Source organism: Microvirga sesbaniae (assembly GCF_025460805.1).
Taxonomy (GTDB): Bacteria; Pseudomonadota; Alphaproteobacteria; order Rhizobiales; family Beijerinckiaceae; genus Microvirga; species Microvirga sesbaniae.
On sequence record NZ_JAMXFJ010000003.1, the window covers coordinates 1 to 56,422 of the forward strand.

Here is a 56,422-nt window from a genome sequence, read left to right on the forward strand (position 1 = left end):
CGGGCCGCAGCACCCGCTCGCGCTCCGGCGGCTGGCGCCCTGAGAGTCTGGTCATCCCGCACCTCCCATCAGGTACAGAAGACCCCCACCACTACACTCTACCAGACAGCCGGCTTTGCCGTCCTAGAAAAAAAGAGGGACCTGCAATGAAACCATCTTCCGCGCTTCTGGCCATGACCATGCTGGGCGCCCTGACGCTGCCCGCCGCCGCCCAGTCCGTGCTCACGGTCAATATCGAGCCCGCCACGACCTGGGTGCGCAACTTCAACCCGTTCAACCAGACCTCGGCGCGGCAGAGCACCCTCGACTTCATCTATGAGCCGCTGATCGTCTTCAACCGGCTCGACGACAACAAGCCGAACTACCGTCTCGCCGAGAGCTACAAGCTCGCCGAGGATCTGAAGAGCATCGAGTTCAAGCTGCGCGACGGCCTGAAATGGTCGGACGGGCAGCCGCTGACCGCCTCCGACGTGGTCTTCACCTACAACTACATCAAGCAGTATCCGGCACTCGACTTCGTGTCGATCTGGCAGTTCATCGGCGGCGTCGAGCAGGTCGACAAGCAGACCGTGCGCTTCACCCTCCGCCAGCCGAGCGCCTTGGCGGTCGACCGCCTCATCGCGCTGCCGATCGTGCCCGAGCATGTCTGGAAGGGCATCGCCGAGCCGGTCACCTTCGCCAACGAGAACCCGGTCGGCAGCGGCCCGATGACCGAGGTGACGCGGTTCACCCCGCAGACCTACGACCAGTGCCGCAACCCGCATTACTGGGATGCCGCGCATCTGTCCGTCGACTGCATGCGCTTCCCGCAGCTTGCCGACAACAACCAGATCCTGGCGGCCTCCGCGGGCGGACAGCTCGATTGGGGCGTGGCCTTCCTGCCCGACGTGGAGAAGACGTTCGTCGCCAAGGACCCGCAGCATCACAAATACTGGTACGTGGCCGGCAGCATGGTGGAGTTCCTGTTCAACCAGGAGACGTCCAACGAGAACAACCGCAAGGCCTTCAAGGACCTCGACTTCCGCCGCGCGGTCAGCATGACGCTGGACCGCAAGGCCATGGTCGACGTGGCGGGCTACGGCTACCCGACCCTGAACGAGGACCCGACCGCCTTCGGGGACGTCTACAAGATGTGGCTCGACCCCAAGGTGAAGGCCGAGTTCGGCAAGTACACGACCTTTGACCTGGACGGCGCCAAGGCGCTTCTCGACAAGGCAGGTTACGTCGACAAGAACAAGGACGGCTTCCGCGACAACCCGGACGGGACGCCGATCGCCTTCAACATCATCGTGCCGAATTCCTGGAGCGACTGGATCGACACGGTGCAGATCGCCATCGAGGGGATGCGCGAGGCCGGCATCAATGCCAGCATGGGAACGCCCGAGGAGGCGGTCTGGTCGCAGAACCTGATCAGCGGATCCTTCGATGCCGCCATCAACAGCATCTCGGTCGCGGCCTCGCCCTATTACCTGTATCAGCGCGCCTTCACCCGGTCGGACGCCGGCAAGACCCGCTTCACGGCGCAGCGCTGGTTCAACGACGAGCTCGAAGGCCTTCTGGCGAAGTTCGCCCAGACGCCCGATCAGGCGCAGCAGAAGTCCGTCATGACCAGCGCCCAGCGGATCGTCGCGGAGAACCTTCCGGTCTTCCCGGTCTACAACAGCGCCACGTGGTACCAGTACAACACCAAGCGATTCACGGGCTGGGCCAGCGGCGAGAACCCGTTCGTCAATCCGACGATCTCGCGCCAGAACCCGGCACGTCTGCTCCATCTCCTGGCGCTCAAGCCGGCGCAGTAGTCCAACGATCGGGGAAGTGGCCCGCCGCTTCCCCGCCTTGAGGTATCGATGGCTTTTCTCTTCAGGCGCCTGGGGTTCTACCTCGCGGCCTTTCTGGCCGCCGCGACCGTCAATTTCTTCCTGCCCCGGCTGATGCCCGGCAACCCGGTCGAGATCATGTTCTCGAGCGCGGGCAGCGATCTCTCGGCCGACAATCTCGAAGCCCTGAAGCTCACCTTCGGCTTCGTCGAGGGGCCGCTCTGGCAGCAATACCTGGCCTACCTGCACAGCGTCTTCACCGGCGATCTCGGCCGGTCCATCAAGTATTTCCCTCTGCCGGTGACGGAGCTCCTCGGCCGCGCCCTCGTCTGGACGGTCGGACTCATGGGAACCGCGACGCTCATCAGCTTCACCCTGGGCACGGTCCTGGGCATCATGGCGGCCTGGAGGCGCGGGAGCACCTTCGACGTGGTCTTCTCGGTCGGCGCCATCATGGCGACGTCCATGCCCGCCATGGTCCTGTCGCTGGTGGCCCTGTTCGTCTTCGGCTTCGAGCTCAACTGGTTCCCGACCGGCTACGCGGCCGACCCGGCGCTCGATCCGGCCTTCTCGTGGCCCTATGTTTCCAGCGTCGTCCGGCACGGGATCCTGCCGGTCCTGACCCTGTCGGTCGTGCTCACGGGCGGCTTTCTCGTGACCATGCGCAACAACATGATCAATCTGCTGGGTGAGGACTACATCGTCATGGCCCGGGCCAAGGGCCTGTCGGACCGGCGCGTGATGTTCTGGTATGCGGCGCGCAACGCGCTTCTGCCCACGGTGAGCAGCCTCGCCATCGCCATCGGGACCGTGCTCGGCGGCTCCCTCGTGACGGAGGTCGTGTTCAACTATCCGGGGCTCGGCAACACCCTGTATCAGGCGATCCTGGCGCGGGATTATCCGGTGATCCAGGGCCAGCTGCTGATCATGACGCTGGCCATGCTCACGGCGAACTTCATCGTGGACGTCAGCTACGTGCTGCTCGATCCGCGGCTGCGGAGGGCCTGACATGGGGGCGGTTCTGCGAAGCGTCGCGCACAACAGGAAGGCTCTGGCCGGGCTCGTCATCGTGGCCGTCATCGTGGCGCTGGCGATCGCGGCGCCCTGGCTGACCGAGTACGATCCGACCCGGCGGGTGGGCCGGCCTCATCAGCCGCCGAGCTGGGACCACTGGCTGGGCACGACGCGCATCGGCCAGGACGTGTTCGCCCGTCTCCTGTACGGGGCCCGCACGTCCCTCGCCGTCGGCTTCGGGGCCGGCCTGCTGATCACGGCGGTCGGAACCATCCTCGGCATCGTGGCGGGATATCGCGGCGGGCGCACCGACGAGGTGATCAGCTTCTTCACCAACATGGTGCTGGTGGTGCCGAACCTGCCGCTGCTCCTGGTGCTCGCGGCGTTCATCGGGCAGGCGAGCCCCTGGGTGATCGCGCTGATCCTCGGGGCCACGTCCTGGGCCTGGGGCGCCCGCGTCACGCGGGCCGAGACCCTGTCGGTGAAGCAGAAGGACTTCGTGAAATCGGCCGAGATGCTGGGCGAGCCCTCCTGGCGCATCATGCTGTACGAGATTTTCCCGAACGTGATCTCCATCGTGGGGATCAACTTCGTGGGCAGCGTGATCTTCGCGGTCATCACGGAAGCGACCCTCGAGTTCCTCGGGCTCGGCGATCCAAAGACGGTCTCCTGGGGCATGATGCTGTTCAACGCGCAGAACGCCTCCGCCCTGCAGGTGGGCGCCTGGTGGGACATCCTCAGCCCGTGCTTCGCCCTCATCGCGCTCGGGGCCGGCCTGTCGCTCCTGAACTTCGCCGTCGACGAGATCGCCAACCCGCGCTTGCGCACGGGCAATACCCTGTCGCGCTGGTCCCTGCTCATGCGGCGCGGGGAGGGCCGTCTATGACCGCCAGTTCCCTGCTCTCGGTGCAGAACCTCACCATCGACTATATCGGCCAGCAGGGCGATTTCCGGGCGGTCGACGATGTCAGCTTCGACATCGCCCCCGGGGAGGTCTTCGGCCTCGCGGGCGAATCCGGTTGCGGCAAGAGCACGATCGCCTATGCGATCAACCGCCTGCACAAGCCGCCCGCGCTCATCCGCCAGGGCCGGATCCTCTTCGAGGGGCAGGACGTGCTCGACCTCGACGACCGGGCCCTGAGGCAGTTCCGCTGGAACAAGGTCGCCATGGTGTTCCAGAGCGCCATGAACTCCCTCAATCCGGTCCTGAGGGTGGAGGCGCAGTTCCACGACCTGCTGAAGCGGCATCGCGGCTCTTCGAAGGCGCAGTCGCGGGAGCGCGCGGCCGAGATGCTGAGGCTCGTCGACATTCCGCCCGAGCGCATGCGCGACTACCCGCATCAGTTCTCGGGCGGCATGCGCCAGCGCATCGTCATCGCCATCTGCATGGCGCTCGACCCGAAGCTCGTGGTCATGGACGAGCCGACGACCGCCCTCGACGTGGTCGTCCAGCGCGAGATCCTGCAGCGGATCGACGAGTTGCGCCGCAGCCGCGGGTTCTCGGTTCTGTTCATCACCCACGATCTCGGCCTGATGGTGCAGTTCTGCGACCGGATCGGCATCATGCTGCGCGGAAAGCTGGTCGAGCAGGGCCCGGCCGAGCAGATCCATCACCGGCCCCAGCACGATTATACGAAGCAGCTCTGGGCGTCGTTCCCGTCGCTGCATGGCGATCCGGTCAAGTTGGAAAGGGCATCGATGTGATGGACCAGGAGCCGATCATCGCACTGGAGCGGGTCAGCAAGAGCTTCGGCCACGGCGAGAAGGCCGTGTGGGCCGCGCACGACGTCTCGTTCGCGCTCCATCCCGGCCGGACCGTCGCGCTGGTGGGCGAATCCGGCAGCGGCAAGACCACCTGCGCCCGTCTCGTCATGCGCGAGTATCGGCCGGACGGTGGACGGATCCTGTTTCGCGGAAAGGACCTGAACGACGCCGGGGCGGTCGGCCTCAAGGAGTACCGGCGTGCCGTCCAGATGATCTTTCAGGACCCCTTCGCGTCGCTCAATCCGGCCCACACGGTGGACTTCATCCTCCGCCGTCCCCTCGCGCTCGGCCGGCCGCATCTCAAGGGCAGGGCGGTGGATGACACCATTGCCGATCTGCTGCGCCGCGTGGAGCTCGATCCCGGCGCCGTCACGCGCAAGCACCCGCATGAGCTCTCGGGCGGACAGCGCCAGCGCGTCGCCATCGCCCGGACCCTGGCCATGGGCGCCCGGGTGATCGTCGCCGACGAGCCCACCTCGATGCTGGACGTGTCCGTGCGCCTGGGCGTCCTGAACCTGCTCAACGAGATGAAGCGGGACCTCGGGGTCGCGCTGCTCTACATCACCCACGACCTGGCGACGGCCCGCTACGTGGCCGAGGACATCCTCGTGATGTATGCCGGCCAGATCGTCGAATGGGGCGATGTCCACCGGGTGCTCGCCCACCCGCAGCATCCCTATACGCGCCTTCTCCTGTCGGCCGTGCCCGACCCGGAGGTCCGTTTCGACGATCCGGGTTCACGGCTGGATCCGGGCGTCGTGGAGGCCATCCGCCGAGAGGCGCGACATCGGCAGGATCGCGTGATCGAGGTCGGACCGAACCACTTCACCCGGCCGGCCGCCTGAAGCCCGCTGGGCCGGTCTCCGAAGCATCGGAATGAGTACGATACGCGAGCGGGGTCCTCCAGTCCGTGCGCGGCTGAACCGGGATGCGAGCATCTTTTCACGCAAAACCGGTTCCCACTTCCCACGTCCGATGCTCACATCTTGAAGCGGCGCATCGTTCGGGCCACTCGCGTGGCCCGCTTTCGCCCGCAGGATGCGCTCGGCGGTCTTCCGATCGCGTTCACCGGGACAAGCCCGGCGATCATACCCTCCCCATGTCATGGCCGGCCTTGGGCCGGCCATGACGTGGAGACAGGGCAAGTCCGTCATCCGGCCGCCGTGAAACGCCGCCGCCCTCCGGGGCCGCGAGCCCGGACACGGGCGGGAGGCTGCCGGTTCGATCATTCCGCGCGATCAGTCGGGCCAGCGCAGGATGGCCTGCGAGGAGCGGTTGCGACGGCCTTCGAGAGGCGTCGCGATGATCTCGTTGGACCGGCGGGCCTTCTCCAGCTCCTCGACGAGACGTTCGGCCACCACTTTCTCCTGGCCCGGATGAAGGTTGCACGGGTCGAGGTAGAAATAGCCGTGCTCGACCTCGTGGTCGCGGACGATGATGGGCGTGCGCCCCGAGGCCAGCGCGTCGGCGAGGTCCCAGGCGGTGATGTGCGCGCCCTTGGGCTCGATGGCGACCTTCAGGCGGTCGAGGGGGTTGTTGGTCGGGTCGGCCTCGCGGATCGGCGTCACGCCCGGGCGCCCGGCAAGGGTCTGTTCCCAGAGCTCCAGATAGCGCGTCTCGCGCTCGCGGATGCCCGCATGGTCGCGCGTCTCCCAGGCTTCGAGGGCCGCGATGGTGCCGAGAATGCCCTCCTTGCCGACCTTCATGCCCCGGCCGATGCCCATGTTCTGCATGTAGGTGGCGCGCACGAGCTCGGTGCGGCCGGCCACGATGCCGCCGGTCAGGCCGCCGAGGAACTTGTGGGAGGAGTAGAGCGCGATGTCGGCCCCGGCGGCCAGGAACCCCTTCAGGTCGTATTCGGACGCCGCGTCGACGATCACGGGCACGCCCCGGGCATGGCAGATCTCGACGAATTCCTTCAGCGGGATCAGGCCGTACTGCACCGTGTGGTGCGAGATCACGTAGACGGCCGCGGCGGTCCGCTCGCTGATGGCGCCGTCGAGCTGATAGCCGTAGGCCGAGGTCGCCTGGCCGACCGGAACGACCTTCGCGCCCGCGAGGCGGATGCCCTGCTCGACGGGCGCCCCGTAGCTGACCATGTGGCCGGTCATCAGCAGCACTTCGTTCCTGAGCCCCTGCGTGTCGGGGAGCCGCTCGACGGCGGCCAGGTCGCAGCCGGTCATGGCGCCCGCGACGGCAAGCGTGATCGCGGCCGAGCACGAGGCCGTGACGAAGCCGGCTTCGGTGCCGCAGAGACGCGCGATCACGCGGCTCGCCTTCTTCTGCAGGTCGCCGATCTCGACGAATTGCGGAAGGATCGCGGAGACGGCCGCGACCGCTTCCGGCACGACGATGGAGGCCCCGAGGGACGTCATGGTGCCCGACACGTTGATGATGGGGCGTAGGCCGAGCTCGGGGCGGATGTCTGTCTGGGTCATGGGGCTCAATGTCTCGATTTTTTATGTTGTGGGAATGGGGTATATTCCATTACTGAGGAAGTATGACGAAGGGGGCTGCCGGTCGTGAAGGTGGGCCGCAATTTCCCACGATCCGGGAGAAGATCCAGTGGACACCAAGTTTCCTGAAGCGGCGAACGCCGCCGCACCCGAGAAGCGAAGCCGCGGCGCCCGCGTCAGCGGCATCGACCGGGCGCTGCAGATTCTCGACTTCCTGCAGGCCGAGATGAAGCCCGCCGGCGCCTATGCGGTCGCCAAGGCGGTGGGAGCCCCGCTCTCGACGGTCTATGTGATCATCGAGGATCTGGTCGAGAAGCGGCTCCTGCAGCGGCGCAGCGACGGCACGGTCTGGCTCGGGCCGCGCCTGTATCACTACGGCCTGGCCTACGCGGAATCCCTCGATTTTCTGAACGTCGCCACGCACGAGATGCAGGACCTGTGCCGGGAGGTGGAGGAAACCATCCAGATCTGCGGCCGGGACGGGGACCATATGGTCGTCATGGCCATGGCGGACGGTCCCGGGCATTTCCGCGTCACGTCCAAGGTCGGCTCGCGGGTGCCCCTGAACTGGACGGCTTCGGGACGGCTTCTCCTCGGTCACCTTCCCGACAGGGAGCGGCTCGACGTCTTCCGCCACGCCTCGAAGGTCTCGCCCACGGGGCGCGCCAACACCAACCCTGAGGCCCTGTCCGACGCCTCGGCGGCGGCCCTGCGCGAGCGCCTGTCGATCCAGATCAACGAGTCGGACTTCTCCGTCGCCTGCATCGCCTCGCCGATCTGCCAGCCGTCGGGGGAGTGCGTCGCGACGATCTCCATCGTGCTGCCCGAGCACCGGGTCGTGCAGGACCGGGACCGCTACACCAACGCCGTGCGCAAGGCGGCCGAGAGGATCGAGGCGACGCTGGGCTGGCGCTGAGCGCGGCATGCAGGGGAGCCTCATGCCTCGATCGCGACGATGGCTTCGATCTCGACCGTGATGTTGTTCGGCAGGGACCCGAAGCCCACGGCCGAACGGGCGTGGCGCCCGGCCTCTCCGAACACGGCCATCATGAGATCGGAGCATCCGTTGATGACCTTCGGGTGCTCGCCGAAATCGGGCGCCGCGTTCACCATGCCGAGGAGCTTCACCACGCGCTTGACCCGCGACAGGTCGCCCAGCGCGTCCTGCATGACGGCGAGGAGGTTGATGCCCGTCAGCCTGGCGTGCTCATAGGCCTCGTCCGCGCCGACGTCGAGGCCGACCTTGCCGGTATGGAGATAGCCGTTGGCCTCCTGCGGCCCCTGGCCCGACAGGAACAGGAGATTGCCTTCCTGGACATGCGTGACGAAATTCGCGATCGGGTTCGGAGCCTTGGGCAGCGCGATGCCCAGTTCCTTCAGGCGCTCGTAAGGATTCGACGCGGTCAGATCTTGAACTTGGTTCACAATGTCAGTCCTTGGGAAATCACTTCAGGATCGCCGTGGCGGATGCAGGCGACGTGATGGTTGGAGCCGACGTCCTCCAAAGGCGGGACGATCTCGGCGCAGGCCTCGACCGCATAGCGGCAGCGGGTGCGGAACACGCAGCCGGACGGGGGATCGAGGGGGCTCGGAATGTCGCCCTTCAGGACGATCCGCCGGCGGTCGGCCGCCGGATCCGGCAACGGAGCGGCCGAGAGCAGCGCCTGGGTGTAGGGATGGCGCGGCATCGCGTAGATCTCGCGGCTCGGCCCGCGCTCCATGACCCGCCCGAGATACATCACCACGACCTCGTCGCAGAGGTACTCCACCACCGACAGGTCGTGCGCGATGAAGAGCATCGTCAGGCCGAAATCCTGCTGCAGATCCTGGATCAGGTTGAGGACCTGGGCCTGCACCGACACGTCGAGGGCGGAGACCGGCTCGTCCGCCACGATGAAGTCGGGCTCCACCGCCAGGGCGCGGGCGATGCCGATGCGCTGGCGCTGGCCGCCCGAGAACTCGTGCGGATAGCGCCGCGCCGCATCCGGGTTGAGACCCACGCGGTGCAGAAGTTCGGCGATCCTGTCGCGCCGCGCGCTACCGCGGACGGGCCGGTGGATGTCGAGGGCTTCGCCGATGATCTGGTCGACCCGGAGGCGCGGATTGAGGCTCGAATAGGGGTCCTGGAAGATGATCTGGAGCCTGCTGCGATAGGCCCGCATCTCGCGCTCGGACAGGGTGCGCAGATCGACGCCGTCGAACACGATCCTGCCGTCGTTGGGCTCGACGAGGCGGAGCGTGCAGCGGCCGGCCGTCGTCTTGCCCGATCCGGATTCGCCCACGAGGCCGACGATCGTCCCGCGCTTCACGTCGAAGCTGACGCCGTCGACCGCCTTGACGGTCCCGTTGCGAGTCTGGAACTGCTTGGTGAGCCCCTGGACGCTCAAGAGGGTTTCGCCGGTCATAGGGCCTCGTGCCTCCAGCACCGGCTCAGATGGGACGGGCCCGCCGCCATGAGCGGGGGCGCCTCGTCGCATTGCGGGATGCGGTAGGAGCAGCGCGGCGCGAAGCTGCATCCCGGGGGAAGCGCCGTCACGGGCGGCACGTTGCCCGGGATCGGGTTGAGGCGCAGCCGCTCGCCGGCGCCGCCGCGGTCGCGCGAGGCGTTCGGGATGCAGGCCAGGAGGCCGCGCGTGTAGGGATGCTTCTGGTGCGCGAAAAGGCTCGCCACCGGGCTCTTCTCGACCACGCGGCCGGTATACATCACCACCACGTCATGGGCGATCTCCGCCACCACGCCGAGATTGTGCGTGATGAACAGGATGCTCATGCCGATCTCGCGCTGCAGCCTGCGGAGCAGATCGAGGATCTGCGCCTGGATGGTCACGTCGAGGGCCGTGGTCGGCTCGTCGGCGATCAGGAGGTTCGGATTGCACGAGAGGGCGAGCGCGATCATGACGCGCTGGCGCATGCCGCCCGACATCTGGTGCGGATACTCGTCGAGCCTGCGGTCGGCCGCCGGGATCTCGACGAGCTCCAGCATCCGCCTGGCGCGCCGGCGGGCGTCGGCCGTCGAGAGCGGCTCGTGGAGCCGGATCATCTCGACGATCTGGTCGCCGACCGTGTAGAGCGGGTTGAGGCTCGTCATCGGCTCCTGGAAGATCATGGCGAGCTCCCGGCCGCGGACCGCCCGCATCTTGCGCTCCGGAAGCGTCGCGATGTCGATGACCTGACCCTGGCTCGTGCGGTACAGGATATTGCCGCCCACGATCCGGCCGGGCGACGACAGAAGCCGCATGATCGACAGGCTGGTGACGGATTTCCCCGAACCGGATTCCCCGACGACCGCGAGGGTCTCGCCGCGCCTCACGTCGAAGCTCACGCCATCGACCGACTTGGCGACCCGGCTGCCGAGTTCGAAGTGAGTGCGCAGGTCCGAGACCCTGAGCACGGTATCGTCGGGAAGCTCCGTCATCGGGCGTTGATCCATCCGCAATGCGGGCACGCCGAGCTCTCCAGGGCGGATTGGCGCGGCGGGACATAGCGGCTCGCCTTGACGGCCTCGTGCCCGAGGATCGTCCAGACGGGTTCGATCAGGCGTGGCAGGTGCGCATTGTAGCCCATGGAATCGACGATCCTCAGATCGCTGTCGTTGACCTCGAACAATGTGAACTCGGCCCGGGTGCCGGGCGACAGCAGGTTCCCGGTCGGAAGGCCGATCACCTCCATCGGGGCCCGGGTCGAGGCGTCGATGACGGCCTCGAACGGCATGCCGACGGACAGCAGCTTCGACATGGTCGTGCCCATGTCCCAGACCGGGTTGTCGAGGGAGCGGGCGTGCAGGTCGGTGGAGATCGAGAAGGGCAGGAGGCCGCGCTGGACCGCGAGTTCGGCCACCTTGAACGAGAAGGACGCGCCGCCATGGCCCACGTCGAGGCGGATGCCGTCGTTGGCGCAGCGCTGCGCCAGCTGGAACAGGTCCTCGTCCTCCATGATGTTCGCCGCCGCCTTGCCGTTGAAGCAGTGGGTCACCACGTCGCCCGGGCCCAGGACCTCGAGCACCTCGTCGAAGACCGGGGGCGGCTCGCCCACATGCACCATCAGCGGCAGCTTGAGGATCTTGGCCACCTTCTTGGCGATCTTGACGGGCGTGATGCCCCAGGCGCCCACGATGACGCCGCTCGCCCGCACCTTGATGCCGATGATGATGTCCCGGTTGGCCTCGACGCACGCGATGGTGCGGTCGATGTCGATGGACCGCATGTCGATGAGCTCGCTCACGCGGTTGCACGCCACGAGGCCGATCGACCCGATGTTCAGGAAGGCCTTGATGCGTTCCCGGGCCGGCTCGATGATGTACTCGCGGAAGCCGTGGAAATTGGCCTCGCCGGCCGAGCCGGCATCCACGATGGTCGTGACGCCGCGCTCGATGCCGCAGACCTGCGGCTTGATCGAGATGTCGGTGCCGCCGTGCCAGACATGGGCGTGGAGGTCGACCCAGCCGGGCGACACGAAGGCGCCCTTGGCGTCGATGCGGCGGGCGCCGTCCGGCGCCTGAAGGGAATGGCCGACGCCGGCGATCCGTCCGTCGCCGCCGATCAGGATGTCGGTCGCCTCCTGGGGAACCCCGCGGCCGAAGCCGACCGGCTTCGCGCCGGCGATGAACAGGGGGGACGAGTCGTCTTGAAATGTCATCGATCAAAGATCCTTTCTCAGGCGCGGATCGAGGAGGTCCCGGAATCCGTCGCCGACCATCTGAAGCGAGAGCACCGACAGGATGATCGCGATGCCGGGAAACAGGGTCATCCAGTCGGCCTGTCCGATATACTGGCGCCCGGCCGCGATCATGGTGCCCCAGGTGGGGATCTCGGGGCTCACGCCGAGGCCCAGGAACGACAGGCCGGCCTCGGCCAGCATGGCGTAGGCGAAGATGAAGGTGCCCTGCACGAGGATGGGCGAGACCAGGTTGCGCAGCACGTGCCGGGACATGATGCGCCAGGTCGGCACGCCGAGGGCGCGGGCGGCCTCCACGTAGGGCAGTTCGCGGATGACCAGCGTGGAGGCGCGCACGATGCGGGCGAGGCGCGGCGTGTAGACGATCCCGAGCGCCACGATGACGGTGACCAGGGACGGGCCCAGCGCCGCCACGAGCGCGATGGCGAGCAGGATGTCCGGGAAGGCCATCATGGCGTCGATGATGCGGGCGATCGGCGTGTCGAGGCGGCGGAAGAAGCCCGCCACGAGGCCGAGCGTCACGCCGAAGACGGCCGCGAAGGCCACCACCGAGGCGCCGACGAGCAGCGAGAGCCGGCCCGCATAGATCGTGCGGCTGAACACGTCGCGGCCGAACTCGTCGGTCCCGAACCAGTAGATCCCGCTCGGCGGCTTGAGCCGGTTCACCACAGAGAGGCGGCTCGGCGAATAGGGGGCGATCCACGGCGCCAGGATGGCCAGCGCGGCGACCACGACGAGGATCAGGAGACCGATCATGACGGTCTTGCGGGTCACCAGGCGCGAGACGAAGCTCGCCTCGGCGATGGCCGGGGAACCGACGGCGGCCATCAGTAGCGTACCCGCGGGTCGACGAGCAGGTAGAGCATGTCGATCAGGAAGTTGATGAGCACGTAGAGCGCCGCCACGATCAGGAGCGCCCCCTGGATGACCGGGTAGTCGCGCCGCAGCACGGCCGAGACCACGAGATTGCCGACGCCAGGAAGGCCGAACACCGTCTCGGTCACCACGGCGCCCGACACGAGGAGCGCCGCCGTCAGGCCGATCACGGTCAGGACCGGGATGAGGGCGTTCTTGAAGGCGTGCTTCATGACGACCCGGACCTCGCCCATGCCCTTGGAGCGGGCGGTGCGCACGTAGTCGTCGTTGAGCACGTCGAGCATGCTGGCGCGCGTGAAGCGCAGGATCAGGGCCGACGACACGATGCCGAGGGACAGGGCGGGAAGGACGAGATGCGACAGCCGCGTGAACAGTCCGGCCCCGGGACCGCCGTAGCCGGAGACCGGGAACAGGCCGAGGCGCACGGCGAAGAACTGGATCAGCAGCAGGCCGAGCCAGAAGCTCGGGACCGACGCCGCCAGCATGGCGAGCGTGGTGGCGACCTGGTCGAACAGGGAGCCGCGCCAATAGGCCGACAGGATCCCCACGGGAATCGCGATCAGGCCCGCGATGAGGATGGAGAACAGGGTGAGGAAGAAGGTCGGCTCGGCCCGTTCCGCCAGGGCCGTCAGGACCGGGCGGTTCAGGAAGATCGATTCGCCGAGATCGCCCCGGAGCAGCTGCCCGAAGAAGATGCCGTACTGGACGATGAGCGGCCGGTCGAGGCCGAGGCGGGCGCGCAGGCTCGCCACGTCCTGGGCCGTCGCGTCGGGGCCGAGCATGACGGCGGCCGGATCGCCGGGCGCGATGCGCACGATGATGAACACGATCGTGACGACCACGAACATCACGGCCAGCATGCCGAGGAGGCGTTGAAGGATGTAGCGGCTCATGCGTCGATCTGCGTTGAGGAATGAACGGGGAGCGCGGGTGCGCTCCCCGGCTTGCCGGCTCTTACTTCTTGACCGAGACGTTCCAGAAGTAGGGCCACGGCGCGGGCACCACGCCCTCGAGCTTGGGCGACTGCGCCGAGAGGGCGTTGAAGTCGCCGATCTTGATGCTCGGGGTCTCGTCGTAGATGACCTTCTGGACCTCGGCCCACAGGGCAGGGCGCTTGGCCGCGTCGCTCTCGGTGTTGAAGGCGTCGACGGCCTTCTTGCGGGCGGGGCTCGACCACCAGCCGGGCGAGCTCTCGGAGAGCTGGCCGATGAGCGCGGGCTCCGGCAGGAACGGGCTGTGGGTGATGTAGATGTCCCACAGGGCCGGGTCGCCGCGCCGCTGGGTGAGGGTCGCCCAGTCGACCACCTGCAGGTCGACCGTGAAGCCGGCCTGCTTCAGGTACTCGGCCGCCACCTGGGCCATCTTGTAGTGGAACTCGTACTGGCGGCTGGTGAGGATGCGCAGCGGCGCGCCGCCGTAGCTCGCCTTCTTCAGGAGCGCCTTGGCCTTGTCCGGATCGGCCACGTTGTACCGGCCCTCGACGCCCGCATCCGTGTTCCACACATAACCCTTGGGATACATGGCTCCGTCGAGGGAGTAGAACTCCGGATTGCCGAAGGCCGCGGCCAGCATGTCCTCCATGCTGAGCGACAGGCGCACCGCCATGCGGGCGTCCGTGTTGGCCATCACGCCCTGCTTCGTGTTCATCACGAAGACCGGCCAGCCGAACGGCTTGAGGATGACGGGCTTGGAGGTCTGGATGTTCTTGATGCGGTCGTAGGATTCGACCGGGATCGAATCCACGTAGTCGAACTGTCCGGAGATCGCGCCCTCGACGCGGGTGTTGGGATCCGGCACCGGCACGAAGCGGATCTCGTCGAGGATCGGCTTGCGCGCGCCGCCATAGCCGTTGCCGGCGCCGTCGAGCGGCTTGTAAGCTTCGTTGCGCACGAGCTGGATGTACTGGTCGGGCTTGCGCTCCTTGAGCTTGTAGGGACCGGTGCCGACCGGGTCCTTCATGGGCACGTCCATCTTCTCCGACGGCATGATCACGGCCGCGGAGTTGTTGAAGGACAGGAGCGCCAGGAGGGGCGCGTAGGGCGTCTTCAGGGTGATGCGAACCGTCGACGGATCGACGGCCTCGAGCTTGTCCACGTTGGCGGCCACCTGCTTGCCGCGCGAGGCCTGGTCCATCCAGCGCTTGAGCGAGGCGACGACGTCGTCCGACGTCATGTCCGAGCCGTCGTGGAATGTGACGCCGTCCCGCAGCTTGATCGTGTAGACCTTGCCGCCGTCGGTGACCTCGGGAAGCGAGGCTGCGAGAAGCGGCGTGACCTTCCAGTCCTTGTCGAAGGTGAACAGCGTCTCGAAGAAGTGCTGGGTGACGATGCCGACCAGGTCCGCCGTCGACACCATGGGGTCGAGCGTCGGCGGCTCGCCGATCGTCGCCACGTTGATGACGCCACCCGTCTGAGCCAGAACCGGGCCCGATACGACGATCGCCAGGCCGGACAACAAAGCTTCCCTGATCCTCATGGTCACCCTCTTCCTCTATAATTATGGATTATTTGCTTTAGTTATGACATAGTGAGTGAGCAAAGGATCGTCGTCAATAGGCATGAAGGGGCGGTCAGTCCGAGGTTAGGCGGGCGCGCGATCGGGAGGGGCGCGGGACGGCGCGCTCACTACAGTCGAGGTCGCCGGGATACGTCCGACCGTGACGGGGAGAGTTGGGGCGAGGCGGGTGCTTCACCCTCCCACGTCATCACCGGGCTCGTCCCGGTGATCCCGATCCGGAAGCGGTCGCGCTCAACACGAGCGGGATGGCCGGGACAGGCCCGGCCATGACGTGTGTGGGAAGCAAGGGACGTGCGCGGCCGGCTACCGCACGCCGTTCAGGGCAGCGCATGGCCGCTAGAGCCTCGGACCAAAAGTGGACACCACTTTTGGGGTTCATCCGAGGCTCCCTCTCTTGACCGGCGCATCGGACGAGGCGGACCCAGCGGGCCGCGCAAGCGAAAACCGAGTCCACTTTTCCGTCCGATGCGCTAGGGCACGGTCTCGGCCGCTTCGTCCACAGACAGGCCCTCCGCCTGGAGACGCCACATGGTGTCGAACAGGCCGCCGCGCTCGCGCAGCTCCGCGGCGGTTCCGTCCTCGACGATCTCGCCGCCCTTGACCACGATGATGCGATCGAAGGCCGTCAGCGTGGAGAGTCGATGGGCGACCGCGATCACGGTCCGGCCGCGCATGAGCCGCACGAGGGAGCGCTGGATCTCCATTTCGGATTCGGTGTCCAGCGCCGAGGTCGCCTCGTCCAGGATGATGATCGGGGCATCCTTCAGGAACGCGCGTGCGATGCCGATGCGCTGGCGCTGGCCGCCCGACAGCTTCATGCCCCGCTCGCCGACGAGCGTGTCGTAGCCGTCCGGGGTCGCCCGGATGAAGCCGTCGCAGCAGGCCGCGCGGGCGGCCGCGTAGACCTCCTCGTCGCCGGCCTCCGGACGGGCGAAGCGGATGTTCTCCATCAGAGTCCGGTGGAAGAGCGTGATCTCCTGAGGTACCACGGCCAAGGCTGCGCGAAGTGAGTCCTGGCCGACCTCCGTGAGATGCTGCCCATCGATCAGGATTTCTCCGGACTGCACATCGTACAATCGCTGCAGCAGATGGATCAACGTGGACTTGCCGGCCCCCGACGGCCCGACGATCCCGATTTTCTGACCCGCGGGAATCAGCAGGTTCAGTCGGTGCACGGTGTCGGACCTCGTATCACCGTAGGAGAAGCTCACATCCCGGAATTCCACCGTTCCGCCACGAGGAGCAAGGGGTCTGGCGTCAGGGGCGTCGACGACGGATTGCGGTTGCGCGATCACCCGCAGCGTGTCCTCGATGTAGCCCACAAACTGCGTCGTCTCGACGAGCGAGAGGGCGAGGTCCCTGGAGCTGTTGAGAATGCGGAAAGTCAGAGCCGACACGACGACCACGTCGCCCGGGGTGATGTCGCCGAGACTCCAAAGGTACACCGCCCAGGACAGCATGCTCCCGGCCATGGCGCACAGGGCAACGTCGTGCAGTGCGCGCGCCTTCTCGAGATAGAGCCAGCTGCGGCCTTGCGCGCGAGCCTCCTCGCGGAACCCCCGAGCGAGGCGCTGCGCCTCGCGGGTGCGAGCCGAGAAGGACTTCACCGCCCACATATTGGTGATGACGTCCACGAGGTCGCCCGCCACGGTGCCGGCGTGGCCCGCATAGGTCCGATGCAGCGGCCGTCCGCGCTCGCCGAACCAGATGAGCCCTCCCGTCACCGCCGTGACGAACACGGCGAGAACGATCATCATGCGCCAGTCCACCGTCAGGAACACGATCAGAGCGCCGACGAACTCGATGCAAGGCGGCAGGATGCGCCACGCGACGGTGTTCGTCAGCGCGCCGAAATTTCCGGCGGTCGCGGTCAGCCGCTGCCCGAGCGAGCCGGCGAGATTATCCGTGAAGTAGCGCATGGGCTGCCCGTTCAGGAATCCGAACAGGTCGAGGCGCATGTCCACGCCGACGCTAAGGGTTGTGCGGCAGACGAGCCAGGCCGTGATGCGCCACAGGATGCTCTCGCAGGCGATGAGGGTCACGAACAGGACGAGAGCTGACCAGACCGCTGCGCTCGCCTCGCGCGGCCCCGCCATCCCGTCTACGAGGAGCTTCATGACATATTGCACGGCAACCGCGCAGCCTGCCGCTGCGACGACCGTCAGAAGCAAGGCGCCGAACTGCCATGGACGGCCGACGATGTAGTGAAGAACGAACCGGTACGGACCCTGAAGGAAGGTGGACGGCGCCAGGATCGGGGGCGCATGATGGGCCGCGCCAGCCTTGGACCGGCTGCGCCCAAGGCTGATCAAGGGATTGTCCTCACGCCACATCGATCCTACTCCGCCGCGACGGAGGGCACGGGCGCGTCCTCGCCTCCGTCGAAAGCGGCGAACAGGGCCTGTTGCTGGTGGAGCTCGCGGGCAAGCCGTGGGAACACCGTGCGGCAGCCCTGCGAGTCCGCGGTGGTCAGCAGACCGACGCTGCAGTTCCGTCCATTATCCCAGCCCGGATAGTCCGCGACCGGGTAAAGGCATATACCCGTGACCGGCACGCCCACATCCATGGCGGCATGCACTTCGGAGCAGACATAGTGAAACCAGGACGACCGGCCGCATCCTTCGGCGCCGGTCTCGGCGATCAGGAGCGGGCGCCGATAACGCAGATAGGCCTCTTTCAGCAAGATGTGCAGGGGCCGGTAGGAGTGGTGACCCATAGGGATCGTCGAGCCACCGAGATACCATTGGTTCTCGGGATAATAATTGAGCCCGACCATATCGAGACAGTCCGGTGCTCCACCGAGCTCGGGCTCCTTCGCGCCGCAGAGGATGTCGAGCGCTTCGAACTGGGACTGCTGATAGACCTGCGCGCTTCTGACGTGCTCGTCGTCTCCGAGGCCCGCTTCTACATTGATCAGCGGTTCCGCCGTGATGAAGCGCGCCCTCGGATCGACGGCCCGGATCGCCGCTATGGCGGCGATCGTCGCACGCACGAGCTGGCGTTTGAGCTCGGCACCCCGGCCATGACCGCAAGGGTTGAAGCGGCCGACCTCGCCCCCCGCCCACGCCCAGTAGGAAATTTCGTTGACGGGACAGTAGACCGGCACCTGCCGGCTCTCCTCCTTGATCAGCCGGGCTGCCGCAGACGCGAAGCGCGCGAAGCGGTCGATGAAGGCCGGCGACCAGATGTCCAGGTCATCGGGGTAGCCGTAATGGCACAGATCCCAGATGATGTGCGTCCCGGTGCCTTCCGCAGCCCGCAGCATTGGCAGGAAGCTGCTCCAGTCGTAGCGGCCGGGCGCCGTTTCGATGAGGTGCCACCGCAATCCGTCGCGCGCCGCATGAATGCCGTGCTCGGAGAGAAGTTCGTAATCCTTGGCCGCGAGCCGATCATGATCGGTGCTGGCGAGAAGATCGAGTCGTCGGCCGTCCCAGCGCCGATGGCTTGAACACTCGAAACCGCCGAGGAAGAAGCTTCCAAAAGGAGAAGCGTTATCAGGTGAGATCATACGGACGAACGCTCCAACCCTGCACTAAGGAGGGGTTAGCCGGATCGGCTCGGACATTGAAAGAAGCGGGCCGGCTGAAGACAGCCGGAATGTTCCTGCTCACGTCAACAAGTTGACTGAGCTGCAACCCGCTACCAACAATGGGCTTGGCAACTTGTTCCAGTTCCTGTGAGAGAAGAAACCCGGATGCTTCGAACAACTCCGGCACACGGCGTGTTCCCTGCCGCATGCCGCAACCCGGACAAGTGGTCGCACGAAAAGCCAAGCTTCTCATACGTTAATGCGGCCCATCCGGGGAGCTTCCATCCTGACAAATGCCGGGCAGACCGATTATCGAACGACATGGGCGATCATGGCGGGAGACAGAGCATGGTCGGGGCGGCCTTCTAGATCGAGTCGATCGCCGTGTAGAACGCGCTACACTCGAAGTGGGAGGCTCGTTTGGGGATATGGCCCTGTCGAGCGCGATCCTGGGTGTTGTCGGCGCGACTGCACGGATCCTCTATCGCCCCCCGATCCGATGGGCCGACGAGCGCGCTCATGCAGCCGATCATCGAACGCCGTTCAGGGCGAGATAGGTGCGGATGACCTGGCTGTCGTCCTCATGGCCGTCCCCACGTCCCGAGGCGGCGAGGAACATCTGATGGGCTGCGGCGGCCAGGGGCAGGGCGGCCCTGGTGTCCCGGCCCGCATCGAGCACGATGCCCAGGTCCTTGACGAAGATGTCGACCGCGCTGGTGACCTCGGGCTTGTCCTGGAGCATGCGCGGTCCCCGGTCCCTGAGCATCCAGCTCGAGGCGGCCGACCCGCTCATGATCTGCAGGAGAATGTCGAGATCGACGCCGACCTTCGAGGCGAGGGCGAAGGCTTCGGCGACGACCGCGATGTGAACGCCGCACAGAAGCTGGTTGACGGTCTTGACCATGGCGCCCTGTCCCGGGCGCTCGCCCACATGGAAGACCTTGTCGCCCATGGCGTCGAAAACGGCTTTTAGTCCGTCGAACGTGTCGCGGGGGCCGGCCGCCATGATGGTGAGCGTCCCTCCCTTGGCGCCCGCGACCCCGCCCGACACCGGAGCGTCGATCAGGCGCCTTCCGGCGGCCCGGACCCGGGCTTCGATGGATTCCACGGCCGAGGGAGGGCACGTCGCCATGAGGGCGACCACGCCGCCGTCGCGCAGAGCCTCCAGGGCGCCGCCCTCGAACAGCACGGCCTCGGCCTGGGCGGCGCTCACCACCATCAGGATCAGGACATCGGCATCCTGGGCGGCCTCGCGCGCGCTGCCCGCGCGCCGGCCTCCCGCCCCTTCGAGCGCCGCGAGGGCGTCGGCGTTCAGGTCGAACCCAGTGACCGTAAACCCTTTCGTCAAAAGGTTCGACGCCATCGGCAATCCCATGGCGCCAAGGCCCACGAATGCAATTCGAGTCATGTGTGCTGATCCCTCGCGTCGTGCTTATCGGTACTGTGCCGGCCTTGGTGCCGACAAGGGGGGAGCGTCCCGCCCGTTATAGAGCATCGGACGTGAAAAGTGGACCCACCTTTGGGATCGAGTCCGATGCTTCTTCTCCTATGAGAGCGTCGGTGATCGCGAAAAGCCGGGTCCACGTTTCGCACGATGCTCTCGCTTCAGTAAATCGTCAGCGCGGGAATGTAGCTGACGGCGAGGAGGACCAGCATGGCCACGCCGAAGAACGGCCAGAGCTCGCGGGTCGTGTCCGCCAGGGACGAACGTGCGATCGACGAGGAGATGAACAGCGTCGTGCCGATCGGCGGCGTGTAGAGCCCGATGCCGAGATTGAGCACCATGATGATGCCGAGCTGCACCGGATCGAGCCCGATCGTCGCCGCCAGGGGCACGAAGATCGGCCCGAGGAGCAGGATCGCCGGCGGCAGGTCGAGCGGCATGCCGACGATCAGCAGCAGGATGTTCATGGCCAGGATCACCAGTAGGGGATTGCTGATCGTGGCCGTGACCCACTCGGCGAAGCGGATCGGAACCTCGTCGAAGGTCAGGATCCAGCCCACGATGGCGCTGCCCATGATCACCAGCATGACGACCCCGGTCGCGATGCCGGACTCGACCAGGCTGTGATAGAAACGCTTCCAGGTGAGGTCGCGGTAGAAGACGGCGCTCAAGGCCAGGGCATAGACCACGGCCAGGACGGAGATCTCCGTCGGCGTGGCGATGCCGAAGCGCAATCCGAGCAGGATCAGGATCGGCATCAGGAGGGCAGGGCCGCTCAGCACCGCCAGCTTGAGAAGCTCCATCCGGCCGACGGCCGGATCCTCCGAGTGGATGCCGCGCCGCCGTGCGATCCAGCTGCAGGTCAGGACGAAGCCGCCGGCCATCAGGATGCCGGGCAGAATGCCCGCGGTGAACAGATCCGCGATGCTGACGCCGCTCACGAGCGAGTAGAGGATGAGTGGGATCGACGGCGGGATGAGGATGTCGATCACCGCCGAGGTGGCGTTGTTGGCCGCGCACAGCCCGGCCGGGTAGCCCTGCTTCTTCTGCCAGGGGATCAGCACCGAGCCCAGCGCGCTGGCATTGGCGACCGCGCTGCCGGAGACGCCGCCGAACACCACGGAAGCGACGACCGTGGTGGAGAGCGGGCCGCCGCGCCAGCGCTGCATCGACTTGGTGGCGAAGGTCAGAAGCTCGTGCCCCAGCTTGCCGCCGAGCATCAGGCTGCCGGCCATCATGAAGAACGGCAGGGCCAGCATCGGGAAGGATTGCGTCTGCTGGTACATCTGCTGCGCGACGATCATCAGGGGCAGCTCGCCCTGCCAGGCGAGCGTTGCGCCGGCGGCGATCACCAGAGCGTGCCCTACGGGGATCGCCAGCAGCATCAGGATCGTGAAGGCGATGACGAGAACGATGCTCATAGGCCCGTCTCCTCGGGATCCGGGGTCGGCATGGCCTCGGGGCCGATGACGGCGACCCGCAGGGCCAGCGCGAAGGTGGTCAGGATGACCGCGATGCAGCCCAGCGCCAGCGCGTAGTAGCTGTAGCTGCTCGACAGGCCGAGCACGGGGCTGGTCTCGATGGACACGATGTCGGCGACGCCCAGCGCCTCCCAGGCCAAGACGGCATAGGACGCGATGATGATGGCGTGGCCGACGAGGAGCATGATGCGGGCCCCGTTCCGGTTCAGGCGGGATAGGACGGACTCGACCGCCATGTGGCCGCCCTTCTGAACAGCGAGCGCCACGCCGGCCATGATGAACCACGGGAACAGGCGCTCGGGGAGTTCCTGAGCGAAGCGGAAGCCGCCGCTCTCCAGGACGTAGCGGGCGACGACATTCGCCGTGAGGATCGCCAGCAGGGCGATCCCGGTGAGCAGGATCACCGCCTGGCAGGCGAGGGCCACCGCGCGGTCGATGACTTTGGCCACGGGGAGCGCGCCGCTCCCCGTGGCCAGCTCACGCTCGTGGTGGGGGAGAGGGGCGGCGCGCGTCATGGCGTCAGCTCCGGGCGGTTTTCGCGAGCCGGTCGACGAACTCGCCGAAGGGCTTCGCGCGCCAGGTGTCGGCCACCTTGGCGGAGGCTTCGCGGAACGCCGCCTTGTCGACCTCGTTGACGGCGAGCTTCGGATTGGCCCGGAACTCGCCGTTGAACTTGGCCTCGTTCTCGGCGAACAGCTTGCGCTGCAGGTCGCCCGCCTCCTTGGCCGCCGCCCTGATGATCTCCCGGTCGGCGGCGGGCAGCCGCGTCCAGGTGATCTGCGACATCAGGAACGGCGAGCTCTCCCATTTGTGGCCCGACAGGCTGATGAACTTGTTCACCTCGAACAGCTTCGAGCTGGCGATGTTGGTGAGCGGGTTCTCCTGCCCGTCCACGACGCCCTGCTGCAGGGCGACGTAGAGCTCGCCGAAGCTGATCTGCTCCGTGCCGGCGCCCAGCGCCTGGAAGATGTCGATGGTCATCGGGTCGGGCGGCGTGCGGATCTTGAGGCCCTTCAGGTCGGCCGGCTTGGCCACGGGCCGCTTGCTGTTGGTGATGTGGCGGATGCCGTTGTCCCACCAGCCGAGGGGCACCATCTGGACCTTGGAGAACCGCTGGGCGAGCTCCTCCCCGATGGGCCCTTCCAGCACCTTGAAGGCCGCGGCGCTGTCCTCGAACAGGAACGGCAGGCCCAGAGCCGCGAGTTCCGGCACGAGCGCCGAGGTGGAGCCCTGGCTGTTGACCGTCATGTCCACGGCGCCGGTGCGCAGGCTGGTGAGCAGGGATTGCTCGTTCCCGAGCTGCTCGGAGCCTGCGACGCGCACGCTGATGCGTCCGCCGGTGCGTTCCTTGACGAGTTCGCCGAACCGTTCGGTGGCGATGCTTCGCGGGTTGCCGGGCGCCGCGTTGTGGCCGAGCGTCAGGTTGGTGGCCGCCCGGGCGCCGCGGGGCAGGGCCAGGACGGCCGGCGCCGCGAAGGCTCCGGCGATCAGGGTCCGGCGCGAAATCGTGCTCTTCATGTGCGTTCTCCTCTGGATGTCCCACCCGTTGTCCGGGCTTGTCGACGTTTGCGGGTGCGGCGGCGCGGAGACGCCGCCGAGCCGGGAGCGGATGGACCGCTCCGTGGCAAAGGCGGTCTAGAGCCAGCCCTTGATGCTGCGCGTCACGGCCGCGACGGAGAGCCCGTAGCGGTCGTGCAGGGTCGGGAGGGCGCCGGCGTCGAGGAACTCGTCCGGCAGGGCGATCTGACGGAAGGCCGCAGGAAACACGCCCGAGCGCATCAGAAGGCCGGCCACCGCCTCGCCGAGGCCGCCGACGATCGTGTGGTTCTCGGCGACCACCACCATGCGGCCCGTGCGTGACGCCTCCTTCAGGATCGTCGCCTCGTCGAGGGGCTTGATGGTCGGCACGTGCAGCACCGCGACGTCGACGTTGTCACTCGCGAGCGCATCCGCGGCCTCGAGGGCGCGCATGGTCATGAGTCCCGACGAGACGATCAGCACGTCGTTGCCGTCGCGCAGGGTCTTGGCCTTGCCGAACTCGAACCTGTAGCCGTACTCGTCCAGCACGAGCGGGACATTGCCGCGCAGGAGCCGCATGTAGACCGGGCCGTCGTGCGCCGCGATCGCCGGCACGGCCTGCTCGATCTCGTGGGCGTCGCAGGGATCGACGATGGCGATGTTCGGCATGCCCCGGAAGATCGCGACGTCCTCGGTCGCCTGGTGGCTCGGCCCGTAGCCGGTCGTCAGGCCGGGGAGGGCGCAGACGATCTTCACGTTGAGGTTCTCCTCGGCGATCGCCATGCAGATGAAGTCGTAGGCCCGGCGCGCCGCGAACACCGCGTAGGTGGTGGCGAAGGGCATGAAGCCTTCCCGCGCCATGCCGGCGGCCGCGCTGATCAGGAGCTGCTCGGCCATGCCCATCTGGTAGAAGCGGTCCGGATGCGCCTTGGCGAAGACGTGCAGGTCCGTGTACTTGGCGAGGTCCGCCGTGAGCCCGACGATCTCGGGCCGGGTCTCGGCGAGGGCCGCGAGGGCGTGGCCGAACGGGGCGGGCTTCGTGCGCTGGTCGGGACCCGCGAGCGACGCGATCATCGCCGAGGTGGTGAGCCGCGGCCTGTCCGCCGTGCCCTGGCCGCCCTCGGCCTGCTCGCCCAGCCAGGCGGGACGGGTGTATTTCGAGCGCCTCATGATGTCCTCCCGGCGTCCAAGAGTTCGATGGCCTGTCGCCACTCGTGCGGCTCCACCCGCAGGAAGTGGTTGCGCTCGCGCTCCTCGAGGAACGGCACGCCCTTGGCCATCTTGGTGTCGCAGATGATGATGCGGGGCTTCGGCTCGGCGAGGCCGCGGGCGGCGTCGAAGGCCGCCACCAGGGCGTCGACGTCGTTGCCGTCCACGCGCTGCACGTGCCAGCCGAACGCCGCGAAGCGCTCGGCCAGGGGCTCGAAGCCCGTGACCTGGGACGCGGGGCCGTCCGCCTGCTGGTTGTTCACGTCGACGATGCCGATCAGGTTGTCGAGCTGCCAGTGGCTCGCCGACCAGGCGGCTTCCCAGATCGAGCCCTCGCCGAGCTCGCCGTCGGAGAACAGGCAATAGACGAAGGATGTCGAGCGCTTGCGCTTAAGGCCGAAGCAGAAGCCGACCGCGAGGCCGAGGCCGTGCCCGAGCGACCCGCCGGTGATCTCCATGCCGGGCGTGTAGGCGGCCATGCCCGACATGGGCAGGCGGCTGTCGTCGGTGCCGTAGCTCTCGAGCTCGTCCTCCGGGATGATCCCGGCCTCGATCAGCGCCGCATAGAGGGCGATCGCGTAGTGGCCGATGGAGAGCAGGAAGCGGTCGCGCTCCTCCCATTCCGGATCCTCGGGCCGGAAGCGCATGGCGTGGAAATAGGACACCGCCAGCACGTCCGCGATGCCGAGCGCCTGGGCGATGTAGCCCTGGCCCTGGACTTCGCCCATGCGAAGCGCGTTGCGGCGGATGCGGTAGGCGCGGTCCGCCAGGGATACGTTGGTCAGGGCGTGCGCCTGCGGCCGTGGCGCCGCCTGGCTCGTGCTCGTGGTCATCGGTCTCTCCCGTTGGCGGATCAATGGATCAGCATGCCGCCGTTCACGTCGATGACGGCGCCGGTGATGTAGGCGGACAGGTCGGACGCCAGGAACAGATAGGCTCCGGCCACGTCCTCCGCGTCGCCGAGCCGGTTGAGCGGGATGCCCTTCAGGATGTCCCGGCGCATCTCGTCGGTGAGCTTGCCGCCCGTGATGTCGGTCTGGATCAGGCCGGGCGTGACGCAGTTGACCCGGATCCCGTCCGGCCCGAGCTCCCGGGCCATTGCCTTCGCGAGGCCGAGCACGCCGGCCTTCGCGGCGGAGTAGTGCGGCCCGCCGAAGATCCCGCCGCCGCGCTGCGCCGAGACCGACGACATGCAGGCGATCGACCCGCGGCCGCGGGAGCGCATGTGCGGGATGAAGGCCTGGCTCAGGTAGAGGACCCCGGTCAGGTTCACGTCGACGATGCGCCGCCAGCTCGCGGCGTCGATCTCCATGGTCTTCACCGGCTGGGTGACGCCGGCATTGTTGAGCAGGATGTCGACCTGCCCGAAGGCCGTGATGGCGTCGTCGGCGGCGCGCCGGCACTCGTCGAGATCCGTGACGTTGCAGCCGATCCCGACATGCTGCGGCCCGAGGGACGCGGCCGCCTCCCGGGCGCCCGGGCCGTCGATGTCGAGAATCGCCACCCGGGCGCCGTGGCGGGCGAAGAGGCGGGCGGTGGCAAGGCCGATCCCGCGCGGGCTCGCGGCGCCGGAAATGACCGCGGTCTTTCCTTCGAGTAGCATCGTTTCCTCCAGGGGAGATGGTCGTTCTTGTTCGTGTTGGAGGAATTATTTTCCGCATTGCGCGGGAGGACAAACGCGCCGTTTACACCCTCTGGTGAATCTGGTTCACTCATCCGATGCTGCAGCAGGTTCCGCTCTCCTACCTTCGGATCTTCGAGGCGGCCGGCCGGACCGGGTCGTTCCGGGCGGCCTCGGCGGAGCTCAACCTGACGCCGAGCGCGGTGAGCCACGCGATCCGCAAGCTCGAGCAGGCGCTCGGCATCCCGCTCTTCGACCGGGAGACGCGCAACGTGCGGCTGAGCTACGAGGGCGAGGCGCTGATGCGCCATGTCGGCCGCGCCTTCGAGGAGCTGCGGCGCGGCATGGAGGTCGTGTCGACGCGTGGCCCCATGCTCCTGCGCCTGCACTCGGCGCCGAGCTTCGCCGCGCAGTGGCTGACGCCGCGCCTGGCGGCCTTCCTGAAGCACCATCCGGGCGTGGACGTGCGGCTCGCGGCGGGCACCGACTACACGCGCTTCACGTCGGACGAGTTCGACGCGGACATCGTCTACGGTGCCCCGCGCACGGAAGGGCTGATCGTCGTGCCCCTCGGCGAGGAGACGATCACGCCGCTCTGCGCGCCGGACCTCGCCGCGACCATCGCGGCGCCGGCGGACCTGGTCCACCATGTTCTGATCCAGACCGACAGCAAGCAGATCCAGTGGGCCGACTGGTTCGCCGCCAACAATCTGGCCGGGCCGTCGCCGAACGGGAGCCGGTTCGACCGCAGCTTCCTGGCCATCGCGGCCGCCGCCGAGGGCCTCGGCGTGGCGCTCGAATCCACGCGCCTGGCCGAGCGGGAACTCGCCTCGGGCCGGCTGGTCATGCCCCTCGATGGCCGCTCCAACGCGGTCCGGTATGTGGGCCACAACCTGGTCTTTCCCCGGTACGTCCGGCAGCGTCGCCCGCTGAGGGCCTTTTGCGAATGGCTGCTGGCCGAGCTCGAGATCAAGGCTCCGCTCCCGCTCGTCGGGACCTGAGCGGTGCCCGGCGTGCCGGTGCGCGCGACGGCACGACCGGAATGCCGCCGACAAGGGTCAGGTTCGTTGACCTATACGCATTGATGATCTCCCGGCTGTGAAAGCGCGCGACTTCACTGCTTGATATGGAGGAGTTCTTCCTAGAATATTCATTCCAACGACATCCGACGCCTGCGCCATACGGGCAGGACGAATGAACGGGGCCTGGAGGAAGCGCATGCTTGAAGGCGAGCGCGCGACGCGGACGTGTCAGCGGTCGGCGACCGATCTGGATGAATCCATCCGGACGAACCATCCTGCCGACTCGCCGCCGTCCGGTGGGCTCATCGCGGATCTTCCATGAGACCTCGTCCCGCGAGTTCGCGCCCATGATTCCTCGCCCACGCCTTCCTGGAAGATCCGGCCCGGCGAAGATCCGGCCCGGCGCCCTGGCGATGACGCGGCCCGGTGCATGAACCCTCATCCTGTTCGATCCGGCGCCCGTCCCTGCGGAGTGGGCGGCGCCGGGGATCGATCAACCTCAAATGCGTGGCTCAACCGGGGCGGCCGCGCATGTCACCAGAGATCCCGGACTACGGAGGATGCGAACGATGACCCTGTCTAGACGTGATCTGCTTCTCGGAACCGCCGGCCTCGCGGGCGCGGCGGGGACCGGGCTTCTGAACGCCGGCCCGGCCTTCGCGCAAGCGGCCGCCCCGCAGTACAAGCCCGAGCAGGGCGCGACGCTGCGCGTGCTGCGCTGGACGCCCTTCGTGAAGGGCGACGAGGATTCCTGGCTTGCCAACACGAAGAAGTTCACCGAGGCGACCGGTGTCGAGGTGCGCGTGGACAAGGAGAGCTGGGAGGACATCCGGCCCAAGGCGGCGGTCGCGGCGAATGTGGGCTCGGGACCGGACGTGATGCTCGTCTGGTTCGACGATCCGTTCCAGTATCCGGACAAGCTCCTCGACGTGACCGACATCGGCAACAGCTTCGCCAGCAAGTATGGTGGCTATTATCCGGGCCCGGAGGGCTATGCCAAGCAGGGCGACAAGTTCATCGCGCTCCCGCTCGCGGCGATCGGCAACGGCATCCTCTACCGCGACAGCATGGTCAAGCAGGCAGGCTTCTCGAAATTCCCCGAGAAGTCGGATGAATTCCTCGAATTGTGCAAGGCGCTCAAGGCCAAGAGCAAGCCGGCCGGATTCGCGCTCGGCAAGGCGGTCGGCGACGGCAACAACTTCGCCCACTGGATCGTCTGGAGCCACGGCGGCAAGATGGTGGATGAGAGCGGCAAGGTGGTCATCAACTCGCCCGAGACCATCAAGGCGCTGCAATATGCCCGCGAGCTCTACCAGACCTTCATCCCGGGCACGGAGAGCTGGCTCGACATCAACAACAACCGCGTCTTCCTGGCGGGCGACGTCTCCGTGACGGCGAACGGCGTCTCGCTCTACTACTCGGCCAAGAACGATCCGAAGATGGCCGAGCTCGCGCAGGACATCCGCTCGACGACCCTGCCGGTCGGCCCGGTCGGCCAGCCCGTCGAGCTGCACCAGACCACCTCGGCGGTGATCTTCAAGTACACGAAGTTCCCGAACGCGGCGCGCGCCTATCTGCAGTTCATGCTCGACAAGCCGCAGATGGACGCCTGGATCACCGGTTCGAGCGCCTATTGCTGCCCGCCCCTGAAGGGCCTGATCGACAATCCGGTCTGGACCTCGGATCCGGTGCACGAGCCCTACAAGCGTGCCTCGGCGACCCTGCGGCCCAACGGCTATGCGGGCCCGCTCGGCTACGCGTCCGCGGCCACGATGGCGGATTACGTGATGGTCGACATGGTGGCGGAAGCCGCCACCGGGCAGCGTACGCCCGAGGAAGCGGCCAAGCGCGCCGAGCAGCGGGCGAACCGCTACTACCGCGTCTGACGAACCCGGAGGGACGGCGCCCGTGCGCCGTCCCTTTTCCTGTTGATGATGTTGGAGGCGCACCATGGTCGATGCCGCCCTTACCCGCGCCGGCGCGACGACTGCGTCCGCCCGCACGCCGCTCATGCAGAACAAGCTTTTCCTCGGCCTGCTCTTCATGCTGCCGGCGGCGCTGTTTCTTCTGGTCTTCCTGTCCTACCCGCTCGGGCTCGGCGTCTGGCTCGGCTTCACCGATACCCGCATCGGCCGCGCGGGCATCTTCGTCGGGCTGGAGAACTACCAGCTCCTCTGGGACGACAGCATCTTCTGGCTCTCGGTCTTCAACACGATCCTGTACACGGTGGTGGCGTCGATCCTGAAGTTCGCGCTCGGCCTCTGGCTCGCGCTGCTCCTCAACGAGCATCTGCCGTTCAAGGCCTTCATCCGGGCCATCGTGCTCCTGCCCTGGGTGGTGCCGACGGTGCTCTCCGCCATCGCGTTCTGGTGGATCTACGACGCCCAGTTCTCGATCCTGTCCTGGGCGCTCATGAAGATCGGGCTGATCGATTCGCCGATCAACTTCCTGGGCTCTCCGAACAATGCCCGCGCGACGGTGATCTTCACGAACGTGTGGCGCGGCATCCCGTTCGTGGCAATCACGCTGCTCGCCGGCCTGCAGACGATCTCGCCCTCGCTCCATGAGGCGGCGACGCTCGACGGCGCCACGTCCTGGCAGCGGTTCCGCTTCATCACCCTGCCCATGCTGTCGCCCTTGATCGCCGTGGTGATGACCTTCTCCGTGCTGTTCACCTTCACGGACTTCCAGCTCATCTACGTGCTGACCCGCGGCGGGCCGCTCAACGCGACGCATCTCATGGCGACCCTGAGCTTCCAGCGCGCCATTCCCGGCGGCCAGCTCGGCGAGGGCGCGGCCATCGCCGTAGCCATGGTGCCGTTCCTGCTCGCCGCCATTCTCTTCAGCTATTTCGGGCTGCAGCGCCGCCGCTGGCAGCAGGGAGGAACCGACGCATGACCTCGAGCGCCAGATCCGCCAACCCTGCGGTCGCCGACGACACCGTCGGCATGAGCTATCTCAACCGCACGCCGCAGCGCCTGCTCACCGTCTACCTGCCTCTCGGCATCTTCGTGATCGTCCTCCTGTTCCCGTTCTACTGGATGACGATCACGGCCCTGAAGCCCAATGCGGAGCTCAACAACTTCCGCGACTACAATCCGTTCTGGCCGTCGAGCCCGACCCTTCAGAACATCAAGTATCTCCTGTTCGAGACCTCCTATCCGGGCTGGCTCGTCAACACGATGGTGGTGGCGATCGGGTCGACCATCCTGTCGCTCGCCGCGTCGGTGTTCGCCGCCTATGCCATCGAGCGCGTGCGCTTTCCCGGCTCGCGCTGGACCGGGCTGGCGATCTTCCTCGCCTATCTGGTGCCGCCCTCGATCCTGTTCATTCCCCTGGCCGTGATGATCTTCAAGTTCGGGATCTACGATTCCAAGCTCGCCCTGATCTTCACCTATCCGACCTTCCTGATCCCGTTCTGCACCTGGCTGCTGATGGGCTACTTCCGGTCCATTCCCTACGAGCTCGAGGAATGCGCGCTCGTCGACGGGGCCTCGCGCTGGCAGATCCTGACCCGGATCATGCTGCCGCTCGCGGTGCCGGGCCTCATCTCGGCCGGCATCTTCGCCTTCACGCTCTCGTGGAACGAGTTCATCTACGCGCTCACCTTCATCCAGTCGTCGGAGAACAAGACCGTGCCGGTGGGCGTGCTGACCGAGCTCGTGCGCGGCGACGTCTACGAATGGGGAGCGCTCATGGCGGGTGCGCTGCTGGGCTCGCTCCCGGTCGTGCTGCTCTACTCGTTCTTCGTCGACTACTACGTGTCGTCGATGACGGGCGCCGTGAAGGAATAGGCGAGGGCGACCGACCTTCTCTCGTCATGGCCGGGCTTGTCCCGGCCATCTCGATTGTCTTGAGCGCAGCGCTTCTCTGTGTCGGGATCACCGGCACAAGGCCGGTGATGACGTGGTGTGTATGTGGTCCGGCACTGCCACCCTCCGCACGTCATGGCCGGGCTTGTCCCGGCCATCTCGATTCGGTGAGGCTCCGGCGCTTCAAGAAAGCGGGATCACCGGGACAAGCCCGGTGATGACGTGAGGGTGGCAGGGGCCGGCCACGACCTGGGGGCGGACACCCTGTCCGAGCCCCGCATCAACCCGGCGGCAGGGGGCGCGGGCGCGATCCGCTGTCGATGGCCACGAAGGTGAAGATCGCCTCGGTCACCTTGATCTGCTCGTCGCCGTCGCGCGAACGCCGCCAGGCCTCGACCTGGAACTTCATGGAGGTCCGGCCCGTGGAGATCAGGTCCGCGTAGACCGAGACCTCGTCGCCCACATGGACCGGCGAGTGAAACGCCATGCCGTCCACCGCCACGGTGACGCAGCGCCCCCGCGCGCGCCGGGCGGCCGCGTTGCCGGCCGCCAGATCCATCTGGGACATCAGCCAGCCGCCGAAGATGTCGCCGGCCGGGTTGGTGTCGGACGGCATGGCGATGGTGCGGATGACCGGCAGGCGTGCGTGCAACTCTTCCGGCGTCATTCTGCGTTCCCGTCGATGGGCCCTGCGGCCAGCAAAAAAGGCTTCATGGATGGCGCCATGAAGCCTTGCAGGATGCCGGAACGTCGCGGAACAGGCAATGTGCGGGCGGCCGCGCGGTCGCGGCCGCCGCTCAGTCGGTCGATCAGTTCATGGCGATGGACGCCTTGCCGATGATCTCGGCCCAGCGGGCGGATTCGGCCTTCATCATGGCGGCGAACTCCTCCGGGCTGTTGCCGATCGGCTCCGCGCCTTCGTTCTCGAGCCGCTCGCGCACCACGCCGTTCTTGATCGTCTCGACGGTCGCGGTCCGGATCTTGTCGGCGATGTCCTTGGGCGTTCCCTTCGGCACCACGAAGCCGTACCAGGCGGTGGCCTCGTAGGCCGGCCAGCCGCTCTCGGCCACGGAGGGCACGTCCGGGAACTTCTTGGCGCGGGTCTTCGAGGTCACGGCGAGAACGCGGGCGTCCTGGCTCTCGATGAGCCCGAGGACGGACGGGACCGTGGTGACCATGAAGTCCATGCGGCCGCCGAGGAAGTCGTTGAGCGCCGGGCCGGCCCCCTTGTAGGGCACGTGGACCGCGTCGAACTTGGCCTCCTGGGCCAGGAGCACCGTGGCGAGGTGGCTGGCCGAGCCGTTGCCGGCGGACCCGTAGGTCAGCTTGCCGGGGTTCTTCTGACCGTACTCGATCAGCTCCTTGACCGTCTTGTACGGGGAATTCTTCGGCACGACCACGACCAGCGGGGCGGCGGTGATCAGGGTCAGGGGGTCGAAGGCGGTGAGCGGATCGATCTTGACGCTCTTGAACAGGCGCGGGTTGACCACCATCGGGCCCTGGTTGGCCATCAGGACCGTGTAGCCGTCCGGGGCGGCGCCCGCGGCCTGCTGGGTGGCGATGTTGCCGCCGGCGGAGCCGTTGTTCTCCACCGTCAGGTTCTGGCCCAGCTTCTCGCTGACCCCCTGGGCCACGAGGCGCGCGATGGCGTCGGTGCCGCCGCCGGCCGCGTAGGGGACGACGAGCTTCATGGGACGGGTCGGGAACGCGTCCTGCGCGAAGGCGCCGCTAAAGGGCAGCGTGATCGCGGCCAGGGTGGCCAGGGCGGCGGAGCAGACGAGGCGGCGTGTGGGTGTCATGAGCGTTTTCTCCTCTTTGTTGTAGACCTTCCGGGGGCGCAAGGACAGCGCTTGCCGGGACGATGATCCTGCCTTCGAAGATGCGGCGGGCGGTGCGCACGAGGCTCGCCCGGGCGATCCGGCCCGACGGGTCGATGCTCAGATCGACCTCGATGCGGCCGCTCGGGTGCTCGACCGTCACCAGGGACGAGAGCTCGGGCGCGGCGAGATCGTGCGCGACGCTGCCCGGCAGCCGGCACGCGGCCGCCACGCACAGGGCGCCCGTGACCGCGTGGCCCTTGTGGCAGCGGCTGGCGTTCATGAGGTAGCGCGACGTGATCGTGCCGCCGTGGCGGGCCCGGGACAGGATGCCGACCTTGGGCACGACGCTGCCCGACACGTCGCCGAGGCCCATGCGCAGGCCGGCCTCGCGGCGGATGGTCTCCAGGCGGCCGAGAAGGCCGGGATCGGCCTCGATCGCGTCCGGCGTCTCGTCGCCGGAAAGGCCGAGATCGGCCGCCGCCACGAGCACCATGGGCATGGCGTAATCGACGAGGGTCACCGGGATGTCGGCGATGGCCTCGCGGGCCTGCCCGGTCGGCAGGAGCGCGCCCGTCTTGGACCCGAGGGCGTCGAGGAAGGTGAGCCGGACCGGGGCGGCGGTGCCGGGCACGCCGTCGATCACCGTCTCGCCCTCGTATTCCACCGCCCCCTGGGGCGTCTGGACCACGGCCTCGACCGTGGTGGCCGTGTTGCGGTTGAAGATCCTCACCAGGGTCTCGCCCGCCTGCGCCGGCACCAGGCCGGCCTCGATGGCGAAGGGGCCGACGGCGGACAGCATGTTGCCGCAGTTCGGGCTGAAATCGACCACCTCCCGGTCCGTGGCCACCTGGGCGAACAGGTAATCCACGTCGGCGTCCGGCCGGGACGCCGGGGCGATGATCGCCACCTTGCTGGTCATCGGGTTGCCGCCGCCGATCCCGTTCACCTGGAGCCCGTGCGGGGAGCCCATGGCGGCGAGGAGGAAGCGGTCGCGCTCGGCCGGGTCCGCCGGGAGGTCGGCTTCGAGGAAGAACGGCCCCCGGGAGGTCCCGCCCCGCATCAGCACGCAGGGGACTTCGAGGGCGTTCTTCTTCGACGTGGCGCAGGGAAGTGACACAGCGAAATCCCGGTGACGTGGTTCGGTGATCCACACATCTCAAATCCGGAAACTGCTGTGAAATGCAAAGATCGGTGCTATTGATGCGCCATGAGCATCAATTTCGAGGCATTGGACCTGCGCGCCTTCGTGGCCGTCGTCGAGCTCGAGGGGTTCCACCGGGCCGCTGAGGCGCTGAACCTGTCCCAGCCGGCGCTCAGCCGCCGGATCCAGCGGCTCGAGGCGGCCATCGGAGCGGCGCTCCTCGAGCGCACCACGCGGCGGGTGGCGCTCACCAATGTCGGGCGCGAGTTCCTGCCGCTGGTGCGGCGGATGCTCGACGAGTTCGACTCGAGCCTGTTCGCCATGCGGGAGCTCGGCCAGCAGCGGGGCGGGCAGATCACGCTCGCCTGCGTGCCCACGGCGGCGTTCTACTTCCTGCCGGGGGTGATCGCCCGCTTCAAGGAGCAGTACCCGAACATCCGCTTCCGGATCCTCGACCTGTCGGCCAACGAGGGGCTGGAGAGCGTGGCCCGCGGGGAGGTGGAGTTCGGCATCAACCTGCTGGGCGGGTCCGACCCGGAACTCACCTTCGAGCCCCTGCTCGAGGACCCGTTCGTGCTCGCCTGCCGGCGCGACCATCCCCTGGCGGCGCGGCCGGCCCTGACCTGGTCCGACCTGGAGGGGCAGCCCCTCGTGGCGGTCAGCCGGAGCAGCGGCAACCGCATCCTGCTCGACGCCGCCCTGGTGCGGGCGGGCGTACGCCTGAGCTGGTCCTACGAGGTGACCCACCTGTCCACGTCGCTCGGGCTCGTGGAGGCCGGGCTCGGGATCTCGGTGCTGCCCCGCCTCGCCACCCCGCAGGCCGAGCACCCGATCATCGTGACGCGGGCCATCGCGGACCCGGAGGTGTCGCGCACCATCGGGGTCGTCCGCCGCCGCGGCGGACGCCTGGCGCCTGCGGCCGAGCGCTTTCTCGAAATGCTCCTCGGGACCTGGCGCAGCCCCGGCTAGCGCATCGTGCGGACCCGCGGGCTGCTGGGTCCGCACGATGCGCGAGCCAAGAGTGGAGCATCGGAATCGATCCCAAAAGTTGTTTCCACTTTTGGGTCCGATGCTCTCGCGCATCGTGCGAGAAAGTGGTCCCGGTTTTTCGCGTCGAACGATGCGCGAGCCAAGAGTGGAGCATCGGAATCGATTCCAAAAGTGGTTTCCACTTTTGGGTCCGATGCTCTAGCGCCCGATGGCCGCGCGGGCGGCCGCGAGAGCCTGCTCGCACCCGGCCCGGTCGCCGGCCTGATCGGCGGCGCGCGCCTGGCCAAGGGCCGCCAGGGCCTTCTCGTTGGAGGCCCCGTCTCCGAGCCGCGCCTCGGCCATGGCGATGGAGCCGGGCGTGGGCTCGCGGTGGTCCGTGGCGGCGGTGCTCTCGCGGCCTGTCGGGCCCGTGCCGGCCGTTGTGTCGATGCGCGCATCGACCGCCGCCTGAAGCCGGTCGATCTCCGCCCCGCAGGGACCGGCCTGAGCGGCCGTGGCGGCAAGAGCCACCAGTGTCAGGACGGAGAGCGGGCCCGTGATCCCGGCGCTTCCGATCCACTTCGATGTGACCATGGGACAAGCTCCTCGCAGCCGCGGAGAACGGTGTCGGCGTCGGGGAGCCTTGAAGGCCGGCCCGTCCGCTCGGGATTCCGCGCGGATATTCTGATCGTCCGGAGGGAAACCGGCAACAGGCGATCGGGCAGCGCCGCGCCCAGTGACTCGTTCTGTAAAACGAACATGATCCTGGGAATCTGCGGGGCACGGAGGCGTCGGTCGCCCGCGCAAAGCCCAGGTCTTAGGCAAAAAAGAACATTTCTTCCCTCCAGAGCTGCGAAGGAGAAGATTTTACTCGTCCGGTCCGTTCTAAAAAAAGAACATTCCCGTTGATTTTCCGGACGTTCCGCCGCGATAATTCGGGCATCGATCGGCTCGACAACCAGCCGGGAAGGGGATTGACCGTGACACTGACATCGCGCTTCGGAAGCAAAGCGGGCCTCGCGGCCCTGGTGGGAGCCACGTTCCTGACCGGCGTCTCGCTCCTGAGCGCCGGCGCCCACGCCGCGGGCACGGACGGCGCGCCCGCCAAGGGCGGCACGCTGGTCTATCTCGAGCAGCAGGCCCACACCAACCTGTACCCGCCGGCGGGCGGCTTCTATCCCAATGGCGGGATCCTCAACCAGATCACCGACAAGCTCACCTACCAGAACCCAAAGACTCTGGAGATCGAGCCCTGGATCGCCGAATCCTGGACGGTGAACGCGGACGCGACGGAATACACCTTCAAGATCCGCCCGGGCGTGACCTTCTCCGACGGCACGCCCCTCGACGCGGCCGCCGTGGCCAAGAACTACGACACGTTCGGACGCGGCAACAAGGACCTCAAGCTGCCGGTCTCGGAAGTCATCAACAACTACGACCGCAGCGAGGTCGTCGACCCGCTGACCGTGAAATTCTTCTTCAAGAAGCCGTCGCCCGGCTTCCTGCAGGGCACCTCCGTGATCGGCTCCGGCCTCGTGTCCCTGAAGACGCTGGCGCTGCCCTACGAGGCGCTCGGCGACGCCACCAAGATCATCGGGTCGGGTCCGTTCGTGGTCGCGAGCGAAACCCTCGGCCGCGAGCTTACCCTGAAGGCGCGCCCGGACTACAAGTGGGGCCCGGCGAAACTGGAGCACCAGGGCCGCGCCTATCTCGACGAGATCAAGTACATCGTCACGCCCGAGGACAGCGTGCGCATCGGCGCCCTTCTGGCCGGGCAGGCCGACGTGATCCGCCAGATCCAGGCCTATGACGAGAAGCAGGTCGAGGACGAGGGCTACCTGATCTACGCGCCCTCGACCCGCGGCGTGAACAACTCCGTGGTGTTCCGTCCCGACAACCCGCTCGTCGCCGACGTCCGGGTCCGCCGCGGGCTCCTGCACGCCACCAACACGGACGAGATCGTCTCGACCCTGTTCTCGGCCCATTACCCGAAGGCCACGTCGATCATCGCCAAGACGGCGTCGGGCTATGTCGATCTCTCGCCGAAGCTCTCCTACGACCTCGACAAGGCCAAGGCCCTGCTCGACGAGGCCGGCTGGAAGATCGGGGCGAACGGACGGCGCCAGAAGGACGGCCAGGTTCTCGAACTCTCCGCCTACGAGTCCCTGCCGCAGCCGCAGAACAAGGAGACGCTCCAGCTCGTCGCGCAGCAATGGGAGAAGATCGGCGTGAAGCTGAACGTGCTGACCGCCGACTCTGGCAGCGCGGTCGTGAACAACCTTGATCCCGCCAAGGCGCCCGTCTCGCCCGCCATGGTCGGCCGCGCCGATCCCGACGTGATCAAGAGCCAGTACTACCCGACCAACCGCAACGTGCTGCTGCAGAAGGGCGGCAACAGCGACAAGGTGCAGACCTTCGTGGACGAGAAGCTGAACCAGCTCCTCGACCAGCTCGCCTCCGAGCCGGACCGCGCCAAGCGCCTGGCGGTGGCGGGTGAGGTGCAGGCCTACGTGGTCGACCAGGCCTACGCCATTCCGATCTTCGAGGAGCCGCAGGCCTTCGCGGCTGCCCCCTACGTGAAGGGCGTGTCCTTCGAGGCGGTCGGCCGTCCGAGCTTCTACAACACCTGGCTGGCGCCGCGCCGCTGACGAACCCCGGGATCCGGCCGGGCCGCGCGACAGGGCGCGACCGGCCGGACCCCGCTCCCATCCCCCACCCAGACGGGATCTCCCATGTCGCGATACGTGATCGGAAGGATCGGCCAGGCGGCCCTCGTGCTGTGGGCCGCGTTCACCGTCTCCTTCATCCTGCTGCAGGCTCTGCCCGGCGACGCCATCCTGATCAAGTTCCTCAATCCCGAACTCGGGCTCGGCCCGGAGCAGATCGCCGACATCCGCGCCGCCTACGCGGCCGACAGCCCGCTGCCCGTGCAGTATCTCCACACGGTGGCGAACTTCCTCACGGGGAATTTCGGCTACTCGATCCACGCGGGCGTTCCGGTCGGCGACCTGATCCTCGCCAACCTGCCGCAGACCCTGTGGCTGGCCTCGCTCGGCTTCCTCCTGTCGGTGGTCGTGGCGGTGGCCCTCGCGGCGCTCTCGGCCCTGGCGCCGTTCTCCTGGCTGCGGGCCTTCATCCAGTCGATCCCGGCGCTGTTCATCTCCACGCCGGTGTTCTGGCTCGGGATCCTGCTCATCCAGATCTTCTCGTTCCAGCTCAGGCTCATCCCGGTCATCAATCCCGGGCCCTGGCAGGCGCTGGTCCTGCCGGTCCTGACGCTGGCCGTCCCGATCTCGGCGCCGCTCGCCCAGATCCTCATGCGCAACATCGACCACGTGCTGACGGAGCCCTTCGTGGCGGTCGCCCGCGCCAAGGGCGCGTCCCATCGCTGGGTCCTGTGGAAGCACGTGGCGAAGAACGCCGTCCTGCCGACGCTCACCATCGGGGGCATCCTGTTCGGCGAGCTTCTGGCCGGCGCGGTCGTCACCGAGGCGGTGTTCGGCCTCAACGGCCTCGGCGGACTCACGCAGCGCTCCGTCAACGATCAGGACGTCGCGGTGCTCCAGGCCATCGTGGTGTTCTCGGCGGGGGCCTTCGTGCTCATCAATCTCACGGTAGACCTGCTCTACCCCGTCTTCGATCCGCGCCTCAGGGTGAAACAGGGAGCCGTCGCATGACCGGCCTGAACACGATCGGACGCAGTCTCCTGCGCGACGACCAGGATGTCCTCGACGGCGCGTCGCCGGAAGCCGCGCGCGTGTCATCGGGCGCCGGTTGGCTGAAGACCGTCAAAAGCATCCGGCCCGGCCTCGTCCTGGCCTGGTTCGTGATGGCGGTCGTCGTCCTGTGGGCGCTGTTCCCGCAATGGTTCACGAGCTACAACCCGACCGTCGGGGTGGCCCGCCAGCAGCTTCGCGCGCCGAGCGCCGAGCACTGGCTCGGCACCGATGCGCTGGGCCGCGATCTTCTCGCGCGCATCATCCACGGGGCCGGCAACTCGCTCTCGGGAGCCCTCGTGGCCGTGGGGGTCGGCCTTCTGGTCGGCACGACGCTGGGCATCGTCGCAGGGTCGGCGCGCGGCCGGATCGACGGCGCCATCATGCGCGGCGTCGACGTGCTCCTGTCGATCCCGCAGCTTCTCCTGTCGCTCAGCATCGTCATCCTGCTCGGGTTCGGCATCGTCAACGCGGCCATCGCGGTCGGCATCACGTCCATCGCCAGCTTCGCGCGGCTCGCGCGCTCCGAGGTGGTGCGGGTGCGCGCGAGCGACTACGTCGAGGCCGCGTTCGGAAGCGGCGGCACCTTCGGCCGCGTGCTGCTGCGCCACATTCTGCCGAACTCGCTCACCTCGGTGATCGCCTTCGCGGCCCTGCAGCTCGGCTGGGCCATCCTGACCATCTCGACCCTGGGCTTCCTCGGCTACGGGGCGCCGCCGCCCACGCCCGAATGGGGCCTGCTGATCGCCGAGGGGCGCAACTACCTGGCGCGCGCCTGGTGGCTGACCACCGTGCCGGGCATCGTGGTGATCCTCGTGGTCCTGTCGGCGAACCGCATCAGCCAGTCCTTCGGAAAGGCCCGCCCATGACGAGCGCCATCTCCCTCAGGCCCACGGCGACGGATGTGGCGGACGTGCCGGTTCTCGAGGTCGACGGTCTCGCGGTCGCCTATCGCGGCCCGGAGGGCTTCCAGCGCGTCGTGCACGAGGTGTCGCTGCGCGTGCGTCCCGGCGAGGTCGTGGCCCTGGTCGGTGAATCGGGCTCGGGCAAGACCACCACGGCGCAGGCGGTGATCGGCCTCCTGGCCGAGAACGGCCGCCTGGAAGGCGGCGCGATCCGGCTCAACGGAACCGACGTCGCGGGCTGGTCGCAGAAGCGGCTCGACGGCATCCGCGGCCAGAAGATCAGCCTGATCCCGCAGGATCCGACGAGCTCCCTCAATCCGGTCAAGACCATCGGGGCCCAGGTGGCCGAGGTGCTCCAGATCCACCGGCAGGGCAGCCGGGCCGAGATCGGCGCCCGGGTGATCGAGCTTCTGACGCGGGTCGGCCTGTCCCAGCCCGAGCTGCGCGCGAAGCAGTACCCGCACGAACTCTCGGGCGGCATGCGCCAGCGCGTGCTGATCGCCATCGCGATCGCGCTGCGCCCGGCGCTGATCATCGCCGACGAGCCCACCAGCGCCCTCGACGTGACGGTGCAGAAGCGCATCCTCGACCTCATCGACGAGCTGCGCCGGGAAGACGGCACGGCGGTTCTCCTGGTGACGCACGACCTGGGCGTCGCGGCCGACCGGGCGAACCACATCGTGGTGCTCAAGGGCGGACGCATCCAGGAGCAGGGCCCGACCGCCGAGGTGCTCGCGGCGCCGCGCAGCGAGTATACGCGCCAGCTCCTGGCCGACGCCCCGTCGCTCGGCAAGACGCGGTCGGCGGCCCGGTCGAAGCCCGTGCACATCGGCCCGCGCCGGGATGCCATCGTGGTGGAGAACCTCGTGCAGGACTTCGCCGTCGGCGGCCGGGAGGTGTTCCGCGCCTTGGCCGGCGTGTCCTTCACGGTCCGGCGGGGCACGACCCACGCCATCGTGGGTGAATCCGGCTCCGGCAAGACCACGACCGCGCGCAGCATCGTGGGCTTCCAGAAGCCGACCGCGGGCCGCATCCTGGTCGACGGGATCGACGTGACGTCCCTGCGGGGGGAGAACCTGCGGCGGTTCCGCAAGACGATCCAGCTCGTCTACCAGAACCCGTTCGCGTCCCTCGATCCGCGGCAGACGATCTTCCAGATCGTCGAGGAGCCGCTCCTGAACTTCGATCCGCTGCCGCGCGACGACAGGGCCCGCAAGGTCGAGGCCATCCTCGATCGCGTCGGCCTGCCGCCGGCGGTCCTGACGCGACGGCCCCATGCGCTCTCGGGCGGACAGCGGCAGCGCGTCGCCATCGCGCGCGCCCTGGTGCTCGACCCGCAGGTGCTGGTGCTCGACGAGGCCGTGTCGGCCCTCGACGTGACCGTGCAGGCGCAGATCCTGACGCTCCTCGACGAGCTGCAGCAGGCCCTCGGGCTGACCTACCTGTTCATCTCCCACGACCTCGCGGTGGTGCGCCAGATCTCCGACACCGTCTCGGTGCTGCACAACGGCCGCCTGGTCGACGGCGGCGCGGTCGAGGACGTGTTCCAGCGCCCGGGCAGCCCCTACACGCGCGAGCTCATCGCGGCCATCCCCGGCGGGCGCAATCTCGATCCTCGTTCCTTCCGTTAAGCGATCCGGAGCAAAGCCATGACAGCATCTTCGACCACCAGGCGGCTCGGGTTCTTCACCCGGCTTCTCGACGACGCGGGCCCGGGCGAGCGCTACCGGCTCGCGGCCGAGCAGATCATCCATGCGGAGCGCCACGGGTTCGATTCCGCCTGGGTGGCGCAGCACCATTTCCACGCCGCGGAGGGCGGGCTGCCGGCCCCGCTCGTGTTCCTGTCCCACGTGGCGGCGCGCACCTCGACCATCCGCCTCGGCACCGGCATCATCACCCTGCCGCTCGAGAACCCGATCCGGGTCGCCGAGGACGCGGTGGTGCTCGACCTTCTGTCGGGCGGCCGGCTCGAGATCGGCGTCGGCACCGGCGGCACCCCGTCGTCCTTCACGGCCTTCGGGCTCGAGAGCGCGAACCGGTCGGAGATCTACGACCGGCACCTCGCGGTGCTGCGCAGCGCCTGGACGGGCGGGAGCCTGGAGGGCGGGGACACGCTCTATCCGGTCGCGCCCGACCTCGACGACCGGGTCTGGCAGGCGACCTTCTCGGTCGGCGGCGGCATCCGGGCCGGCAAGGCCGGCGACGGGCTCATGCTGTCGCGCACGCAGCCCCGGCCGAAGGACGCGCCGCACGCCACGCTGCCCGACCTCCAGCATCCGATCATCGACGCCTATCTGGCGGCTTTGCCCGAGGGCCGGGCTCCGCGCATCGTCGCGTCGCGCTCGCTCTTCGTCGCCGACAGCCGGGACAAGGCCCTGCGCCTCGCCGAGACGGGCCTGCGCCGCGTGGTGGCGGATTTCGCCGCCAAGGGGCACGTGATCCCGGGCGACAGCCTCGCCGACATCATCGCGGCCCTCGACACCCATGTGGGCACGCCCGAGGACGTGCTCGAATCCCTGAGCCGCGACACCACCCTGCCGCGGGTCACCGACCTGGTGTTCCAGGTCCATTCGGTCGATCCCCCGCACGAGGACATCCTGCGCTCGATCGAGCTGATCGCCAGCGACGTGGCGCCGGCGCTCGGCTGGCAGGCTCCGGCCGCGGGCCGGCCCGGGAAGCGCGTCGCCCTGGTGCGATGAACCTCGCGCTGAACGTCGCCCCGAACCCATCACCCACCACCGGACCGTGAGACACCCATGAGCACCACCCCGACGGACGTCATCGATCACCTGGCCGGGATCCGGCCGGGATCCAGCCTCGACCGCCTGCGCGATCAGCGGCCGCAGGCGCGCGAGAACGCGCAGAAGAGCTATCTCGCCCTATTCGAGCCGGAGGTTCCCGGCACCGTCACGCCGCTCGAGCGCTATGCGCTCGCCACCTTCGTGGCCGGGCTCCACCGCCAGCCCCATGTGGGCGATTTCTACTCCGCCGCGCTGGAGCGGCTCGGGCATCCGCGGCTGACCGAGGTGGTCGTGTCCGAGATCGCCCGCGGGGCCACCGAGGGTCCCTACGGGCGCTATCCGGCGGGCCCGCATTCCGTCGAGGACAAGGACGGGCCCTCCTACCGGGTCTCGGCGGACAGCCGCGAGAGCCTGGGCGCGCGCCTCGCGGCCGGCCTGGAGCACGCGCATCTCCTCGTCTTCCACCCGCGCGACGCGAGCCCCGCCGCCCTCCAGGGGCTTCTCGATGCCGGCTGGTCGACCACCGACATCGTGACCCTGTCGCAGCTCGTCGCCTTCCTGTCGTTCCAGATCCGGGTCGTGGCGGGCCTGCGGGCGCTCGCGGGCGCGTCGGCGGTCGAGAGCACGGATACGGAATACACGCAGATCTTCACGGGCGTCCTGGCGTCCGGCGCCGTTTGAGAGGGGAAAGTCCATGACCGAGACAACGCTGTCGCATCCCGACAACCGGGAGCCCGTGGCCTTCACCCAGGACGAGCTCGGCTGGCTGCCCTGGCTCGAGCCGTTCCCGGCTGACCAGCTCACCGAGCGGCACTGGGCCGGGCTCGTGGACGCCTCGCGGGCCAAGTCGCCGTACTTCCTGCTGCTCGCCCGCGATCCGGACGTGCTGCAGGCGCGCACGAAGACCGACAAGGACATCTTCTACAACACGGCGAACGGCCTGCCGCGGGCCGAGCGCGAGCTCGCCGCCACGGCGACCTCCCGGTCCAACGGCTGCATCTTCTGCGCGTCCGTGCATTCGCGCTTCGCCACCCAGTACTCGAAGCGCGGCGCCGACATCCAGCGCCTGCTCGACGAGGGCGTGGAAGCGGATATCGACCCGCGCTGGAACGCCATCGTGGAGGCGTCCGTGGCGCTCACCGACACGCCGATCGCATTCGGCGGGCGGCAGATCGAGGCCCTGCGCGCGGCCGGCCTCGACGACGGCGAGATCATCGACGTGATCAACGGCGCGTCCTTCTTCAACTGGGCCAACCGGCTCATGCTGTCGCTCGGCGAACCGACCCCGCCGGCGGTCAAGCAGGAGGGCGGGGATAAGACACCCGCCACGTCATCGCCGGCCTCGCGCCGGTGATCCGGATGCCGCGAGGCGCGGCGCTCTTCGGATCGGGATGGCCGGGACAGGCCCGGCCATGGGGTGGGAGGGGGCCGGTCGTCGATCCGATGCGTCAGCGCTCCGCCGACCGGCGGCTTCCGCCGTCGATCTGCTGGCCGATCAGCGCGATGGCCTGCTGGTACACGGAGGCGGCGTTCCAGGCCTGGATGGCCCGGAAGTTGGGCTCGCCCGGCTGGTAGCCGGCGCCGGCGCGCCAGCCGTGGGCCTTGAGGAAGTTGGCCGTCGCCTCCAGGGCGTCGGCGGTGTTGTCGAGATTGCCGCCATTGGCGTAGGCCAGGATGTTCTTGGGCATGAACTGGGTCTGGCCGATCTCCCCGTGCATGGAGCCGCGCGCATTGGCCGAGAGCATGCCGCGGTCGATCAGGGTGAGGGCCGCGTAGAGCTGGTCGGTGAAGAACTCCGAGCGGCGGCAATCGTAGGCCAGGGTCGCCACCGCCGAGAGGGTGTGCTGGTTGCCGCGCTGGCTGCCGAAGGCCGTCTCCATGCCCCAGATGGCGATGAGCGGTCCCGGCGGAACCCCGTAGCGCTGCTCGAGCGACGCGAACAGGGCGGCGTTCGACTGCTTGAGCGAGCGCCCGCGCGACACGATCACGTTGGCGCCGCGTTTGGCCATGAACTGGTCGAGAGAGAGCCGGAAGCTCTTCTGGCCCCGGTCGGCCCGGATCGTGGCGGTCGCGTAGTCGGTCGCCATCAGGGCCTGGATCGCCGTGGGTCCGATGCCTTTCGCCCGCGCCTCCGGGGCGAAGTCCTGCTTCCACTGCTCGAAGCCGGCGGCGGAATTGCCGCATTGCGCGGCCTCGGCCGTGTGGGCCGTTCCGGCGAGCGCCACCAGGGCCGTGACGGCCGCGATCCCAAAGTGCCAGCCCCTTGTCATTCCGATCTCCTCACTGGTCGTCTGTCGTCATGGGTACGTCATGGATAACGGTGCCGGAGCAACCCGGCCAAGTTGAGGCATAACGGCCAAGCTGGACCATCGGATCCACAGGCTTTCGCATTTTCTGGCCCGCCGGCCCTCACTCCAGCCCTCACTCCACCTGGACGGCCCCGAGGCCGAAGCCGGTCTTGTCGCTCGTGATCCACACCGCGCCGTCGCCGAGCATCATGCCCTTGTCGCGCACGAACACGGTCTCGAACGTGGATTTGGCCACCGCGTCCCGTACGGCCTGGTTCAGGAGCGTCTCCCGGGCGGCGATGAGCTGCTCCCGGGTGCGCAGGGTGCGCCGCACCTTGCCGGTCACCGTCACGGGGTAATGGGCCGTGCGGGCCAGCAGTTCCGCGTCGTTGGACCGGAACGCCGCCTTCACGCGCCGGAATCCGATATAGGCCGCGTAGGGGTCGAAGTTCTGGGCCCGGAAGCTCGCCTCGATCTCGGGCGTCAGCTTCGGCCGCGAGAAGCCCGAATCCGGCGTGCGCACCGGCAGGTCGAGGGAGCGCCGCAATTCCCGCGCCAGCAGGTTGAGCGCACGGTTTCGGTCGTAGAGCGTCTGGAGCTCCGGCGAGCGTCCGGGCCCGTCGCCGGTGGCGAGCGACCCGGCAATCTCCTGTCGGGCCGCCTTCGGGTCGGGGGCGCCGCCGCGCCGGTCGCGGGACCGGGCCGCGTCGTCGAGCTTCGCGTCGAGCTGGTTCCCGGCGATCCAGACCCGCTCCTCGACCTCGGCGAGCACCTCCTCGTGCGAGGGCCGGAAGCCCGGCCCCTTGGCGAGATCGGCCGGCAGGGCCTTCATGGCGTCCTGGGGCTTGGGCCCCTTCTCGTCGGACGGATACCGGGGATCGATCTTGTAGGTGCGGCCATAGACCCGGACGAAGAAGGGATCCGCCTGCGCCGGAAGGGCGACCGACAGGGCCAGCCAGCACCCGAGCCACCCGAGGCGTCTGACGGAAAACCCGGTCATGGCCGTTTCGCTCCCTGAGGATGCCGCCGGCCTGGCGCGGCCCGGCGTCGAGAGCGAAACGCTAGAGCGACATATGGCCAAACTTGCGGCGGGCCATCCTGCCCGTCCCGTCATCACCGGGACTCACCACCCTGGACGTCATGGCCGGGCTTGTCCCGGCCATCCCGATCCGAAGGGCGCCGCGCCTCACGGCACCGGGATCACCGGCACGAGGCCGGTGATGACGTGGGAGGGTGCGATCACCCCCGTCGACGCGTGGTCCGGGTCGGCGCCTTCAGGCGGTAGCGCTGGATGTCGGTGCGCTCCCGGTTGGCGATGGTGTCCTGCCGCGCGCCGGAGAGGACCGCCACGATGTCGTCGCGCACGGCCGGGAAGAGCCGGTAATACTGGTGGCTCTGGAAATCGTGGCCCGGATCGATGGCGTCGCTCACGTCCACGGCCGTGATCTTGTCGCTGATCATCGCCATGTTGTCGGGCCCGTCGACGCCCAGGCGCGGCCCGTTGAACTTGGTCACGGAGCTGAGGGTCGAGAGGATCCAGTCCTTGGGGGTGTGATAGACCGTGACGCGGCTGCCGAGCCGGGGCAGGTAGCGCAGCTCCTTGGGATCGTCGAAGGCGTCCTCGTCCTCGTCGGCCGCCGCCAGGACGATCTGGTCGAAGGTCCGGCGCAGGCGGTTGGGATCGGGCGCCTCGGTGGGCAGCGCCACCAGGGCCGGGAGCGGGCGCTCCTCCACATCCGTCGCGGGCGCATCGACCGTGCGCACGTATTCGCGCGGCTCGCCCTGGGGCACCAGCATCAGGGCCTGCACGGCATAGCGGAACGCGTAGTTGCCCATGCTGTGGCAGATGAGGTGCAGCGGCTGGCGGCACAGGTCCCGGCGCGGCAGGGAATCGATGAAGTCGTAGAGGATGCGCATGGTGCGCGCGATGGCGACCCCCGAGGCCCGGGCGGTGCCGCGGTCGTGGAAGTAGTCGGTATAGGGCAGGGGCGTGGGCAGGGGCGTCCCGATGGACGGCCACGAGAACGAGAACACGTTGGCGTCGATGCCGTAGAAGGTCAGGATCGAGGCGGCGCGCTCGATGGCCTCCTGGAAGGTGTTCGAGAAGCCGTGGATCACCACGAGGGTCGGCCGCCCCCCCTCCTGCATGTCCTGACGGAGCTTCTCGAAGATGTCGCGGCTGCCGCGCCGGATCACCGGCCCGATGAGCTGTTCCGGCGCCACGTAGAGCGACCCGGGCACGAAGCGCGATCCCGTCGTCGTGACGCTCGCCTGCGCGCTGCCGAACCGCACCGCCGTGCCGTCGATGGGCCCGAGCTCCGAGCCGAATCCCACGATGGTGTCGGGGCCGCCCTCGGTGAGCGGCATGCGGTTGGTCGCGAAATACACCGTCACGGTCTGGGCCATCGAACGTGCCTCCACCCGACGGTACTGTGCCACGATCGCGCCTGGGTGTCAGCCGAGGGCGGCCCCTGGCGCCCATCGGGATGGCCGGGACGGGCCCGGCCATCCCGATCGGTTGGAGCGCCGCGCCTCAGACGATCGGGATCACCGGGACAAGCCCGGTGATGACGTGGTGCGTATGTGGTCCGGGGATGGCACCCTCCTCACGTCGTGGCCGGCCTTGTGCCGGCCATCCCGATGGGGAGAGCGCCGCGCCTCACCGTATCGGGATCACCGGCACAAGGCCGGTGATGACGTGCAGGGGGCGGATCCGACCTCTCAGTTCACCTTCCGCAGCACGGCGTTGCCGTCCTCGACGATGCGCTGGGCCGCGTCCGCGATGGAGATCTGGCCGAAGGCGACCTGGTCGGCGACCTTGCGCATGACGTTGTTGTCGAACTCGACGGCGCCGATCGGAACCGGCGGCGGGTAGTCGCTCACCTTGTCGGCCAGGAGGTTGACGTAGTCGACGGTGGCGCGCTCGACCTCGTTCAGGCTCGGCAGGATCGCCTCGCGCACCTTCGGCGACATGGGCACGCCGCGCTCGACGCCGAGAATCTTGCCGGCCTCCACATCGTTGACGAAGAAGCTGATGAAGGCCGCGGCCTTGTCGGCCTGCTTGGTCGTCGAGCCGATGCTCCAGATCAGCGCGGGCCGGTAGTAGTGGCCGGATTTCGCGCCTCCGCCCGCCTGCGGCACCATGGTGATCCCGAGCTTGTTCTTGGTGAGGAGCTGGTAGCCGATGAGCTGGTTCGAATAGGTGAGGCCCATGGCCGACTTGCCGAGCGCCAGCGAATTGCGCTCGATCTGGTTCTGGTCGAGGGTCTGCACGTCGGCCGGCACGCAGCCGTTGCGCTTGCGCAGGTCCTCCCAATAGGCGAACCACTCCTTGGCGTCGTCGACCGTGCAACCGAGCTTGGCGTCTTCCGTGTAGAGGCGCTTGCCGCGCTGGCGCAGCCATACGTCGAATACGTAGTGATAGCGGGCTCCGTAGGGCGCGCCCCAATAGTCGGGCCGGCCCACCGCCTTGGTGAGGTCGACCGCCATGTCGGCGAATTCTTTCCAGGTGGTCTCGTGGGTCGGTGGCTTGATGCCGGCCTTCTCGAACACCGTCTGGTCGTAGAAGAGCGAGAACGAGTTGAGGCCGAGCGCCACGCCGTAGATCTTGCCGTTGGCCCGGCACAGGTCGACCATCTTGTCGCCGAAGCTGGAGATGTCGAGCTGCTTGCCCACGAACTCGTCCATGGGCTTGGCGGCGCCGCGCCCGGCATAGTCGGCGAGGCTGCTCGGCTCGAGCTGGAACACGTCGGCGATGTTGCGGCCCGCCATCTGGGTGCCGATCTTGGCCCAGTAATCGGCGCCCACGGGCTCGCCGGCGATCTCGATGCCGGTGCGCTCCTGGAACAGCTTGCCCACCTCGGTGGTGCGCCGCGCCCGGTCCGGCGATCCCCACCAGGTGCAGCGCAGCCGGCCGCCTTCGCCCTGCGCCCAGCTCAGGCCCGGAGCGCCCACGGCCGCGGCGCCGCCGAGCGCGAGGGCGGATTTCAGCAACGTACGACGATTCAAGTCAGTCTTCATCATGTCCTCCCGTTCGCTTCTGGATGTTCTCTTCGCGAGGTGGCGAGAAGCGCGCCCCCCGGAGTGTCGTTATAGAAGTCAGGCCGCGCCACGCGCGCGCGCCTTCGCTTCTTCCAACAATTGACGAAACACGGCCGCATCGGCCCGGAACTGCTCAGGGCTGTCGTCACGGACGAATTCCAGCATGGCGAAACGCTCGCGCGGCCAGCGGGTGGCGGGAGCGTTGCTCAGGACCTCGCTCCAATAGGCGCGCTGCTCCGACAGGGGATAGCGCGCCTTCTCGCGGTTCCAGGCGAACACATGGACATGCGACGTGTCGGAGCCGACCGCGCGGAATTCGTCGAGCGCCTCGTCGAGCGGCAGACCCGGGCGCGGCTGCCAGTAGAGGAACACGTTCGGGTCGTCGATCTCCGCCATGAGCCTTCGCGCCGAGGCGAGATCGTCGGTGAGGGAATTCGGATGGTATTCGAGAGAGAGCGTCACGGAAGCATCGTCCGCTTGCCGAGCCATGCGCCGGATCAGCGCGGCGGTGTGAGCGCGCTCGTCCGGGGAATAAGTGGCGGAATCGCGGTTGCGCGATCCGGGCCAGATGCGGATGTTCGGCGCGCCGAGCGCCTGCGCGGTTTCGAGCACCTGCGCGAAGGCTGATTCGTCGTCGCTCGGCGGCGCGATATAGGACCCGTAGGAGATCACCGCGAGGCCGGCATCCTCGGTCAGGCGCCGCACGTGGCGCGCGAAGTCGGGCTGGCCGGGCGGGACATGCACGTCGCCCGCCCACTCGATCCCCTCGATCCCGCATTCGGCCGCCAGCCGGACGATGGTTCTCGGCGCAAGCGTGCGGAACGTGACCGAGCACAGGCCGGGGCGGAACGACGTCATGCCATCGTCCCCAGGGCTGCGGGCGTGATGGCGGAGAGCAGGGGACGTCCCTCGACGAAACGCTCGATCTCCTCGACGGTGAACTCGCCAAGCATCTCGCGCTCGTTGCCGATGGCGCCCGCGATGTGCGGCGTGAGGAAGACGTTCGGAAGATCGTAGAGCGGCGACGATTCTTCCGGGACTTCCGGATAGGTCACGTCGATGATCGCGTCGATGCGGCCGGTGCCGAGCTCGGCGATGAGATCGTCCTGCTTCACGATGATGCCGCGCGCCGTGTTGATGAGCGTGGTCCCGTCGCGCATGAGCGCCAGGTGCCGGCGCGTGATCATGCCTTGGGTCGAGGGCAGGGCGGGCGCGTGGACCGATACCACGTCCGAGAGCCGCATGAGATCGTCGAGCGACACGCTCTCGACGCCGAGCGCCGCCGCCTCGCGCGCGCTCACATAGGGGTCGTGCAGAAGAATCCGGAAGCTGAAGGGCTCGAGATACTCGATGACGCGCCGGCCGATCCGCGACGCCCCGATGATGCCGATCGTGCGATGGAAATTTCCGACCGGCTGCGCGGTGAGCGGAAACGTCCGCGAGCGGTTCCGGTCGGCCCGGTAGAGATCGCGGAAGCGGAACACCTGCTTGTTGGCGAACAGGATCGCCGCGAGGGTGAACTCGGCCACCGGGATCGCGTTCGCCTCCGCCGCATGGGTGACGGCGATTCCGGCATCGAGGACGTCCGGCGACAGGAAGCCTTTGACCGTGCCGGCCGCATGGGCGATCAGCCTCAGGTTCGGGGCGAGCTCGAGGATGTCGCGCCCGATGGCCGGGCAGCCCCAGCCGGTCACGAGGATCTCCGCCTGCCGGAGCAGAGCCGGGGCCTGACCTTCGGTCAAGGACCGGAGCGGGCTCCGGTCGAGGATCGTGCAGGACCGGGCGAGCCGGTCCAGCAGGGGTGACGTAAGAACACCTTCGGTCCGGACAGGATCCATGGCGAAGACGACGCGGTGGCGGCCGGTCATGGCGTCGTCCTCCAGGCGATGGCCCCGACCCGGCGGCCGTCCCGCGCCACGAGAGATTCGAGGTCCGCGACGGCCGGCGCGGCTGGTATCTCCTGCCAGAACCGGCCGGCATCGCACCGATCGGTCAATGCGAGGGCGGCCGTGGCCAGAACCGTTTCCCCGGCCGGGATATCGCCGTGCAGCTGCGGCACGAAGGTCTTTGGGTGGAGCAGATTCGTGTTGGGAGGCGCTTTCAGCGCGACGCCGCGTCTTTCGATCGACGATCCCAGATCCGCGATGCCGCTGCAATCGGCCGCCCCGACGACCAGCGCTCCGCCGCTGCGCTCCTCGATCGTCTCCAGCTTCCGATAGGCGTCGGCCCGCGGGATCGCGAAGCCCCCCTCGGCGGTGGCGAGCGGGCGCGGGGTCCTGATCCGGTGGACCCGGATGTGCCATGGGGCGGCCGGGAGGAGCCAGGTCTCGACCTCCACGTCGGCCCATGGCCGCCAGCGGCCATAGAGAACGCTTCCCGCGATCAGGGCCTCCTCGTTGGTCTCGCGCACCCGGAAATGCCGGCCGTCGTCGCTGAAGCCGAGCATCCCGTCGAGCGCCGCGCCCTCGAAGATCCGCTCGTCGCTCTCGACGCTGAAGGCGTAGCGGGACGAATAGGCGAACTTGGCGTATTTCTCGCTGCCGAACCGCATCTGCAGGTTTTCCTGGCCGGACGACAGGGCGACCACGTTGCCGGGCGTTTGCATCATGACCATGCCGGGCTGCGGCTGCGGCGAGGGCTCGGCCAAGGCGGGAGCCGGCGCCTCCTCGGCGGTCCAGAACGGGTGCGAGGCGGGCAGGGCCAGCGGCAGGAAGGCCTTGAAGGCCCAGTAGGGGGAGCCGGCCGAGTTGTAGTTCTCCGACATCAGCAGGTTGGCGTAGCCGAACCCGACCGTGAGCACGCCGCTCCGGTCCGTGATCGGGTACCGGCCCCACCAGCGCAGATGGCGCAGATAATAGCCCTTCACCACGCCCCAGGGCAGGGCCTCCTCGTCGGCGAAGGCGAGGGCGGCCCAGAACCCGGCGCACGCGAACCGGTAGGTCATGCTGCGGCCGAAGACGAGCGCGCCGCCATCGTCCGCGAACCAGTGCCGGATGTTCGGCGCGAACAGGCGCGCCCAGTCGCGGAACCGGCGCTTGCGGTCCCCGTCGGTGGTAGCCAGGGCCGCGTAGATCAGCCCGTAGAAATGCATCGCGAAGGGGATGTAATGGTCCACCCGGGGCACGTTGCCGTCCCGGTACCATCCGTCGCCGAGATAGAAGGCTTCGAGTTCCTGGAGGTATTGCTCGGTCAGGCTCCGGTCGAAATCGACCCCGATCCGCTCGAGGCCGAGGTCGATCATCACCCGGAAGAACTTCCAGTTGTTGTCCGCGAACTGGTGCGGGCGGGCCTCCAGCAGGTAGGTGGCGACGTTCCTCCGCGCCCGGTCGTCCAGCGGATCCCACAGGTGCTGGGGCACGAGGCGCAGGGCGAAGCCGAGCGCCGCCAGCTCGACCATCCTCTGGTCGCGGTCGGTGACCTTGCCCCAATATTCGGGGTGGTCCGGATCCGTCCCGTTGGCGAGGCCCTTCGCGAACAGGGGCCAATGCGGGAAGTCGCCGCCGCCGGCCGCATAGGGCGCCAGGCCCCAGAGCGGCCGGGCAAAGCCTTCCAGATCGGCGGCCGCCTGGTCGAAATGGGCCGCCGTGGCGCTCAGGCTCACCCGGGCTCCGCCTTCCGAGAACGCCGGCAGGAGCGGGGCGAACAGGTCGAGAAGCGCCTGCTCCACATCGGCTCTCGTCTTGAGCGGGTTGGCGGCCAGGGGATTGGCATAGGCGGGCGTATAGGTCATGCCGGGAGTTCCTCGTCCGCGGACGTCTTGGAGAAAGCCTGGACGGTCGCGCCGTCCACCAGCCGGACGGCCAGCTCGACCTTGCGCGGATCGGCGCCCGGGTCGGCGATGCGCCTCTGCATGAGGTGATAGGCCTCCTGGCCGATCGCCTCCCGGTCCACCCGCATGGTGGTCAGGCGCGGGGTGGTCATGGACGCGCAGGGCAGGTCGTCGAACCCCATCACGGCGAAATCCTGAGGGATCGAGAGGTGGTGGTTGGTGACGGCTTCCATGACTCCGACCGCCATCATGTCGTTCATGCAGAAAGCAGCGGTAAACCCTTCGTCTGCCAGCAGAATCGCCTCCATGGCCTCGCACGCCGCCGTGCTGGTGCGCGGGGCGGTCGCGGGCAGATGGACGATCCGCGTGGTCACGCCCGCCGTCGCGGCCGCCGCCTCGAAGCCGCGGACACGCTCGCGGATCGTATGCCGGTGCGACATGGTGAAATGCAGGATCCGCCGATGCCCGGCGTCGATGAGGTGCCGGGTCGCGAGCCACGCCCCGTAGAAGTTGGCCGGCGACACGCAATCGAATTGCAGGTTCGGGTCGTTTCCGTTGACCCAGACGGTCGGGATGTCCGACTCGGCGAGCCAGCCGCACAGATCCTCGGGCGGATCGATGCCGACAAGGAAGATCCCCGCCGCCTCGGTCTCCGACAGGGTCTGCTTCAGCTCTGAAACCTTGACCGAGGAGGACCGGACGAGGCGCGGCAGGAGGGTGCCGCCCGACCGGGCGGCGGCTCCTCGAAGTCCGCTGAGGATCCCCTCGTAGAACACCCCCAGACCGCCGGTCGCCTGGTCGACCGGGATGAGCGCGACCGAGCGCTGGTTCTGAGGCTGCGGGCTCGGCACCGGACGGACGTTGTAGCCGAGTTCGGACGCGATCCGGATCACCTGATCCCGCACGTTCGTGCTGATCCCGGGCTCGTTCGCGAGAACACGCGACACGGTGCTGACCGAAACGCCGGCGAAGCGGGCGATGTCCGTCTGTCGCGGTCGACGGCTGAGGCTCGCTCTCGTCATCTCCTCCCACCTCTTGTTCGTTGCATCGATTTGTTGCGCAGGGCTGCGAAACTTGCAATCGTCGTGCAAATGCAAATTTTTGCGTTGCCGGGAGGCGGCTTTCGGGTCGGATGCTCAATCCCCTGAGGGGCGCAACCGCGCCAGGGCGGGGCGGTGGTTCAACGCCGCGCTCTCCCGGCCTGCGTGCCGGCGAGAGCGGCCGCGATGATCACAGTGCCGCCGATCACGAGGGAAGACGTCGGGACGATGCCGAAATACAGGTAGTCGGCCATGGCGGAGAAGACGATCACCACATAGCTGAGCGGAGCCAGGATGCTCGCCTGCGCCAGCTGATGGGAGCGCAGGAAGCAGAACTGGCCCACTTGGGCCAGGGTGCCGATGACGAGGAACGCGGGCAGGTCGCTGAGCCCCGGGGGCACCCAGACGAGAACGGCCGGGACGGCGGTCAGAACGGCAAGGCCGATGGTGTAGAAGACCATGAGGACCACCGCGTGTTCACCGGTCAGGCGGCGCGTCTGGATGACGCTCAACGAGCCGAACAGAACCATTCCCAAGGCTGCCAGAAGACCCCAGTCCCAGCTCATGGAGCCGGGTTTCAGGATGAACATCACACTGGCGAAGCAGATGAGGGACGATACCCAGTGCCGCGGCAGGATGCGTTCGCCCAACATGGCGGCGGCAAGGCCCAGAATGACGAAGGGCCGCGTGAAGCCGATCACATTCACGAGCGTCAACGGCAAAGCCGTGGTGGCGGCGTAGTTGCAGCTCAATGCAACGGTGCTGCACAGAACGCGTCCGAAATGCCCCTTCAATTGGCGGCTGTTGAAGATGTCGGATCGGTAGCGCCAGACGAGAGGCGCAATGAGCAGCAGCCCGATGATGGCGCGGAAAAAGACGAGTTGGATGGCGGGAAACGTGGCGCCGGCCTGCTTGATGACGCCCATCGATGTGACGACGAGCACCATGTCGGCCAAGGCGAAGGCGGCGCCTTGCCGGTTGGCGAGGTGCCGGTCTCTGACGTCTTTCGGGGGCATCATGACGGAGGAGGACCAGAAGGATCAGGGCTGACATTGAGCCAGTCCGCCCGGCAACTGTCATCGCCCGTCGTTAACATCCGCTTATCGGCGTCCGGAAACGAACGGCCGATCCGGTCGCCCTCCCTGGCATTGCCCCGATCCAGGCCTCCGGCCGGAACCCCGTCGATCGGCGGAGCCCATCAACGGTCGATGATCGTGTACTCCGCGTCGATGACGCCGTCCGCGCGACGGTCCCTGGTCTGACGCGCGCGACGGCGAAGATGCAGATACAGCGCCGTCCCGCCGGCGAGCAGGAGCGGGAGGAGGACGAAAAGGCCGATCAGCATCATGGCCACAAGCGCGATACCGGCCGCGGCCACGGCCAGGACCCGCACCAGAGCGGACAGGACGCCGCCGTTGCGAAGGCCGGGCGTTTCAGTTCGAATGAATGTGTTGTCCATCATGGATCCTCCGGTTGCGGGAGCGCTCGTTGGCTCAAAAGCAAGAGAGGCGTCCGACATCGCGAGCGGCGACCCGCTCGCCAGAGGGTCCCGGAGCCCTAGGCTTAGCCAATGTGGGGGGAGAATCTGGCCGGTGCAAGACCCGGGACGCCGGTCTGCCGCGGGAGCAAGCACTCGGACTGCATCGGGAACGGGCCGAGTGCCTCGACACGCCCGGCTGGCAAGCTCGTCATCGAACGATGAGGTCATGCCCGGGACCCCGCGCCGGGTCGGCGTCTCGGTCAAGCCTGGCGCGCCGGGCCTCCGTCGACGCCCGCGAGCAGGGCAATCCGCTCGCGACTGTACCACAATAACGTAGCGATCGACTTGGTCCGGTTGATCGTCATGCCTCAAGAGGAACGGACCCGAGCCCAACACGCTGCTTGCATTGTCGCCGGGACATCCCGTTAAATGACACGGTGCTTCCGTCCATGATCGGTGCAAGCTGAGGCCGTAATGAAGTGTCCACGTTGCGCGCATTCAAGTCCGGACAACGCCCGGTTCTGTAGCCAATGTGGCGCACCGCTCCTTCCGGCCACCTCGCTCGAGGAGAGCGAGCCGGCCGCGCATGGAAGCACGGAGGAGTTCAAGCCGGTCACCATTCTCTTTGCGGATATTGTTGCTTCGACCGAGCTCGTTTCCAATTTGGACCCGGAACAGGCGATGAGGCGTCTCGCACCGCCCGTATCGCTGATGCGGCAGGCTGTGGAACGCTTCGGCGGGACGCTGATTCACACCTTGGGTGATGGAATCATGGCGCTCTTCGGTGCGCCGCAGATTCAGGAAGGCCATGCCTTGCTGGCCTGCCAGGCGGCCTTGGCGATTCACTCGGATATCAATCAGGTGCTCGGTGCGACGGCGGTCCGGATCGGCCTTCACTCGGGCCTGATCGTTTCCGAGACCAAATACACCGGAGCGATCAACGAGCGGGAGGCTTACGGAGTCGCCATCCATATCGCCAACCGGGTGCAATCCTTGGCCGAGCCTGGTGCCATCTACCTCAGTGAAGACTGTTATCATCTGGTTGATCGGTATTGCTTCGCGAGGCTCGTCGGGCGCAGAAGCATCCGGGGTCTGGCGCATGACATCACCGTCTATGAGCTTCTCGGCCTTCAGGCGACGTCATCCGGGGAGCTTTTCACAAGCTCCAATCTCACGCTGTTCCAAGCTCGAGAGCACGAGATGGCGATCCTGGAGAACGCCCTGCAGGCGGCCCTGCGCGGCAACAGTCACGTGGTCGGAATCTGCGGCTCCGCCGGAAGCGGCAAGTCGAGGCTTTGCTACGAGTTCGCTAGGCGCTGCCGCAGAGAACAGATCCCGGTCGTAGAGGTGAGGGTTCAACCCTATGGGAAGGCTGCGCCGATTCAGCCAATCCTCGAGGTCGTCAGGCTATTGCTTGGGATTTCTGCCAATGACGACTCGGCCAAGGTGCGCCAGCACGTCATGGACCGATCCCATGAATTGAGCTCTCCTCCGGACAATGCTCTGTCGACGCTCTTTGAGTTCCTCGGCGTCGCCCAAACCGCTTCGGCATCAGCATTGCCTCCGAAGATGCGTCATGCAGCGCTTCTGGATTCCATCTCCTGGTTGGTGTCCGGACATGCCTCCAGGCCTCACGTCATCATTCTGGAAGATCTTCATTGGCTGGACGAGGCGAGCGAGGCCTTCCTGGAGACCCTGTTCCGCTCCATCGTCGGCTCTCATGCCTTGATGATCGTGAATTATCGCCCGTCTTACCGA

At 67.7% G+C, this 56,422-nt stretch carries 50 protein-coding genes (1 of these 50 cut by a window edge); 19 read left to right on the forward strand and 31 right to left on the reverse strand.

The window, feature by feature from the left end:
- Positions 1–146 precede the first annotated feature (146 nt).
- The 5 genes from OCW50_RS05360 to OCW50_RS05380 are packed head-to-tail and all read left to right on the forward strand — an operon-like array spanning position 147 to position 5,440.
- The gene (locus OCW50_RS05360; RefSeq protein ID WP_373371310.1) at positions 147–1,799 is read left to right on the forward strand and encodes an ABC transporter substrate-binding protein; all 1,653 of its coding nucleotides are present in this window, start codon (positions 147–149) and stop codon (positions 1,797–1,799) included.
- 48 nt (positions 1,800–1,847) lie between these two features.
- Entirely contained in the window at positions 1,848–2,825 is a 978-nt protein-coding gene (locus tag OCW50_RS05365; RefSeq protein ID WP_262296711.1) for an ABC transporter permease, read from the forward strand.
- Position 2,826: 1 nt separating this feature from the next.
- Positions 2,827–3,717: an ABC transporter permease gene (locus OCW50_RS05370; protein ID WP_373371311.1), complete on the forward strand. Its 891-nt coding sequence runs from the start codon at positions 2,827–2,829 to the stop codon at positions 3,715–3,717.
- Entirely contained in the window at positions 3,714–4,535 is an 822-nt protein-coding gene (locus OCW50_RS05375; protein ID WP_262296712.1) for an ABC transporter ATP-binding protein, read from the forward strand. The genes OCW50_RS05370 and OCW50_RS05375 overlap by 4 nt, the downstream gene beginning before the upstream one ends.
- Positions 4,535–5,440, forward strand: coding sequence for an ABC transporter ATP-binding protein (locus OCW50_RS05380; RefSeq protein ID WP_262296713.1), 906 nt, complete (start codon positions 4,535–4,537; stop codon positions 5,438–5,440). Before OCW50_RS05375 ends, OCW50_RS05380 begins: the two co-directional genes overlap by 1 nt.
- A gap of 393 nt (positions 5,441–5,833) precedes the next feature.
- Here the strand turns inward: OCW50_RS05380 and OCW50_RS05385 are convergent, their stop codons facing one another.
- On the reverse strand, positions 5,834–7,033 hold the full coding sequence (locus tag OCW50_RS05385) for an aminotransferase class V-fold PLP-dependent enzyme (protein ID WP_262296714.1): 1,200 nt from the start codon (positions 7,031–7,033) through the stop codon (positions 5,834–5,836).
- Positions 7,034–7,160: 127 nt separating this feature from the next.
- Between OCW50_RS05385 and OCW50_RS05390 the strand changes: the two genes are divergently transcribed.
- On the forward strand, positions 7,161–7,967 hold the full coding sequence (locus tag OCW50_RS05390) for an IclR family transcriptional regulator (protein WP_262273170.1): 807 nt from the start codon (positions 7,161–7,163) through the stop codon (positions 7,965–7,967).
- A gap of 20 nt (positions 7,968–7,987) precedes the next feature.
- Here OCW50_RS05390 and OCW50_RS05395 read toward each other — a convergent pair whose 3' ends face one another.
- The 16 genes from OCW50_RS05395 to OCW50_RS05470 form a co-directional block, all read right to left on the reverse strand.
- Positions 7,988–8,476, reverse strand: coding sequence for a RidA family protein (locus OCW50_RS05395; RefSeq protein ID WP_262273169.1), 489 nt, complete (start codon positions 8,474–8,476; stop codon positions 7,988–7,990).
- Positions 8,473–9,456 (reverse strand): ABC transporter ATP-binding protein, encoded by a 984-nt coding sequence (locus OCW50_RS05400; protein ID WP_262273168.1) that lies wholly within the window; start codon positions 9,454–9,456, stop codon positions 8,473–8,475. The genes OCW50_RS05395 and OCW50_RS05400 overlap by 4 nt, the downstream gene beginning before the upstream one ends.
- A complete protein-coding gene (locus OCW50_RS05405) occupies positions 9,453–10,466 on the reverse strand; it encodes an ABC transporter ATP-binding protein (RefSeq protein WP_262296715.1) in 1,014 nt (337 codons plus the stop codon). The genes OCW50_RS05400 and OCW50_RS05405 overlap by 4 nt, the downstream gene beginning before the upstream one ends.
- Entirely contained in the window at positions 10,463–11,686 is a 1,224-nt protein-coding gene (locus OCW50_RS05410; protein WP_262296716.1) for an amidohydrolase/deacetylase family metallohydrolase, read from the reverse strand. The genes OCW50_RS05405 and OCW50_RS05410 overlap by 4 nt, the downstream gene beginning before the upstream one ends.
- Positions 11,687–11,689: 3 nt before the next feature.
- Positions 11,690–12,553: an ABC transporter permease gene (locus OCW50_RS05415; protein ID WP_262296717.1), complete on the reverse strand. Its 864-nt coding sequence runs from the start codon at positions 12,551–12,553 to the stop codon at positions 11,690–11,692.
- On the reverse strand, positions 12,553–13,494 hold the full coding sequence (locus tag OCW50_RS05420; protein WP_262273164.1) for an ABC transporter permease: 942 nt from the start codon (positions 13,492–13,494) through the stop codon (positions 12,553–12,555). The genes OCW50_RS05415 and OCW50_RS05420 overlap by 1 nt, the downstream gene beginning before the upstream one ends.
- A gap of 61 nt (positions 13,495–13,555) precedes the next feature.
- Positions 13,556–15,076 carry an ABC transporter substrate-binding protein gene (locus tag OCW50_RS05425; protein WP_262296718.1) on the reverse strand — a complete coding sequence of 507 codons (1,521 nt, stop codon included), beginning with the start codon at positions 15,074–15,076 and terminating at the stop codon, positions 13,556–13,558.
- Positions 15,077–15,588: 512 nt separating this feature from the next.
- Complete coding sequence (locus OCW50_RS05430; protein WP_262296719.1) at positions 15,589–17,430, reverse strand: ABC transporter ATP-binding protein; 1,842 nt, start codon at positions 17,428–17,430, stop codon at positions 15,589–15,591.
- Positions 17,431–17,456: 26 nt separating this feature from the next.
- Positions 17,457–18,626, reverse strand: a complete 1,170-nt coding sequence (locus OCW50_RS05435) for a beta-glucosidase (protein WP_262296720.1) — start codon at positions 18,624–18,626, stop codon at positions 17,457–17,459.
- 550 nt (positions 18,627–19,176) lie between these two features.
- Positions 19,177–20,055: an NAD(P)-dependent oxidoreductase gene (locus tag OCW50_RS05440; RefSeq protein WP_262296721.1), complete on the reverse strand. Its 879-nt coding sequence runs from the start codon at positions 20,053–20,055 to the stop codon at positions 19,177–19,179.
- A 197-nt stretch (positions 20,056–20,252) separates the two neighbouring features.
- On the reverse strand, positions 20,253–21,512 hold the full coding sequence (locus tag OCW50_RS05445) for a TRAP transporter large permease (protein ID WP_262296722.1): 1,260 nt from the start codon (positions 21,510–21,512) through the stop codon (positions 20,253–20,255).
- Positions 21,509–22,087, reverse strand: coding sequence for a TRAP transporter small permease (locus OCW50_RS05450; protein WP_262296723.1), 579 nt, complete (start codon positions 22,085–22,087; stop codon positions 21,509–21,511). The genes OCW50_RS05445 and OCW50_RS05450 overlap by 4 nt, the downstream gene beginning before the upstream one ends.
- 4 nt (positions 22,088–22,091) lie before the next feature.
- On the reverse strand, positions 22,092–23,090 hold the full coding sequence (locus OCW50_RS05455; protein ID WP_262296724.1) for a TRAP transporter substrate-binding protein: 999 nt from the start codon (positions 23,088–23,090) through the stop codon (positions 22,092–22,094).
- 117 nt (positions 23,091–23,207) lie between these two features.
- Positions 23,208–24,260: a transketolase family protein gene (locus OCW50_RS05460; RefSeq protein ID WP_262296725.1), complete on the reverse strand. Its 1,053-nt coding sequence runs from the start codon at positions 24,258–24,260 to the stop codon at positions 23,208–23,210.
- Positions 24,257–25,132 (reverse strand): transketolase, encoded by an 876-nt coding sequence (locus OCW50_RS05465; RefSeq protein WP_262296726.1) that lies wholly within the window; start codon positions 25,130–25,132, stop codon positions 24,257–24,259. The genes OCW50_RS05460 and OCW50_RS05465 overlap by 4 nt, the downstream gene beginning before the upstream one ends.
- Before the next feature lie 20 nt (positions 25,133–25,152).
- Complete coding sequence (locus OCW50_RS05470) at positions 25,153–25,902, reverse strand: SDR family NAD(P)-dependent oxidoreductase (protein WP_262296727.1); 750 nt, start codon at positions 25,900–25,902, stop codon at positions 25,153–25,155.
- Positions 25,903–26,018: 116 nt separating this feature from the next.
- Here OCW50_RS05470 and OCW50_RS05475 point away from each other — a divergent pair, with 116 nt between their 5' ends.
- The 4 genes from OCW50_RS05475 (at position 26,019) to OCW50_RS05490 (ending at position 30,736) form a co-directional block, all read left to right on the forward strand.
- Complete coding sequence (locus OCW50_RS05475) at positions 26,019–26,921, forward strand: LysR substrate-binding domain-containing protein (RefSeq protein WP_262296728.1); 903 nt, start codon at positions 26,019–26,021, stop codon at positions 26,919–26,921.
- Positions 26,922–27,511: 590 nt separating this feature from the next.
- Positions 27,512–28,828, forward strand: a complete 1,317-nt coding sequence (locus OCW50_RS05480) for an ABC transporter substrate-binding protein (RefSeq protein ID WP_262296729.1) — start codon at positions 27,512–27,514, stop codon at positions 28,826–28,828.
- 64 nt (positions 28,829–28,892) lie between these two features.
- The gene (locus tag OCW50_RS05485; protein WP_262296730.1) at positions 28,893–29,840 is read left to right on the forward strand and encodes a carbohydrate ABC transporter permease; all 948 of its coding nucleotides are present in this window, start codon (positions 28,893–28,895) and stop codon (positions 29,838–29,840) included.
- Positions 29,837–30,736, forward strand: a complete 900-nt coding sequence (locus tag OCW50_RS05490) for a carbohydrate ABC transporter permease (RefSeq protein WP_262296731.1) — start codon at positions 29,837–29,839, stop codon at positions 30,734–30,736. Before OCW50_RS05485 ends, OCW50_RS05490 begins: the two co-directional genes overlap by 4 nt.
- A gap of 298 nt (positions 30,737–31,034) precedes the next feature.
- On the opposite strand, the gene OCW50_RS05495 is transcribed toward OCW50_RS05490, so the two are convergent.
- The 3 genes from OCW50_RS05495 to OCW50_RS05505 form a co-directional block, all read right to left on the reverse strand.
- The gene (locus tag OCW50_RS05495; protein WP_173950257.1) at positions 31,035–31,421 is read right to left on the reverse strand and encodes an acyl-CoA thioesterase; all 387 of its coding nucleotides are present in this window, start codon (positions 31,419–31,421) and stop codon (positions 31,035–31,037) included.
- 142 nt (positions 31,422–31,563) lie between these two features.
- Positions 31,564–32,553: a Bug family tripartite tricarboxylate transporter substrate binding protein gene (locus OCW50_RS05500; RefSeq protein WP_262296732.1), complete on the reverse strand. Its 990-nt coding sequence runs from the start codon at positions 32,551–32,553 to the stop codon at positions 31,564–31,566.
- Positions 32,483–33,691, reverse strand: a complete 1,209-nt coding sequence (locus tag OCW50_RS05505) for a 4-oxalomesaconate tautomerase (protein WP_262296733.1) — start codon at positions 33,689–33,691, stop codon at positions 32,483–32,485. The genes OCW50_RS05500 and OCW50_RS05505 overlap by 71 nt, the downstream gene beginning before the upstream one ends.
- A 90-nt stretch (positions 33,692–33,781) precedes the next feature.
- Here OCW50_RS05505 and OCW50_RS05510 point away from each other — a divergent pair, with 90 nt between their 5' ends.
- Complete coding sequence (locus OCW50_RS05510) at positions 33,782–34,684, forward strand: LysR family transcriptional regulator (RefSeq protein ID WP_262296734.1); 903 nt, start codon at positions 33,782–33,784, stop codon at positions 34,682–34,684.
- A gap of 219 nt (positions 34,685–34,903) precedes the next feature.
- Here the strand turns inward: OCW50_RS05510 and OCW50_RS05515 are convergent, their stop codons facing one another.
- Complete coding sequence (locus tag OCW50_RS05515; protein ID WP_262296735.1) at positions 34,904–35,278, reverse strand: hypothetical protein; 375 nt, start codon at positions 35,276–35,278, stop codon at positions 34,904–34,906.
- A gap of 386 nt (positions 35,279–35,664) precedes the next feature.
- Between OCW50_RS05515 and OCW50_RS05520 the strand changes: the two genes are divergently transcribed.
- The 7 genes from OCW50_RS05520 to OCW50_RS05550 all read left to right on the forward strand — a co-directional run bounded on the left by OCW50_RS05520 (position 35,665) and on the right by OCW50_RS05550 (position 43,400).
- On the forward strand, positions 35,665–37,332 hold the full coding sequence (locus OCW50_RS05520; protein WP_373371312.1) for a TIGR04028 family ABC transporter substrate-binding protein: 1,668 nt from the start codon (positions 35,665–35,667) through the stop codon (positions 37,330–37,332).
- Positions 37,333–37,416: 84 nt separating this feature from the next.
- Complete coding sequence (locus OCW50_RS05525) at positions 37,417–38,361, forward strand: ABC transporter permease (protein ID WP_262269235.1); 945 nt, start codon at positions 37,417–37,419, stop codon at positions 38,359–38,361.
- On the forward strand, positions 38,358–39,269 hold the full coding sequence (locus tag OCW50_RS05530) for an ABC transporter permease (RefSeq protein ID WP_262296736.1): 912 nt from the start codon (positions 38,358–38,360) through the stop codon (positions 39,267–39,269). The genes OCW50_RS05525 and OCW50_RS05530 overlap by 4 nt, the downstream gene beginning before the upstream one ends.
- The gene (locus tag OCW50_RS05535; RefSeq protein ID WP_262296737.1) at positions 39,266–40,936 is read left to right on the forward strand and encodes a dipeptide ABC transporter ATP-binding protein; all 1,671 of its coding nucleotides are present in this window, start codon (positions 39,266–39,268) and stop codon (positions 40,934–40,936) included. The genes OCW50_RS05530 and OCW50_RS05535 overlap by 4 nt, the downstream gene beginning before the upstream one ends.
- Before the next feature lie 18 nt (positions 40,937–40,954).
- Positions 40,955–42,004 carry a putative FMN-dependent luciferase-like monooxygenase gene (locus OCW50_RS05540; protein WP_262296738.1) on the forward strand — a complete coding sequence of 350 codons (1,050 nt, stop codon included), beginning with the start codon at positions 40,955–40,957 and terminating at the stop codon, positions 42,002–42,004.
- Positions 42,005–42,061: 57 nt separating this feature from the next.
- Positions 42,062–42,727 carry a CMD domain protein gene (locus OCW50_RS05545; RefSeq protein WP_262296739.1) on the forward strand — a complete coding sequence of 222 codons (666 nt, stop codon included), beginning with the start codon at positions 42,062–42,064 and terminating at the stop codon, positions 42,725–42,727.
- Positions 42,728–42,740: 13 nt separating this feature from the next.
- On the forward strand, positions 42,741–43,400 hold the full coding sequence (locus OCW50_RS05550) for an alkylhydroperoxidase domain protein (protein WP_262296740.1): 660 nt from the start codon (positions 42,741–42,743) through the stop codon (positions 43,398–43,400).
- 94 nt (positions 43,401–43,494) lie between these two features.
- Here the strand turns inward: OCW50_RS05550 and OCW50_RS05555 are convergent, their stop codons facing one another.
- The 10 genes from OCW50_RS05555 to OCW50_RS05600 all read right to left on the reverse strand — a co-directional run bounded on the left by OCW50_RS05555 (position 43,495) and on the right by OCW50_RS05600 (position 54,643).
- Positions 43,495–44,316 (reverse strand): lytic murein transglycosylase, encoded by an 822-nt coding sequence (locus OCW50_RS05555; RefSeq protein WP_262269229.1) that lies wholly within the window; start codon positions 44,314–44,316, stop codon positions 43,495–43,497.
- Between the two features lie 151 nt (positions 44,317–44,467).
- Complete coding sequence (locus OCW50_RS05560) at positions 44,468–45,334, reverse strand: hypothetical protein (protein WP_262296741.1); 867 nt, start codon at positions 45,332–45,334, stop codon at positions 44,468–44,470.
- A gap of 239 nt (positions 45,335–45,573) precedes the next feature.
- Positions 45,574–46,740, reverse strand: coding sequence for an alpha/beta fold hydrolase (locus OCW50_RS05565; RefSeq protein WP_262269227.1), 1,167 nt, complete (start codon positions 46,738–46,740; stop codon positions 45,574–45,576).
- Positions 46,741–47,055: 315 nt separating this feature from the next.
- The gene (locus tag OCW50_RS05570; RefSeq protein WP_262296742.1) at positions 47,056–48,354 is read right to left on the reverse strand and encodes an ABC transporter substrate-binding protein; all 1,299 of its coding nucleotides are present in this window, start codon (positions 48,352–48,354) and stop codon (positions 47,056–47,058) included.
- 78 nt (positions 48,355–48,432) lie between these two features.
- Positions 48,433–49,233, reverse strand: coding sequence for a sugar phosphate isomerase/epimerase family protein (locus tag OCW50_RS05575; RefSeq protein WP_262296743.1), 801 nt, complete (start codon positions 49,231–49,233; stop codon positions 48,433–48,435).
- A complete protein-coding gene (locus OCW50_RS05580) occupies positions 49,230–50,243 on the reverse strand; it encodes a hydroxyacid dehydrogenase (protein WP_262296744.1) in 1,014 nt (337 codons plus the stop codon). The genes OCW50_RS05575 and OCW50_RS05580 overlap by 4 nt, the downstream gene beginning before the upstream one ends.
- Positions 50,240–52,105 (reverse strand): DUF2264 domain-containing protein, encoded by a 1,866-nt coding sequence (locus OCW50_RS05585; RefSeq protein ID WP_262296745.1) that lies wholly within the window; start codon positions 52,103–52,105, stop codon positions 50,240–50,242. The genes OCW50_RS05580 and OCW50_RS05585 overlap by 4 nt, the downstream gene beginning before the upstream one ends.
- Positions 52,102–53,166 carry a LacI family DNA-binding transcriptional regulator gene (locus OCW50_RS05590; RefSeq protein WP_262296746.1) on the reverse strand — a complete coding sequence of 355 codons (1,065 nt, stop codon included), beginning with the start codon at positions 53,164–53,166 and terminating at the stop codon, positions 52,102–52,104. The genes OCW50_RS05585 and OCW50_RS05590 overlap by 4 nt, the downstream gene beginning before the upstream one ends.
- A gap of 158 nt (positions 53,167–53,324) precedes the next feature.
- On the reverse strand, positions 53,325–54,203 hold the full coding sequence (locus OCW50_RS05595) for a DMT family transporter (RefSeq protein WP_262296747.1): 879 nt from the start codon (positions 54,201–54,203) through the stop codon (positions 53,325–53,327).
- Positions 54,204–54,382: 179 nt separating this feature from the next.
- Positions 54,383–54,643 (reverse strand): hypothetical protein, encoded by a 261-nt coding sequence (locus OCW50_RS05600; protein WP_262296748.1) that lies wholly within the window; start codon positions 54,641–54,643, stop codon positions 54,383–54,385.
- A gap of 495 nt (positions 54,644–55,138) precedes the next feature.
- On the opposite strand from OCW50_RS05600, the gene OCW50_RS05605 reads away from it, so the two are divergent.
- Positions 55,139–56,422 carry the 5' end (the start) of an adenylate/guanylate cyclase domain-containing protein gene (locus tag OCW50_RS05605; RefSeq protein WP_262296749.1) on the forward strand. Its footprint extends 1,827 nt past the window's final position, so only the first 1,284 of its 3,111 coding nucleotides appear in the window; it begins with the start codon at positions 55,139–55,141; its stop codon lies beyond the right edge, outside the window.

What these genes read in the sequence shown, in the direction of transcription:
- OCW50_RS05360 (WP_373371310.1), top strand. Translation starts at nt 147, where the DNA reads ATGAAACCATCTTCCGCGCTTCTGGCCATGACCATGCTGGGCGCCCTG.
- OCW50_RS05365 (WP_262296711.1), top strand. Translation starts at nt 1,848, where the DNA reads ATGGCTTTTCTCTTCAGGCGCCTGGGGTTCTACCTCGCGGCCTTTCTG.
- OCW50_RS05370 (WP_373371311.1), top strand. Translation starts at nt 2,827, where the DNA reads ATGGGGGCGGTTCTGCGAAGCGTCGCGCACAACAGGAAGGCTCTGGCC.
- OCW50_RS05375 (WP_262296712.1), top strand. Translation starts at nt 3,714, where the DNA reads ATGACCGCCAGTTCCCTGCTCTCGGTGCAGAACCTCACCATCGACTAT.
- OCW50_RS05380 (WP_262296713.1), top strand. Translation starts at nt 4,535, where the DNA reads ATGGACCAGGAGCCGATCATCGCACTGGAGCGGGTCAGCAAGAGCTTC.
- OCW50_RS05385 (WP_262296714.1), bottom strand. Translation starts at nt 7,033, where the DNA reads ATGACCCAGACAGACATCCGCCCCGAGCTCGGCCTACGCCCCATCATC.
- OCW50_RS05400 (WP_262273168.1), bottom strand. Translation starts at nt 9,456, where the DNA reads ATGACCGGCGAAACCCTCTTGAGCGTCCAGGGGCTCACCAAGCAGTTC.
- OCW50_RS05405 (WP_262296715.1), bottom strand. Translation starts at nt 10,466, where the DNA reads ATGACGGAGCTTCCCGACGATACCGTGCTCAGGGTCTCGGACCTGCGC.
- OCW50_RS05410 (WP_262296716.1), bottom strand. Translation starts at nt 11,686, where the DNA reads ATGACATTTCAAGACGACTCGTCCCCCCTGTTCATCGCCGGCGCGAAG.
- OCW50_RS05415 (WP_262296717.1), bottom strand. Translation starts at nt 12,553, where the DNA reads ATGGCCGCCGTCGGTTCCCCGGCCATCGCCGAGGCGAGCTTCGTCTCG.
- OCW50_RS05420 (WP_262273164.1), bottom strand. Translation starts at nt 13,494, where the DNA reads ATGAGCCGCTACATCCTTCAACGCCTCCTCGGCATGCTGGCCGTGATG.
- OCW50_RS05425 (WP_262296718.1), bottom strand. Translation starts at nt 15,076, where the DNA reads ATGAGGATCAGGGAAGCTTTGTTGTCCGGCCTGGCGATCGTCGTATCG.
- OCW50_RS05435 (WP_262296720.1), bottom strand. Translation starts at nt 18,626, where the DNA reads ATGATCTCACCTGATAACGCTTCTCCTTTTGGAAGCTTCTTCCTCGGC.
- OCW50_RS05440 (WP_262296721.1), bottom strand. Translation starts at nt 20,055, where the DNA reads ATGACTCGAATTGCATTCGTGGGCCTTGGCGCCATGGGATTGCCGATG.
- OCW50_RS05445 (WP_262296722.1), bottom strand. Translation starts at nt 21,512, where the DNA reads ATGAGCATCGTTCTCGTCATCGCCTTCACGATCCTGATGCTGCTGGCG.
- OCW50_RS05450 (WP_262296723.1), bottom strand. Translation starts at nt 22,087, where the DNA reads ATGACGCGCGCCGCCCCTCTCCCCCACCACGAGCGTGAGCTGGCCACG.
- OCW50_RS05455 (WP_262296724.1), bottom strand. Translation starts at nt 23,090, where the DNA reads ATGAAGAGCACGATTTCGCGCCGGACCCTGATCGCCGGAGCCTTCGCG.
- OCW50_RS05460 (WP_262296725.1), bottom strand. Translation starts at nt 24,260, where the DNA reads ATGAGGCGCTCGAAATACACCCGTCCCGCCTGGCTGGGCGAGCAGGCC.
- OCW50_RS05465 (WP_262296726.1), bottom strand. Translation starts at nt 25,132, where the DNA reads ATGACCACGAGCACGAGCCAGGCGGCGCCACGGCCGCAGGCGCACGCC.
- OCW50_RS05470 (WP_262296727.1), bottom strand. Translation starts at nt 25,902, where the DNA reads ATGCTACTCGAAGGAAAGACCGCGGTCATTTCCGGCGCCGCGAGCCCG.
- OCW50_RS05475 (WP_262296728.1), top strand. Translation starts at nt 26,019, where the DNA reads ATGCTGCAGCAGGTTCCGCTCTCCTACCTTCGGATCTTCGAGGCGGCC.
- OCW50_RS05480 (WP_262296729.1), top strand. Translation starts at nt 27,512, where the DNA reads ATGACCCTGTCTAGACGTGATCTGCTTCTCGGAACCGCCGGCCTCGCG.
- OCW50_RS05485 (WP_262296730.1), top strand. Translation starts at nt 28,893, where the DNA reads ATGGTCGATGCCGCCCTTACCCGCGCCGGCGCGACGACTGCGTCCGCC.
- OCW50_RS05490 (WP_262296731.1), top strand. Translation starts at nt 29,837, where the DNA reads ATGACCTCGAGCGCCAGATCCGCCAACCCTGCGGTCGCCGACGACACC.
- OCW50_RS05495 (WP_173950257.1), bottom strand. Translation starts at nt 31,421, where the DNA reads ATGACGCCGGAAGAGTTGCACGCACGCCTGCCGGTCATCCGCACCATC.
- OCW50_RS05500 (WP_262296732.1), bottom strand. Translation starts at nt 32,553, where the DNA reads ATGACACCCACACGCCGCCTCGTCTGCTCCGCCGCCCTGGCCACCCTG.
- OCW50_RS05510 (WP_262296734.1), top strand. Translation starts at nt 33,782, where the DNA reads ATGAGCATCAATTTCGAGGCATTGGACCTGCGCGCCTTCGTGGCCGTC.
- OCW50_RS05515 (WP_262296735.1), bottom strand. Translation starts at nt 35,278, where the DNA reads ATGGTCACATCGAAGTGGATCGGAAGCGCCGGGATCACGGGCCCGCTC.
- OCW50_RS05525 (WP_262269235.1), top strand. Translation starts at nt 37,417, where the DNA reads ATGTCGCGATACGTGATCGGAAGGATCGGCCAGGCGGCCCTCGTGCTG.
- OCW50_RS05530 (WP_262296736.1), top strand. Translation starts at nt 38,358, where the DNA reads ATGACCGGCCTGAACACGATCGGACGCAGTCTCCTGCGCGACGACCAG.
- OCW50_RS05535 (WP_262296737.1), top strand. Translation starts at nt 39,266, where the DNA reads ATGACGAGCGCCATCTCCCTCAGGCCCACGGCGACGGATGTGGCGGAC.
- OCW50_RS05540 (WP_262296738.1), top strand. Translation starts at nt 40,955, where the DNA reads ATGACAGCATCTTCGACCACCAGGCGGCTCGGGTTCTTCACCCGGCTT.
- OCW50_RS05545 (WP_262296739.1), top strand. Translation starts at nt 42,062, where the DNA reads ATGAGCACCACCCCGACGGACGTCATCGATCACCTGGCCGGGATCCGG.
- OCW50_RS05550 (WP_262296740.1), top strand. Translation starts at nt 42,741, where the DNA reads ATGACCGAGACAACGCTGTCGCATCCCGACAACCGGGAGCCCGTGGCC.
- OCW50_RS05555 (WP_262269229.1), bottom strand. Translation starts at nt 44,316, where the DNA reads ATGACAAGGGGCTGGCACTTTGGGATCGCGGCCGTCACGGCCCTGGTG.
- OCW50_RS05560 (WP_262296741.1), bottom strand. Translation starts at nt 45,334, where the DNA reads ATGACCGGGTTTTCCGTCAGACGCCTCGGGTGGCTCGGGTGCTGGCTG.
- OCW50_RS05565 (WP_262269227.1), bottom strand. Translation starts at nt 46,740, where the DNA reads ATGGCCCAGACCGTGACGGTGTATTTCGCGACCAACCGCATGCCGCTC.
- OCW50_RS05570 (WP_262296742.1), bottom strand. Translation starts at nt 48,354, where the DNA reads ATGAAGACTGACTTGAATCGTCGTACGTTGCTGAAATCCGCCCTCGCG.
- OCW50_RS05575 (WP_262296743.1), bottom strand. Translation starts at nt 49,233, where the DNA reads ATGACGTCGTTCCGCCCCGGCCTGTGCTCGGTCACGTTCCGCACGCTT.
- OCW50_RS05580 (WP_262296744.1), bottom strand. Translation starts at nt 50,243, where the DNA reads ATGACCGGCCGCCACCGCGTCGTCTTCGCCATGGATCCTGTCCGGACC.
- OCW50_RS05585 (WP_262296745.1), bottom strand. Translation starts at nt 52,105, where the DNA reads ATGACCTATACGCCCGCCTATGCCAATCCCCTGGCCGCCAACCCGCTC.
- OCW50_RS05590 (WP_262296746.1), bottom strand. Translation starts at nt 53,166, where the DNA reads ATGACGAGAGCGAGCCTCAGCCGTCGACCGCGACAGACGGACATCGCC.
- OCW50_RS05595 (WP_262296747.1), bottom strand. Translation starts at nt 54,203, where the DNA reads ATGATGCCCCCGAAAGACGTCAGAGACCGGCACCTCGCCAACCGGCAA.
- OCW50_RS05600 (WP_262296748.1), bottom strand. Translation starts at nt 54,643, where the DNA reads ATGGACAACACATTCATTCGAACTGAAACGCCCGGCCTTCGCAACGGC.